Here is a 45,151-nt window from a genome sequence, read left to right as displayed (position 1 = left end):
CCGTACGCACGGTGGTGTGGGAGGACGGGGGGAGAAATCCCCCCTCCTACCCGATGAATATGAGCAAATTCGATAGATTCGTGGTGTGGCAATGATTCGCTTACGCAGTGATCATATCAGCTTGGAAATTGTTCCCGTAAAACGCTCGTGATCTGGCCAGGATGTTCGTGGCCACAAATAGCACTGCTGACTGCCACACGTTGGGCGCCCGCTTGAATCGCCTGTTCGAAATTGTCTGCGTTGATGCCTCCAATGGCAAACCAGGGGAGTGTGATTTCGGCAGCAACCTGTTTCACGAACTCCAGACCCGCATATTCGTGTTCTGCGAAGGTTTTGGTAGTGGTGGGGAATGTGGGGCCAACGCCGAGGTAGTCGGCTCCATCCAGCACGGCCTGACGAGCCTGTTCAATATTATGCGTAGAGACACCAATCATTCGTTGTGGCCCGACTATTTGTCGGACCTCCCGCACTGGTAATTCATCCTGGCCAACATGTACACCGTCAGCGTCGATCGCAACAGCGAGGTCCGGTCGATCATTCATGATCAGAATCGCTCCTGCGGCGCGGGTCCACTCGCGGACGTGTTTGCCATGCTCCAGCAGCTGGCGGTCTGTCATTTCTTTTTCGCGAATCTGGACGATACCGACGCCCGCAGCCAGCGCTTCGCGAATGGCAGGGCCAGAACCATGATGGCATAATGATTCGGAGGCGAGCAGATACAGCCGGCAGTTTTCCAGACGGCGTTGATTATGTACACACGACAGAATACTTTTTTCCAAAGTATAAAGTGAATAACGCATCTGTTTAAATAAAGCGGCTGCTTCCACAGAGATCAGTTTGCCGAACTCTTCCAGGGTGCGCGTCGCTTCCTGCACGCGTTTCAAATTTGCCTGCAGCAGATGTTCCATTGACTGCCGTTCAAATTCAGATGTGGTGCTAATGCTGGTACCCACATCGTGGAGTGTATCGCGGCTGGCGATCAGTGAATCCTGTCCGATAAATTTGAGCGCCTCTACCAATTGGTGACGGGAGTTTTTTAACAGTTCCATCAAATGCGCGTCGTCGAGTGAAAAGCGGAGGTAATCTTCAATCACGCGCAGGCCTTCCCGCAGGCGGTTGGCAGCAGCGTCGATAGTTCTGAACGTATTCGTCTGATCGCTGGCCGTGGTGGGAACCACTCGAAATGCGAAGTCCACGTTGATTGGTTCTGCTGAATGACGTTGCTGGATGTTGAGGGCTTGTTCGATCGCCTCTGTTGTGATTGTTCCCTGCGAGCTGAGCCAATCGGAGTGTTCGCCAGATGTGGTCAGCAAGCCCCATAAAAGATGCTCACTTCCGATTTCGGTGGGAATATCCGCTCGGCGGGATTGTTCCAATGCCTGGTTCAAAATTTCCCGCAGCGCAGGGAAATGATGCATCGCCTGTGAGAGCTCAAGCGGTTGATTGGTGGATTCCGAGTCTGGTGTGACTGGTTCCTCGGGTAGTCGGATTGGGAATTGGTCCAGGATCATCGCCAGTTCAATTTGATGGGCCAGCATTAGCTCAGCGGCCCGTGATTCTTCAAAGGCAAGTGCTGCCAGCAAGTGGATAGCAGCCAGCTCTGATGCATCTGAACTTCGCGCAATTCGCTCGGCTTCTTTTAATGCACGCTGGGCTCCTGCTGTCAGTAAATGTTGCATAACGGTCTGGGTTTTTCTTGAAACGATCGTTGGTAGTGGGACACATTCTTTGTCCGTTGAGGGAAATCATGCAGTCAACAGGTTAACCGATTAAAGGCTAATCTTGCTACAATGAGGTGTGGGGACTAGAATTACAATAACTGCTTTTGTGGATTGTGTCGATTTTGCGGCTTTGGCAGGGTGGTGATTCCCTGTGTGATCCTGTATGAATCAGAATGTCCTACCCGGAACAACGAGTCGCCTCGAATTCAGGAGTGTTAAGATGGGTAGAATATTTTAGTAAGTTGTGGCGTTTCAGTGACTTCCTTTCACGATCTGGTAGTAGTTTTGGGAAATTCCTCGACGTTTTTTGGTGAGTAACGTATTATTCGTAGAAGCCTTTCCTAAAAGAAACAATTTTCGTTTCAAATAGTGATGTTGTTTAAAGATGTACAGGTCTTCAAATGGCATTTTTGGAATAAATTAAGACAAATCAAATACGGTTCCATTTTTAGAATAGTTTGGGAGAATTGATTTCTGCGTTTGAAGCATTCAGTTTCAAAGCAGAGTCACAGTGTTCATCCAAAAGTGCCCGACATAACACAGGGCCATAGGAGAAACAAATTATGTACGAGCGGTTTACAGATCGAGCTCGAAAAGTGATGCAGTTGGCCAACCAAGAGGCTCAACGCTTCAATCACGAATATATCGGGACCGAACATATCCTTTTAGGATTAGTCAAAGAGGGTTCAGGGGTTGCAGCCAATGTGCTGAAAAATCTGGACGTGGATTTACGAAAAATCCGTTTGGAAGTTGAGAAGATTGTCCAATCCGGACCAGACATGGTCACGATGGGTAAGCTGCCTCAAACACCTCGGGCGAAAAAAGTCATCGAGTATGCGATGGAAGAAGCGCGGAATCTGAACCACAATTATGTGGGGACCGAGCATCTGTTGCTGGGCTTACTGCGTGAGCAGGATGGCGTTGCCGCTCAGGTTCTGATGAACCTGGGGCTGAAACTGGAAGAAGTACGCGAAGAAGTTCTCAATCTTCTGGGCCATGGCCTGGAAGGGGGCGAAGCTGGCGAACGGACACCAGGAACAGGCAGTCAGAAAGCCAGCAAAAGCAAGACTCCCGCATTGGATAGTTTTGGTCGCGATCTGACCGAACTGGCCAAGCAGAAAAAGCTGGATCCAGTAATTGGTCGTGCTAAGGAAATTGAACGCGTCATTCAAATTCTCTGTCGCCGACAGAAGAATAACCCGGTTTTGCTGGGTGAAGCAGGCGTTGGTAAAACTGCGATTGTCGAAGGTTTTGCTCAGATGGTCATCAACGGGGAAGTTCCTGACTTGCTCCGTGATCGTAGAATCGTGGTACTGGACCTGGCGATGATGGTTGCCGGCACGAAATATCGTGGTCAGTTCGAAGAGCGCATTAAAGCGGTCATGAACGAAGTCCGTCGTGCAAAGAATACGATTCTGTTCATCGACGAATTGCACACCCTGGTGGGAGCCGGCGGTGCGGAAGGTGCGATTGATGCATCCAACGTATTGAAGCCCGCTTTGAGCCGTGGCGAATTGCAGTGTATCGGTGCAACAACACTCGATGAGTACCGTAAATATATCGAAAAAGATAGCGCTCTGGAACGACGTTTCCAGAATGTGATGGTGGAACCACCAACAGACAAGCAGACAGTAGAAATTCTGCGTGGTCTGCGGGAACGCTATGAAGAACATCACAAAGTTCAGATTACCGATGATGCTTTGGAAAAAGCAGTCGAATTGTCATCACGTTATATCACCGGCCGTTGTCTTCCAGACAAAGCCATTGATGTGATTGATGAAGCGGGTGCTCGTATCCGTCTGAAATCAATGGTCCGTCCTCCCGATTTGAAAGAACTGGAGGAAGAAGCAGAACGGCTGAATCAATCCAAGGAAGAAGCTGTTGCCAACCAGGATTTTGAACTCGCAGCAAACCTGCGAGATCAGGCCGATAAGCTCAAGAAACGCAAAGAGTCTTTGACTCAGGAATGGCGTGAAAAATCCAAAGAAGTCGATGGCGTGGTGGACGCAGAAGTTGTGGCTGAAGTGGTCGCTAAAATTACCGGCGTACCGTTGACCCGTCTGTCCAGTGAAGACACCGTGCGTCTGTTGAATATGGAAGATGAACTGCATCAGCGGGTCATCAGCCAGGACGAAGCCATTAAACAGGTTTCCAAAGCCGTGCGTCGTAGTCGTAGTGGGTTGAAAGATCCCAAGCGACCAATGGGTGCGTTTTTATTCTCTGGTCCGACCGGGGTTGGAAAAACGTTACTCGCGAAAACGCTGGCAGAATTCATGTTCGGTGATGAGTCGGCTTTGATTCAGATCGACATGAGTGAATACATGGAGAAGCACAATGTCAGTCGTTTGATTGGTGCACCTCCGGGATATGTCGGCTTCGAAGAAGGCGGACAGTTGACGGAAAAAATTCGTCGTCGGCCTTACGCGGTTGTGCTGCTCGATGAAATTGAAAAAGCACACCCCGATGTCTTCAACATGCTGTTGCAGATTATGGAAGAAGGCCATTTGACCGATAGCTTTGGTCGTAAAGTCGACTTCAAGAACGTGGTTCTGATCATGACAACGAATGCCGGTGCTCAGGGTATGGCTCATGGGGATGCCTTTGGTTTCCGCAAAGCCGATGATGACACCAGCTACGAAGCCATGAAGCGTAACCTGATGCATGATCTCCAGAAAGAATTCAAGCCGGAGTTTCTGGGACGTCTTGATGAAGTCGTTGTGTTCCGCAAACTGACACGCGAAGAATTGAAGGAGATCGTGGACATCGAACTTGGCAAGGTACTTAGTCGTTTGAAAGAGCAGGGGGTCACCCTGGATCTGACCGACGAATCACGCGAATTTATTATCGACAAAGGTTCCGAAGGCGGCGAACTCGATTACGGTGCTCGTCCGCTGCGTCGTTCAGTGGAACGGTATATCGAAGATCCGCTCGCAGAAGAATTACTGCGTGGTGCCTTCGAAGGTAAGAATAAAGTGCTGGTCAGAGTCACCGAAGTCGGCGATGAAAAACGGCTCGAATTTGATACCTCTTTCGAAGCAGAAACAGAAGAACTGGAAACCGTTGGTTCAGTTGAAGGCGATGGTGGATCTCCGGAAGTAGAAGCCTGAGCTTCAACTTACGAGTTTGAAATTTAAAAAATGAAAAAGAGCCCTCATCATACAAAGTGAGGGCTCTTTTTTTGTTGTAAAGCCGTTTCTGATTTAACCCTGATGGGGAAGGAGACCGAATATGATTCCGCGTCAACTCGAACCAGAAGTCATGGATACGCGCGAGGAAGCGGCCGACTATAACTCAATGGATCACGGTGACATCAATCGATTGTTTGCAGAGGCGGTGTTGGAATTGATCGCCACACATCAAGCGAAATGCAGTGGCTCGGCCGATGCGAATGATCTGACCGTTCTTGATCTGGGAACCGGCACCGCCTTGATTCCGATAGAACTTTGCCGGCGGAATGAACGGCTCAAAATCGTAGCGACCGATCTGGCGACGGAAATGCTGCATGTGGCCGAAGGGAATCTGCAGCGGGTGGGGCTGAGAGATGTCGTGACTTTAGAGCGAGCAGATGCAAAACAGCTGCCTTGTGCCGATCATTGTTTTGACGGCGTGATCTCAAACAGTCTAATTCACCATGTACCCGAACCCGGGAGTGTGTTCCACGAAATGGTTCGCGTTGTCAAACCAGAAGGATTTCTGTTTGTACGCGACCTGCTGCGGCCGGACTCGTCTGCAGAGTTGGATCGCCTGGTCGAATTATATGCCGGAGAGGCAAACCCGCATCAACGGCAGATGTTTCATAATTCATTGCACGCGGCACTGACGTTAGACGAAGTGCAGGCGTTACTAAAAGCATGTGGGTTGCCACCGGGTACAGCGCAAATTACCTCGGATCGCCACTGGACGGTCTCTGTGAAAGTTCGGCCGGTATAAAAACAGGGGGAAGTTTGACTTCGTATCAAACTTCCCCCTGCGACTCATTCAATTAATCTTTAATTGAAACCTGGCCATGTCCCGTGTGTCGAACGACTTCGTTGTCGCAGATCACTCGCTGGCATTTTTAGTCGGCGATTGAGATGAAGGACGACGCGCTTCTGATTCTTTCATCGCGTTTTCGCGTTGAATCGCATCGTATACTTCTTGACGGTGCACTGGAATTTCTGTTGGTGCCTCAATTCCTAGCCGTACCTTATCACCCCGAATATCGACAATAGTAATGACAATATTGTCTCCGATGATAATGCTCTCGTCGCGTTGTCTCGACAATACAAGCATCGTAGTAACTCCTTCCGTAGATCTTATGTTCTGGGCCAATGAGGTGATATCTGAAGAGGCGACAAACCTCTTATCGCTTTGAATTAAAGTTTTGTCACCTGTTGTATATTCGAATGTAAGTAAAACAAATTAGTCCGGAAAAGAGAGGCTTAAATCGGTGGCGACTCTGGTGTTCAGCCTCACCAGAGATCGAGTACGATTTGTTGCAAAAACTCCCTTACCGGCAATGACCCACATCCCTGCATGTTTTAGTGAGTTCCTCGTGGGTACTACCTACATCGACGTTTTGTGTCCGAGTATGATCATTAAAATGGGTTAAATGACGTCATTGAGAGAAGATGGGTTCTGCCATGCGGGATGTGTCGGGTGTGTCGATTGTGTCGGCGGGAGGCGATTATGGGCAATGTAAACGGTTCTAATGTATAGTTTTTCGCGTTGTGAGCAGGCATCTCGGGCAACTTAATTGCCAATTTATGGGTAGATGTATAATCTGTAATAAGCGCTCTGGTTTTCTGCATTGTACTTACGTGTGATCTGTTGGTCGTGTCAAAGTCAGGTCAGCCGCTGCAATTCGAATCGAAGTCGATCCGAAACTAAATTGTAATAGTCAGCCAGTTTAGCTGGTTCAAAGTAAGATGCTGGAGTAGAAAACGAATGGCCACACTGTTGATCGCTGCGGGAGCTTTTATAGGTTACATCATTGCCTACCACACATATGGAAAGTGGCTTTCACAAAAAATCTTTAATGTCGACGGTGACGCAGAAGTTCCCAGTAAACAATTGCGCGATGATGTCGATTTTATTCCTACAAAAAAGGAAGTCATCTTCGGTCATCACTTCACCAGTATCGCAGGGACCGGTCCGATTGTGGGACCGGCGATTGCCGTCTTCTGGGGCTGGCTGCCGGCACTGTTATGGGTATTATTCGGTTCGATTTTCGTTGGCGCCGTACATGACTTTGGCGCACTCATTGTTTCATTGCGCAATCGCGGACAGACCGTAGGTGAAGTCGCCGGTCGCTTGATTGCACCACGGACGCGGATCTTATTTCTGTTGATTTTGCTGATGTCGCTGACTGTCGTGCTGGCAATATTTGGTCTAGTGATCGCGATTATTTTCGCAATGCATCCGGAAACCGTCATCCCCGTCTGGATCACGATGCCCATCGCCATTGTCATTGGTCTGATGGTGTATAAACAAAATTCTGAATTACTCGTTCCTTCACTCATTGCGTTGGTCATTGTTTACGCCTCGGTCTATCTGGGGGCTTACTACTGGCCAGTTGATATTGCCACCATGTTCAACATCCCTGTGATGGGGGAATTCCCGAATACGGTGATTCTCTGGACATTCGTGTTATTAGCGTATTGTGCCGTCGCATCAGTCTTGCCGGTCTGGTTGTTACTGCAGCCACGCGATTTTATCAACAGCCACCAACTCGTCCTGGCGCTGGGCCTGTTACTGATTGGAGCCATTGTTTCCGGAGCGACCGGGCAGGCCGACCTGATGCAAAGTGCACCTGCCATCGCGACGAATATTCCTGCCGACGCACCGCCGATCTGGCCGTTTTTATTCATCACCATCGCCTGCGGTGCCTGTAGTGGATTTCATTGTCTCGTCAGCAGTGGTACCAGCAGTAAACAAGTTGAATCCGAACTGGATGCCCAATACGTCGGCTACGGTGCCATGCTCCTTGAAGGGGGCTTGGCGGTCATTGTAATTCTCGCCTGTTGTGCGGGTGTGGGTATGGGCGAATTTTCGCGAATTGGTGAAGGCGCCGCTTATAATTATCAACCGACCATGGTGGCAGGCACGGAGACCCAGCTGACAGGAGTCGCTGCCTGGGAAACCCGCTATGATTCCAGTAAAGGCTGGGGTGCGTTTGGCCTGAAAGACAAGGTCGGAGCTTTTATTCATGGCGGTGGGAACTTTCTGACATCGCTGGGAATTCCTCTCAAATTGGGTATCAGTATCATCGCCGTGCTGGTGGCGAGTTTTGCTGCGACAACGCTGGATACCGCCACACGATTGCAGCGATACGTCATCCAGGAACTGGCGGCGACCATTCATATCAAACCGCTCACCAATAAGTATGCCGCCACCGGCTTGGCAGTCTTCCTGGGCGGAATGGTGGCGATGATGCCCGCGAATGCAACCGCAGGACCGGGCAGTGGGGGCTTGATTCTCTGGCCGCTGTTCGGTGCCACCAACCAGCTCTTGGCCGGGCTCGCGTTTATGGTCATCGTGTTTTATCTCCGCCGCCGCAATAAACCATTCATATTTGCACTCGTGCCGATGATTGTGATGCTCATCATGCCCGCCTGGGCCATGCTCTGGAATATGTTCAACAGCGGAACCGGCTGGTATTACAATCCTGAAAAGCAGCATCTGTTCCTGTTTGGCATCGCGGTGATCGCACTTCAGATCTGGATGATGTTCGAAGGCTTGCTCGTCTGGACGAAGTCCAAAGGGCATCTGGAAGAGCAACTGCCGGCACTGTCTACAATTCGACCTGCTGTCGCTACCACTTCTGCGGGTGGCTCGAATTAGGTTGAAACGAAAACAGTTCACTCCGCCCGTTGCCGACAGAATGTGCTGACGGTGCGTGCAGTGATACCTGAATAAACTGGACTGGATGACAACCCGCCGCTCGCCATGATATGTGTTATAAGCATCGGGCGCGCGAGTGAGTACGGGAACATCGCGAACTGATTCCAGAGGAGTACTATCAAAGCCTCTGGTTTCAGAGCGATTTTCAAAAAACCTGCTCAAACACGTCCTATTGTTCATAACGCTTCGAGCGACATTCATCAGCCATCGCAAGTACATGAAGGGGCATCGTGAGGGGTTCACAAGGCGATCACGCATCAAAAAAATCGTCATTTCTTTAACTCCCTGCTACTGCAGAAAAGGACCAATGCGATCCAGGCAACCAGCGTGTGAATTCACCATTTCACAGGTAGGGGCGCAGACCCATGTGTCCGCCGGCTGGAGGCAAGATTTTAAAATCCAATAAACCGATTCCATCCTACAGGATAGATTCGAGAGTCCAGAGATAAACATCACGCAGCATCGATTCCCTTTGAGCAGCATCGGAAAAATGAGCGACCAATGATTTCACCCAGATCACTTAGGTAAAATCAGTGGGTAGGCCCGGATGCACATCCGAGCGCAGCGCGCAGGAAATTGTCAGAGAACACGTATAGTTTTATCACACGAAACCCCACCGAGAGTCATGGATGCCGGATGGTGATACAGTAATATCATATCTCACTCACCGTGTGCCACGGCTCGGCTTGTCCGGCCGTGCAAAGCAATTCACGTTTACCCAGCTATTAAAATGTAGGGGTCGACCCATGTGTCGACCCGCCTGGAGAGATACAACCAGATATTGCCCTGCAAAGGGAACCTGAAAAATCATTCGCACATTAAAAAAACCAACCCGAACCCAGCGGGCGGACACATGGATCCGCCCCTACCTCAAAACACGTTCGACAGGTTAGCCTGGTATCGAACCGACACCGTCGGACAAGCCGAGCGGTGACACACGGTGAGTCTGAACTGAAGTTCGAATCGCAATTCAAGCAGCAGCGCTCACTAGTTATTTCTACCACGAAAATCACACATCAAGTGAGCGGAATGGCGCTATCCACTGGTAATGAGAAACAGTGTGTTTTTTGAAAACGGCGGCTTGTGCCGTACCGCTCAGGTCTTTGAACCACGCGATATGAATCAATGAAGTTGACAGGAGGAGCGAACATTAAAATAAGACCGGTCCGAGCGCAGCGAGTAGGAGGTCTCTTTCGAGTCATGATCAGAAATCGTGGAATGGAAATGGATCAGGTCTCTTGAGGTGACCCTTTGCCTGCGGAAGAGTCCTCACTATTTTTCGGTCTAATTTTCGGCGCGGGTTTCCCGATACGCAATGAATACAGGGAGCTTTGGATTTTTTCTTGCGCCGCTTTTGTCAGGTTATCCTGTTGTCGGGCCCAGCTCAGATGTCGTCTCAGGACCTGCTTATATTCAGAATCTCCCTCATTCATTCCCGGACCGTTACCAAAATGAAGACCGTGGCGAAACGCTTTCCCTTTTCCCTCGGCAAGCAGTTGAATCGTATCCAGAAATTCGGCAACAATGCCTTGTTCTTTCAGGGAATCAAGGATCGATGTTCGTACTTCAAAAAGGGGGGCATTCAGCAGGTTTTGCTTCACGATTTGAAGGCACTCCTGATCTCCAATCTCCAATAGTGCCGGGTTCATGCGGCAACGATCGCTCCACGAGGAAACCTGGTTAACATTCTTGATCAGAAACGCCTTATAGCCAGCGAGATACTTTTGTTTGTCCAACTGATATAACAGTGAGTAAGCTTCAAAGCGATAGCCGGCATCGAGCAGTTTGTCTGACGAGATGTTCTCTAGAAACGCAATGTAATCGTCTTGACCTGACTCAGGTGGTGTCAGACAACGCAGCAACAGCGGAACCTGGTTTTGCCGATACAAACTGGCAATTTCCGGACCAGTTAATCCACACTGTTTGAGTAGCCGAAGAACGTCATGATCCAGCCCCATTTTGGCATGATAGATCTGTAGAATGTTCTCAGGGTTTTTGATTTTGATTTTTCGCCAATGAAATTCGTCCAACGTAAATTCAATGATGGCAGCCAGCAGTAGATCGTTCGTCTTCCGGTAAGTCTCTACATCGATGAGTTCGACATACCGCTCATAGCTGAGTGGTGCTTTGGGGATGCCATAGTGTTTGTTTTCTGGTCGACAGCAGACTTCTGTTTTGTTTCTTCCGCAGAAACCGTCTCCAAGTGATAACTGACACAACACAAAACCAGCAATTGATAACAGCAGGCACGATTAGGCATTCGAATTCTCTTTTCACGCTCAAAGTGGCCAAAAAAACACTTGGTAGGTGAGCGGAGTATATCAATCAAAATCCAGGCAGAGAACCCCGGATTGTAACGGTCAGTCATCGACTTAATTGCGTGATTGATTTGGAGATTGCGCGAAGCGATCTTCGAGCAGTCTTGACGTGGGGGATCTGTTAAGACTGCACCCCTGACAACAGTCTGGCCTGCTTTCGCTGAGAGTGATCAAAATAAGAGAACGACCGAGATTACCTTGCCGATGATCATTGTCCGTTTAAGTGACAACAAAAAATTCTCTTAATATTTCTTATGGTGATATCGCAGTGCCTCTAAAAACTAACACGCGTCCCATCGATGAAATATCCTACAGAGCAAAATTCGAAGTTTCCAATTTGATTAGAAACTATGAATCGACTTGATCAGTGTGGAGACTGCTTTGCGGTATTTCTTATAGTGGCAGGGATTCGGGAATGAATCTGCAAAACGGTGCTGGAAAAAATCACAAAGGATTCGTTAAGCACGCTAGCGAATACTAGATTGAGAGAGTCGTTTAAAGCAATTGATTTCAATAAGTGCTTCCATTGTTAAGCGACGACCGCTTCAAGCAATCTTGACTAGCCTGGAAGAATTCGGGTTAAGTATTTCATTCTCTGTCCTGCTCTTCGGCACATCGTATATTGTTAGAAATTTTTCTTGTGATTTGTTAGAGGACAGGATAATGGTTTTAAAAAAGTACATCGTATTGCGTACTGAAACTCCTTTCGTACCATCGTTTGATAACTTGGGGGTCAGTCACTTAGGTGCTAGTATTCTTGGAGCAGCTCCACGAAATCTTGAAGTTGAAGAGGCAGAATTAACCCAGGCGGAACGGGCTGATTTGAGACGAGATCCAACAACGATGGCTGTGGCAGAGTCGATGCCCATGAAGCTGATAGAACCTGTCGCATTTGGAGACAGTGCTGAGCCAATGAGTTCAAATATTACGTGGGGGATCAAAGCTGTTAATGCAGATCAATCACCTTTCTCTGGGGCAGGGATAACCGTCGCCGTTCTTGATACCGGAATTGATCCGACTCATCCAGCGTTTCAAGGTGTCAGCCTGGTACGTAAGAATTTCACATCCGAGACCGACAATGACTTGGTCGGACATGGTACGCATTGTGCCGGCACGATTTTTGGACAAGATGTCAACAATATCAGGATCGGTATTGCGCGGAATGTACGAAAAGCTTTAATTGGTAAAGTGCTCGGTCAAGGTGGTGGATCTTCTGCAATTATTGCCAAAGCGATTCAATGGGCAGTGAATGAGGGTGCGCATGTGATTTCCATGTCATTGGGGATCGATTTTGCAGGGTTTGTAAAATTTCTGATTGAAGAAAGAGGATTGGCCATAGAGCCCGCAACTTCAATTGCCCTGGAGCAGTATCGGGCGAATGTGAATCTATTTACTGAATTGGCTGATTTTGTGCGGGCTCAAGGTAGTTTTCTGCAAGGCTCTGTAATCATTGCAGCGTCCGGTAATGAAAGCGATCGTCCTAACTATGAAATAGGAGTGGCTCCACCTGCTGCTGGAACCGGTGTCATTGCAGTTGGAGCGCTGGAAGAAACGCCGAATGGTTTTGGTATTGCACCGTTTTCGAATAATCAAGTGAATATCTCTGCCCCGGGAGTGAATGTCGTTTCTGCGTTCTTGGGAGGGGGGCTCAGATCTTTGAGCGGAACAAGCATGGCAACTCCCCATGTTGCTGGAGTTGCCGCCCTTTGGGCTCAGAAGCAGTTAGATGAATCCGGACGCGTAAACAATGAGGCTCTGGCCTCAAGGTTAATAGGTAGTGGAAATCGATCTGTTTTGGTACCGGGAGCTGAAGCAGAAGATACAGGCACAGGAATCGTCCAGGCACCTGTCAGTTGAGAATAGAAAAAAACAATCGTCGGATACTTCTCCTGTTTGTTTTCTAGATCAACGCAGATTATGTAAGGCAGCCCCTATTCGGAACAGCGGTCATTTTTCCTGAGTAGTATAAATAAGATTGTTAATCTTGACTTCAAATCGCTGTTCTGAAAAGGGGTTTTCGTTTGTTCTCTCTTTTCTCTCTCAAGGTGGCCCAAACACTTGGTAGGTGAGCGGAGTCTATCAATCAGATTCCAGGCAGAGAACCTCGGGTTGTTTGCCTGGAATTTTAGAAAGGGAGAAAGCTTCATAACGGATAGCAGCGGAATGGCTTATTTGTCTTGTGCTGGTTTGTTTGCTTCAAACGGACCTTGTACTGAGCCGAATGAACGTGGTTCGAATGAATTCGTGAAATTATTCGAAATCACCTGTAACGACGCCAGGATTTTCCGTTTTGTCTGTGGGCTTAAGGTTTGATTCTTCTTGGCCCAGTTGAGATAGGTCTCCAAAGATTCAGCCAGGATATTCTCGTCCGGCTGATGCCTCCGCATATTGGGGTAGGGCTCAAGCCTGCACTTCTCAGCTTTTCCCAACGATAGGAGATGAATAGTGTCTATATATTCGACGAATTGATTTTGTCGCTTAAGTTCACGCAGGAGAAACTGCCTTACTTGTGCAATGGGATCGTTCAATAGTGCATGATTGACTGCCTCAACAGATTCATGATCTCCGATGCCGACAAGCGCTGCATACATTTGGCAACGATCAAATCGATCGGGGAGTTGATCAAGATTCTCGAAGATAAAATTTTTATAGCCCGCCAGATGCGTGGGCTTATCTGCCTGATATAGTTGTGTGAAAACAACAAAGCGCTGCGCGGCATCGATCTTTTGATCAGCCAGAAGGTGCTCCAGAAACGCTTTGTAATTGCCCTGCCCCGCCTCTGGTGGTGTCAGATAATGGAATAGCAGCGGATCCTGGTATTGTTGATACAGGTCGGCAACCATCCGGCTGGTTAACCCTCGGCCTTTAAGTGTCCGCAGGACGAGACTGTCCAGCCCCATTTTGGCGTGATAGACCTTGAGGAAGTCCTCGGGATTTTTGATTTCGAGCTTTTCGTTCCGAAAATCTTCCAGCGTAAACTGAATGATCGCAAACAGCAGCGGATCTTTGGTCCGTTGATAGGTTTCCACATCAAGAAAAGAGACATAGCGTTCATAGCTGAGGAGGGCTTTGGGGGTGCCATAACGTTTATATTTTGATTTGGTCCGGTAACGGTTATTATCGACCCAGGAAGAGGAGAGCCAGCCATGCACGTCTTTGCGTTGCCCCATCGAGTAAACCTGGCCTGGGTGACCGTCGTTATTGTATGGTTTGCTCAGTTTGCTGACCGGATAAGCCCCGAGTTCATAAAGGATTTCCTTATACGACTCGGAAGGGATTTTCTGAGAAGCAGCCGGAGCAGCAGTTTTTTCGGCACGTTCCCGCTCCGTTCCCGTTGGCTGGGATTGAGAACTACATCCCAGTGTGCACAGGAGCAAAATGATCAAAACACGATGCGTTAGCAGCATATGAATTTTCCAAATTGACGATGGAATGAGAGGAACTAACAGTTAGTATAAGAGAGTCGACAAAGTATGTCACTCTTTTTTAAAAATGCTCTTAAGCTCTTATTATCGAACAAGTATGAAATCCGCTTGGCGATCTCTCCTGGCTGATTCTCTAATATGGTACAAGAATTCCAGCGTCAAAATACGATGGCTGATCTCAAAAGTAAACGATTGATTTACCTCAAAGGGTTTCTATTTCTGGTCATCCTGCTGTTTGCGCTGGGGCTGATTGTTTTTGAGACGCGCTCCTGGCAGATCACGGTTCTGCTGTTGTTAGTCGTCTGGTCCTCGGCCCGGCTCTATTATTTTATGTTTTATGTAATCGAAAAATATGTCGATCCCGGCTACCGCTTCGCCAGCATTGGTTCCTTTCTGCAATATCTGTTTTCGAAGAAACAAGATTGAACTGTAAGTATCTTTGGCGAATTCGGTGCTCTGAGAATCAAGGTCGAACGTGTTATATGAAAACACTTCATAAGATGCTGATAATGTTAGCTCTACTCCCTGGTTGCGGTGTGTCGGAAGAAAAACCCCCTGTGAAACCAGAGCCGGAACAAAAACGTCTTTTTAAGCTTCCGGAATTAAAAGAAAAGGGTTCTGCTAAGATGACCAGGAAGCTAGACGCGGAACTGCTCAGAGAAATCGACTGGCATGTCCGCGCGGGGTTTTACGACAAGTCTGATCTGATGCGCATTATTTGTGAAGAGATCTATGCACAGGAAGACATCGATGAAGCATTAGTCTCGGCGACCATCGATTCCCAACTGGCGGCACTGGAAGAAAAAAAGAAAACCTGGCCCGCCGTCACCGACTGTGATCGTCTCGATTCTGTCTTTGCCGCTTTGAACAAACGGGGCATTATTGCGCTGCAAAACGCAGGAAATACACAGAGTGACGGGTATGAAGATTTCCGCTATGACTATGAAGAACACCCTGATTCAGCATCTGTCGTGGGATATTGTTTCTATCACAAACAGGATCTAGAGCTGGTGGTGAGTGATGGTCTGCTCTATCTGGCTTTCGGGCCCGTCGATCCGAAAGAAGAAGAGGCAAAGGGGCTTGAGGTAGGAAATATGGTTCGGGAAGAACTGCAGAAAGCCGGCTTGAAGGTCGAATGGGATGGAACCTTTAACGAGCGGCTGAAGGTGCAGAATTTCGTGTGGCAACGACGCTAACCCGTGGTATTCGGGAGGTTAAGTAAACCAGCGCGGTCAGAGCATCACGGCAGATCGAAGATGAATGAGGCTTGAAGTCGATGCGCGTCTCCCATGGCACCGTTGACGTTCTCGCGTGTGCCATAGAGATATTCGACTCCCACCTTGACGCGTTCCAGCGGGCTCCAGATCAGATTGGCGGACAGGTAGGTTGTCTGGTCGACGTCGTTGGGGTTGCGTTATTTGCCGGAAAAGATGTGCTGCACAAGCAAGGAACGCATCTCAAAAAACTCAGTCCGATCAAAGTCATCCGTGTGTTTTACCAGGCCGTAACGAGAATTGCCTGCCATGCTCAACAATGGGCGCCATTAACCGACCTGCTTTCGCAGTCCGTACTCGCCGTCGAGAAAAGGCCGAATCACAGAAAAGCAAACCGGGGGCATCCGTGTAAAAAAAGAAAACCGCAATGCGGAAAACCGAACCTCATTCAAGCAACAATGGAGCAAAAAAGACTGGCGAAATTCTATCTTGAATAAAAGTCGTTACCCGCGTTGGGTGGCACTGTTGGCTTGCCAACAGTGATCAGGGAAAACCAGTGATACAAGGGGCGGTGCCTGTGTGCCTGCCCGCCTTTTAGCCTTTGATCGTTGATGGCGCTTTGATGGAAGCTGTGGAAGCACTCACCGTGTGCCACGGCCCGGCTCGTCCGGCCGTGCAGATCAATTCACGCTGACCCAGTTATTAAAATGTAGGGGTCGTCCCATGTGTCGACCCGCCTGGCGAGATGCAACCAGTTATAGCCATACAAATGGAACACAAAAAACATTCGCACGTGAAAAAAACAACCCGAAACAGCACCGCCGGGCGAGGCTCAAACCAGATCTGACTTAATCAGGACCACCACGAAAACAATGTGATCCATGCCAATCTCTCAGTCCCCTACCTGCCCAATCCCCTGAGCCCCGACGCATCCCGCCGCTCCTGTTTTTTCGCCTCCAGGGTCGCGCGGGCGTGCTGAATTTTCTGCACTGTCTCTTCAGAGAGATCCCGCTTATTCGACACAAACAGTAGTCCTTTCAGGATGTGATACATTTCGGTCTCTCCCACATCCATGCCCGGACCGTTTCCATAATGCCAGACACGACGGCACTCTTTGGCCTTCTCCTCGGCCAGCACCTGAATCGGATCCAGAAACAGGTGCTGTAGATCTAGTTCTTTCAAATCCCTGAGGATCGATGTGCGCACATCATAAATCGGATCCGTGACCAGGCTGCGCCGTACCACGGCAAAACAGTCTTCGTCCCCCAGCTTCAGCAGGGCCTCGTTCATGAAGCAACGGTCTAACACGTCAGGCGTCTGCTCGGTCTGTTTAATCAGAAACGCTTTGTAGCCACTGCGATACTGTTCCTGGTCCCACGCATAGAGCCGCTTGTAAGCCTCGAAACGGTGGCCGCCGTGCAGCCCTTTGTCTGATGAGATCTGCTCCAGAAACCGGATGTGATTCTCCTGTTCCTTCTCAGCCAGCGACAGACAACGTAGCAGCAGAGGAACCCGATAGCGTTGATAAAGACGAGCCACGTCGGGGCCGGACAATGCTTCGCTTTTAAGTTGCCACAGAAATTTATGATCCCATTCCTTGCTGGGTTGGTAAACACTCAGAATCGCACCCGGAGTGGGGCTCTTCACTTTTCGTTCATGTAACTCGTCAAAAACAAATTGAATGATGCTGTGCAGTAGCGGATCTTTGGTATTCTGGTACGTTCCAATATCAATCAAGGAAAGATAGCGTTGATAAGGGAGCGCCGCTTTCGGAATTCCATAACGCTTTTTTTCCGACGCGGTCAGATGACCTCCCTTGCGAACTCTCTCCGGTGGCAGCCAGCCATGCACGTCTTCCCGAGTTCCTTTGGAGTAAACCTGGCCTGGGTGTCCGTTGTTCCAATAGGGTTTTGTCAGTTTGCTGACCGGAAAGGCCCCCAGTTCGTACAGGATCTCCTCATACGACTCGGAAGGGCTTTTCTGTGAAACAGCCGGAACAGCCGCTGTTTCAGCATGGTCCTGCTCCGTTTCCGTTGGTTGGGAATGAGAACTACACCCCAGTGTGCACAGGAGCGAAATGACCAAAACACGGTGCGTTGGAAGCATATGAATTTTCTAAATTGACGATGGAATGAGAGGAACTAACAGTTAGTATAAGAGAGTCGAGAAAGTATGTCACTCTTATTTTAAAATGCTCTTAAGCGCTTACTATCGAACAAGTATGAAATCCGCTTGGCGATCTCTCCTGGCTGATTCTCTAATATGGTACAAGAATTCCAGCGTCAAAATACGATGGCTGATCTCAAAAGTAAACGATTGATTTACCTCAAAGGGTTTCTATTTCTGGTCATCCTGCTGTTTGCGCTGGGGCTGATTGTTTTTGAGACGCGCTCCTGGCAGATCACGGTTCTGCTGTTGTTAGTCGTCTGGTCCTCGGCCCGGCTCTATTATTTTATGTTTTATGTGATCGAAAAATATGTCGATCCCGGCTACCGCTTCGCCGGCATTGGTTCCTTTCTGCGGTATCTGTTTTCGAAGAAACGAGATTGAACTGTAAGTATCTTAGGCGAATTCGGTGCTCTGAAAATCAAGGTCGAACGTGATATATGAAAACACTTCATAAGATGCTGATAATGTTAGCTCTACTTCCTGGTTGCGGTGTGTCAGAAGAAAAACCTCCTGTGAAACTAGAGCCGGAAAAAAGACGCCTCTTTAAAACTCCGGAATTAAAAGAAAAAAGTTCCGTGGACATGGGCAAACAACTGGACGCGGAACTGCTCAGAGAAATCGACTGGCATGTCCGCGCGGGCTTTTATGATAAGTCCGATTTGATGCGCATTATTTGTGAAGAGATCTTCTATGAACGGGAAGACATTGATGAAGCGTTAGTCTCAAAGGCCATTGATTCTCAATTTGCGACACTGGAAGAGAAAAAGAAAACCTGGCCTGCCGTCACCGACTGTGATCGGCTTGATTCTGTCTTCGCCGCTTTAAATAAACGGGGCATTATCGCGTTGCAGAACGCAGGCAATACACAGAGTGACGGTTTTGAAGATTCTCTCTATGAGCTTGAAGAACACCCTGATCCAGCATCGGTTGTGGGATATTGCTTCTATCACAGCCAGGATCTAGAGCGTGTTGTGGGTGGATATGGATTGTATCTGGCCTTCGGGCCCACTGGTCAATCAAAAGGGAAAGAAATTGGAAATATAGTTCGTGAAGAACTGCAGAAAGCTGGATTGAAAGTCGAATGGGACGGGACCACTAATCAACGGTTGATTGTGCGGGATCTGGTCTGGCAACGACGTTGAGTCGAACTCTTTCCGCCGCGTGTGGAATCAGATTTTGTAAGAACAGAGTAGGAACCTGTTTGAAGCAATATTTCTCAAATCAGCTGGGCTAAAATTTCAAGGATCTGTGACTGGTAAAAAGTGCGAAAACTATTTAGTATACCTGCTTCCCCCGCGGCACCTCTGAGATTTGCCAGCAAATATTCAGGATTCTGTGTCACGTACATTTGGTTTTGGTTGACGTAAGTTGCTGATGTCAAATGGGATGGAGAAAACAGGCCCAAGTGGCGGAATTGGCAGACGCGCTAGATTCAGGTTCTAGTATCTGTAATGGATGTGGAGGTTCGAATCCTCTCTTGGGCATTTTAAAATCAAAGGACTCAGAGCAAATCTGCTCTGAGTCCTTTTTTCATGCGCGGTTCAAAAAATAACCCCTGGTCGAGTGGGACTCGACCAGGGGCATTGCTAGCTGGTTTACCTTTTTATGACGTCTTAGCGATTGTAACGCCAGTTGTTATTGTGGTTGTAACGGTCGTGATCATGTCGATCATAGCGGCCATTGTCGTACCGATTTGAGTTAGACGGGTACGTGTTATGGCTCGTTCGAGCTCGGTAAGTGTAGTCGGTAAACAGTGGTTTCGACCAGGAGTTACTGTAGAGACTGTTGAGTTTATTTGTCAGCGAGTTGTAAGGTCGCGTGGCTTGGTTGTAAGGTCGTGTGGTCCGATGGTTGTTATTCAGGTAGTTTCGGCTGTTGTAAACCGAATTACTATACTTCCGGTTATAGTTGCTGGCAGTGTGGTCATTGTAACGTGAATTAGATCGTGAGTTATAATAGTCACTGGTGCCGCAGAATGGGGTGGCAGCAAATGAAGTGTTGCTGACCAGGGTAACGGCTGCCAAAGCTGCGATTGCGAGTGTGAAGTTTTTCATCATTATCTCCCTTAATGTGTTTGTTGTTTAAAAGTGGCTTACTTGTCGTTGATGAAAGAGTATTAAAGCACGTGCCGTGCCATAAAATTGACGATTGTCTGTAAGTCGATATATATAAAGGAGATATGAGTTTTTGTGTGTCGCTAAGATAATCTGGAGTGTTGTCAAAAGTGCAATAAAACGGAACAATTTACAATCAAATTGACAATGAATGGCCTCGACGAGTGTTGTCAAAAAGATTTATTCGGGGGGCGAGAAAAAATCAATAAGCGGGAGTAAGCCGATAAGCCGGGTTATGTCGAGAGTGGCCATTTATCTGGGACAGCAGTTGCCTGCTGCCTCGCGCGACCGACCCGAGAGTCATACCGGATCGGGCCGATCCGTGCCCTGGCGAACCAGGACTGCTCTCTGCTTGGTCTTGCACCCGGTGGGGTTTACCTAGCCAAGCCGGTCACCCGGCCTGCTGGTGCGCTCTTACCGCACCGTTTCACCCTTACCTGTCTGGCGAACCAGACAGGCGGTTTGCTTTCTGTTGCACTTTCCCTATCCTTGCGGACGGTGGGAGTTACCCACCACCGTGCCCTGTGGAGCCCGGACTTTCCTCCACGAATTCCGGAGAATTCGCAGCGACCACTTAGCCGACTCCCGCTATTGAACAGTCCAGTATAGGGGAAGAGGATTGATTGAACTATCCCCAAAATCTGACTTTTCTTTATATATAGAGGGTTTATAATGTCTGGCCAGCAGTATAGATTAATCATGTGCGGGCAATCGAAGCGATTTCGGTCAAGATCACACAATAGAGATATCAGGAATTTAGAATGTTAGGTGAATTAAACCCTTGTGGAGGTGGCGACCCGATCCCGTTGCTTTCTGAGGTTTTACTGATCGGCCGCCGCAGTCGGTGCGATATTACATTGCAATTTCCCAATGTCTCTTCGCATCATTGCCAGCTGGAGTTCCTGAAGGGATACTGGCGTGTGCGAGATATGAACAGCCGCAACGGAATCAAGGTCAACGGCGATCGGTGTGAAATGAAGTGGTTGCTTCCCGGAGACAGGCTTTCGGTTGCCAAGCACGAATTTGAAATCAATTATACTCCTCAATCCGATGAACCGCCGCCGGAAGAAGAAAATCCATTTGAGATGAGTCTGATGGAGAAAGCGGGTCTCACGCGACCGGAGAAACGTCCGGAACGTCCGATGGCACCTCCCGCTCAGAAGCCGAAAGAGATTGTGCTGCCCAAAGATGAATCGGCAATGACCGATGAAGAATTGGGTTTGAAATTTCTGATTGATCTGGACGACGAGGATAGTTCATCATGAATTTCAATTTGACGGTGATGGAACCGGAACTGTAGTGGCTAAGAAAAAAGGAAAAAAGATCCGGGTTGCGTTTAAGAAAAATCGCCAGCGAAAGGTCCGGAACAATAAGCTCTCCAGTCATCGGGTGGATGAGCAGATCGATTCGCAGTACATGGACGCTTCTGAGCGTTTGACGGGCAAAGGTGATCTGACGCGACACCGCACTGTGATGGGTGTGGAGCAGGAGACCAAAGATGGGACGTCGATTGTCATCGACATCGACGAAAGCGTCTGTATTAAGGGACGCGTGATTCGATCGCAGGGATTGAATTCGGTAGTACAGGTGGAAGATGGGCGTCGACTTGATTGCACAGTGCGGCGGCTGGTTCGCACGATGGCCCGCGATGACCGTAACGCCGTCGTTGCCGGCGATCATGTTTTGGTCAGGCCGGAAGGGGACGAAAATCAGGCCGTCATCGAACGCGTGGAGCCGCGGCACTCTTATCTTTCACGGGGCAGCAATCGTCGCGAACATATTCTGGTAAGTAATATTGACCAGGCCGTGATTGTCGTTTCCGCCGCCGATCCGCCACTCAAGCCTTCACTCATTGATCGGTTCCTGATCAGTTCGGAAAAAGGGAATATTCATTCCATTATCTGTATCAACAAAATCGATCTGGTGGACCCGATCGAGTTTCAACCGTTGATTGGCGTGTATGCTCAGATGGGGTACGACATTGTTTTAACGAGTGTCCTTGATGGTACGGGCATTGGTCGACTGCGATCCTTGCTCAAAGGAAAGCAGTCGGTTTTTTCCGGTCAAAGTGGCGTGGGCAAGTCATCGTTGTTGAATCAGATCGACAGCCGGTTGTTGTTGGAGACGGCCGAGATCAGCCAGGAGACTCGCAAGGGGCGGCATACGACGCGCTCGGCGGTATTACTGGAAATTTCCAGCGGGGGCTGGGTAGTCGATACGCCGGGCATTCGCCAATTAGAGTTATGGGATGTGGCTTCGGAAGAGGTCGAAGGTTACTTCCGTGAATTCCATGCGTGTGTCCCGCAGTGTCGCTTCCCCGATTGTTCGCACACACATGAAGCAGACTGTGGCGTGAAGCGTGCGGTGGACAATGAATTCATTTCTCGGCAGCGCTATCAGAGCTATTTGAAAATCATCGCCGGCGATGAGCCACGCCCCGTGTATCATCAGTAGTCAGCTAAATGGCTGGTTGCGTTGAAGCTCGGCGAGCGGCTCTTGCTAATTTCTCATACGCAGCGGTTGATCCCTCATTGCGAGTTGCTTAGACTCAAGAGACTGTTTTATAAGGTTCGTTAATTATTGAGCCTGCTAATGGTGTCTTTGAGTTCCTGCCTGAAAACCTTCTGTATTGAAAGTGATTTCCATGAAATCCAAAATCCTCTCCACGTTTTGTTTTGTCACACTGGCCATGGTCGGTCTTTATCTGCTTTCTCCTGCTGATTCTCATCGCGTGTTAAGCCAGGAACAGACGCAGGGCGGCGGTCAGTCGGCGGGCTGTAAGACAGTTCTGGATTATGGTGCGCGGGGCGATGGAAAAACAGATGACACGGCTGCGATTCAAAAGATGGTGGATGCGTCTGTTGGTTCATTGCGGTTTCCGCGGGGCCGCTATCGGTTCACGAAACCGATCGTGATTGATCTCACCAAAGTAGGGCCGACATCTATTTCAGGAGATGGAACCGCAACGATCCTCATGGAAGGGGCGGGACCGGCGTTTCATTTTATTGGCACACACAATGGAACTGCCAGCCCGAAAACTGTTCAGCCGGTCGTCTGGGAAAAAGAGCGGACGCCGATGGTGGACGGCATCGAAATCGTCGGCAAGCATCCCGAAGCCATTGGGATCACCGCCACCAAAACGATGCAGCTCACAATCACGCGACTGGTCGTGCGCAACGCCCTGCATGGGATTCATCTCTTTGAACGCAACCGGAATGTGGCGATTGACGACTGTCATCTGTATCAGAATGAAGGGGTCGGCATTTATCTGGATAAGTTGAACCTGCATCAGATCAACATTTCCGATTCCCACATCAGCTACAACAAGCAGGGGGGCATCGTCGTCCGCGAAAGTGAGATCCGCAACATTCAGATCGGCAACTGTGACATTGAAGGTAACATGGGCGAGGACACGCAGCCGACCGCGAATATTCTGTTCGATATCTCGAAAGGCTCACTGCGCGAAGGGGCGATCTTCGGTTGTACGATTCAGCATACCAACAACGCTCCCGATTCCGCCAACGTGCGGTTTATCGGCAATGGTCCCCAGGACCCGCGGAAGGTGGGTAACTTTGCAATCGCCGATAATTCGATGAGTGATGTCGCCGTCAATATTCACCTGAAGCACGCTCGCGGCATCACCATTACCGGCAATACATTGTGGCAGGCGTACGAACATAGTTTGCTGGTTGAAGATTCTTCTTACATCGTTCTGGGGGCAAATCTCCTGGATCGCAACCCGGACTATCGAGCCAAAACAAAAAACGCGAACGTCTTCAAAGACTGTAGTGATTGCACCCTGAATGCGTTGAATATCAAGTCAACACAGGGAGTCGCCGCCGGTTTGGTTATTGAGAATTGCGAGCGGATGAATATCACGAATTGCTCAATTCGCGAGTGCGAGCACGGCGGCATCTTGCTAAAGAATGTCAGACAGTCCCGCATTTCCGACTGTCTGATTACTGAAGCCGTTGGTGACTTTGCCATTCGCGTGACTGGCGGACAACAGAATCAGGTGACCGATAATTTGGTGTCAGGGTCTGTGGAAATTGATCCCGGTACGGCAGCGACGAATAATTTAATCCTGGAGTAACCACGTATTTTCAAAGTTACTTAAGGTCGTGTAGGGGTAGACCCATGTGTCTACCCGCGGAGTTGACATGGCTTGCGTGGTGCCGTTGGGAGCTTTTCTCCGGTTCCATTCGAAGTCTGAATTGAGATTGCACATCACCAGGCGGGCGGACACATGGGCACCGCCCCTACTTTTGGATTTCTCTTGGTTATGCCACTGATGTCGATTCGCCGGGCAGAATTCCTGCCAGCAGGTTGCCGGCGGTTTGTCCTGATTCGAATCGCATGAGCACAATGCGGATCGCGGCGGTGATCGGGACGGCGAGAATCGCGCCAATCGGTCCCCAGAGCAGTGTCCAGAAGGAGAGTGCCAGCAGCACGGTGACGGGGTGCAGTTGCAGACCTTCGCCCATGATTTTGGGTTCGATGGCGTTTCCGATGATCATCTGAATGCCGCCTGGAATCAGGATGACAGCGGCGATGGTCCAGGGACTGTCAGAGAATTGCGCAAAGGCGACGGGAATCGGGAGCAGCGTGGCGATGATGGAGCCGATCGAGGGAATGAAGTTCAACAGGAAAGTAAGAATCGCAAAGACGAGCGCGAGTTCCAGGCCGAACAGGGAGAGCGTAACTCCCACCAGAATACTGGTAATTAGTGAGAGAATCAGTTTGGTGGAAATGTAGCTGCGAATTTTCTGTTCGATTTCCCGATAGATTACATTCTGGACGACCGCTTCAGGATTGCGTCCTGCGAGCAGAAAGATCACAAAGATCGCGACGAAAAAAGAGGTCGTCGTGAAGTTGAGCGCAGTCTGCATGGTGCCGATGGCGATGACTCGCAAGGCGTTTTTCATGTAGTCCGTGATTTGATTCTGCAGGGCATTCAAGTTGATTCCCATTTTTTCAAACCAGCCTGTTTCTGGTTTTTTTGCTTCCACAGGTTGAGAATCAGTGGGGGGAGTTGTCGGGGGAGTGGCAGAGTCAGGTGCGGTCAATTCCAATAGTTCTGTCGCGGATTTCTGTTGCGGGTCATCGGCTTCTTTGACGGCGGCGAAGGTTGACTTGATGAAAATTCCCAGTTTCTCACTATATTGGGTTTCCGCTTTGGCGATGACCTGTTGGGTTGAGTAGATCAAGGTCAGGCAGATGAGAAAGCCGATGGAGAGTACCAGTAGCAGCGTGGCAGAAATGGCGATGATGTGCGGCATTTTCCATTTCAAGACGAGTAAATCGACTAACGGCGTGAAAATGGTGACGATGAAAATAGCAATGACGAACGGGATCAGGACCGCTTTCGTGATGTAAAACACAAACGCAAGTGCAATGATCGCGAGTAACATTAAGCAGCCTGTGATCACCTTGGCTTGTTCATCCGAGGGTTTCAGGGAAGTCGACATGGAGAGTGCCCTTTTATGATGAGTGCGGTGACGCACGAATCGGTTTGAATTTCCCGAAGAAAATGTGCCCAAAAGACGCCGCTTCATTCAAGCCGCGTATGCGCAACGATACTGGGAAACGGGAATGGTGCAAAGAGAAAAACCGCGATTAGCGGCTGATTTGTCGCATGTATTTGAGAAATTGCTGATCGAGGCGGGCGAGATCATTGCCGAACACGGATTGAAAGTCTTTGAGGCGTTCTTCGGGCGTCGACCAGATGAGCGGCTTACGGGCGGCGATCAAATGCAGATATTCTTCGTACTGCTTACGTTTTGTTTTAATCAGGAAGTAGGAAAACGCCCAGGCTTCTGCGTAAGTGTCGAGTACGGTTTCCGCATTTTGAAATCGTTCATCAGAGGTAATGAGCGTCTGCAGGGAATCAGCGGTTCTGCGGGAGCGGGCGTAGTTCTGAAACTGGGTGAGTCGCCAGGGATTCGGTTTGCCGACGGTGCGCCAACCGGTTTTACTTCGCAGGTCGGGCGTTTCAAAATAGGTGGCCATGCCTTCGGTGAGCCAGAGCGGATTGTCGGCGAAGCGGGTATGCAGGCCGATATTAAAGGCAATCTGGTGCGTGCATTCATGAATGATGGTCGCCATGTTGAACGGCGACTTCCGTAGTTTTTTCAGAATGTCAGCGTCGGTGAACGCGGGGCGTTCGTTGGGGGCGGCAGTTAAATCGTAAAGTACCATCCGGTTCGATTGGATGGAAAAAAAGCCGTGCGTGGCGGATGTGCCTGCACCCAATAGCTGGCTGGCGTATTGTTCAAAGTTGGCGCGATCTTTAAAGATGACGGCGATTAAGGGAACTTCAGGATCATGTAGCGGCTGTTCTTTGCTGTCCCAGTAATTGTGGAGCACGTTGTACAATCGCTCGAACAGATAACTACACCACTTCGAATAGCGTTTTCCGGCCTGACTACAGATGGTGAAGTGTTTGGTGTGGGTAATTGTGAAATCAGGACCAAACTCCGCCTTCAATTGCTGTTCAAGTTCGGAGTGCGTGAACGGCGTAAAACGTTGATCGAGTTCTCGTTTTTGTTTGAGTTGTTTCGGTGTCGCCGTCAATAAGCGTCCATCGCGGGTCAATATCACCACGCCCCCATCCTGGGCTTCGAGGACTTGTGCTGCCTGGATGGTCTGCGTCTGCTGTTGTGCATCGACAAAGGTGAATTCGTACAGCCGCTGGTCTGGTTTTGCGGTGGAGTCCGATTTTGCGGGTTGTTGCGCATGCAGCCGTTGATGATTAGCGGAACCGAACCAGATGCAGAGGAGGGAAACAATCAGCGCACGCTGTATGAAGGACAGCACGGGCCTTAATTTCAAATCTCTCCACATCATATCAGACTTTCTGCGCAGAAGTGAACCGGATACTTCCAGAATAGGGGGGAGAGGGGCAGAAGTCGATCCCTATTTTTTAGCCAGTTTGTCTTTTCCTTCAGAATCAGTAATCGTCAGATAAATGACGTTCGATGCATAGTTGGTTGTAATCGAGAATGTGATTCCGACGCGGGCCATCGCGACGAAGGGAAAGCGTTTGATGGGCTTCGCTTTTTCCGATGCTTCGATGACCAGTGTTCCTTCCAGCGTATCGCCGGCCAGACGGGTTTTGCTCTTCTTGGAGAGCGTGACTCCCGGAGGAAGCTGTTCGCCAAATTTCGATTTGAAGTACATAAAGGAAGTCGCGAGTGTAACCGGGTCTTTATAGACTTCGCTGCGTTTGATTTTGACTTTGATCTCAGCCGACTCCCCGGGCTTCAAGACGATTTCACTGGGAGTGGCTATGACTTCCAGCAGGTCGAGTGGTTTGGTGACGCCCACGATAGATGTGTGAATCGGCCAGCGTGCCTGTCCGCCGCCACGTGATTGAACTTCACAGGTGATACGGCCTTCACGGACGATTTCGCGTTCTTTGCCATCGGGGCCGGGGACTTTTGCTTTCCCGGTAATTTTTACGAGTGACGCGTTGATCGGCGCATCTTTGGCGGCTTTTAAAATCAAGCCGCAATCGTTCACGCCGGGTGGGAGTGTGACCGGTTCTAAAGTGACCCCTTTGGGGAGGCCTTCAATGTTCATTTCAATCGGGCCATCGAAGCCATTCAGTCGTTTCACTTTGGCGAACCAAAGCATGTTGGTTCCCGGTGCAATTTGTGAGTAGTAGTATTCGCCGTGGATTTCGAATTCCGGACCGCTGAGCTCTGCGGACAGATGGTAGGTAAACCGTTCGCCCCCACGATCGTGTAAGTCGCGAACGGTAACGAAGTATTCGGCGTCGGCAGGCGCTTTAAAATAGAATTCCGAATCTTTAGTCTGCAGGCCGTCGTCGGCTTCTGAATTGGCGCCACCGTTGACGTAGATCCGTTGTGCTTTGCCTTTGGTATCGTAGACTTGCATGACACAGTCGAGCGGAAGTTCGATGCGGTTGGACATCAATTTAAAGAAGTAGTATTGACCTTTTTTGGCTTTGATCGAGTAGTAGTGAGTCTGTTCGGGCTCGCTCAGCTGGGCGCTGACGCCGCCGGGCAGCGTGAGCGGGAAGGCCGTTTTGGTTGAGATGTTCGTGCCGGGGGCTGTTACCTGAGGATCATCGCTGATCAAAGTCCAGACGGCGTTAGTCTGGCCGGCTGGTGTCTTAAAGGTTCGTTGCGCCCAGCCGGTTTCTTTGGCGTCGGCAGCGGAGAACGTGGTTTTCTGCTGTCCTTTCAACGCGTGTCCCTGCAGTGTGACTTCGGTGGTTTTGCCCTTCTGAACAGCCAAGGGCATCGTGTGATACACAAACGGTGTGTCACTGACTTCGATGCAGTAGGCATATTTTCCGGTTCCGACATAACGGGCATCACGGATTTCAAACACATATTCGCCATCGGCGGGCAGCGTAAACGTGATCAGTGAGTCGGATTTGACGAAGTTGTCGTTCTGCGCGAGGATTTGTTTCTGCGGTCCATACAGAGTCAGAATGGAATCCATCAGATAGACGGTGGAAGTCTGCATGGTATGAATCGCTTCGGTGACGCGTTGTGCGTAAACTTGCAGCGTGATTTCCTGTCCTTTTTTACCGGTGAACTTAAAGCAGTCCACGTCTTCGGTTTTTTCGCAGATTCCGCAGACCGTTGAAGGGAGCGTGACGACCTGCGCGGTATCGAATTTGTTGTTGTCTTTCTTTTCGACTTCTTCGATCACGGGATAGGGAGTGACCAGTAAGTGGGAGACGCTGGAGACCGCCTGATCTGTGGCGACCCGGCATTCATAAATTCGTGTGGGCTGATCTTTGGGAACTTCGATATCAAAGGCAAACGGAGTTCCCACCGAACCACGGCCACGGCGGGGCGCTGCTTTCGGCTTGGGTTCCGTAAAGGTCATCTTGATGCCGGGCTGATCGAAGAAGATAGAATGTGTTCCATCCAGAGTGTAGCTGCTGTGGAGCTGGATTTTTCGCTTATCCCCTTGTTGAACGGCGGCGGGTTTAAACGTGACCAGTTGCCGAAAACCGATTTTTGACGGTGGCGGTGTTTTCTTTTCATCGGCCGCTTTTGACGGAGTTGATGTTGAGAAGAACAGGCTCAGAGTCAGTAATGAATAAGCTATGCAGCGCATCGGTTTGTCCTGAATGAGATCAAATTGAGTGCCTGAAAGCAGGGATACCCCTTTGAACGTAACGTCCAGAGGGGCGATCACTGTTAAATGAGTGAGGAGTTCGTTCGTGGAACTTAACCCATCAATTCCGGGATGGGCTGTCCTTCATTGATAATGAGAGGACGTCCATCTTCGGGAGAGACGAAGTAATGATCCAGGTTGACTCCCAGTTTGGTATAAATGGAAGCCGCAACATCGGCGGGGTAGTATTCTTTTCCAACCGGACGCGAACCGATGTCATCGGTGGCTCCGATGATCTGTCCTGCGGGAGTGCCGGCACCGGTCATCATCATGGTCGATGCGGTGGCCCAGTGGTCACGGCCGGCGGCTGAGTTGATCACGGGAGTCCGTCCGAAGTCGGTCAGCCAGACGACGAGTGTGTTATCCAGCATGCCCCGTTGTTTCAAATCGAGTACCAGCGAAGTCAGAGCCCGGTCGAAGGGGGGCAATGATTTTTTCAGCGATTTGAAGTTATTGGTGTGTGTATCCCAGCCACCACTGCTGACGGTGACAAAGCGTGAGCCCGATTCAATCAGGCGGCGGGCCAGCAGACAGCTTTGTCCCAGGTAGTGACGTCCGTAATTATCGCGGGTTTTGTCCGATTCATCAGTCAGATCGAATGCCTTTTGTGTGTCAGCAGAAGTGATCATACTAAAGGCGTTTTGATAGTGCGCGTCGGATGCCTCAAAAGCATTTTGATTTTGATCGGTCTGACGTTGCAGTGTATCGATGGCTTGGAGTGCCTGCTGGCGTCGTTTCAGACGATCAACGGTAATCCCTGATGGTGGAGAGATATCACGCACGGTGAAATTTTTACCATTCGGGTCGCCGGGAATTTCAAAGGGATTGTACTGCAATCCCAGATAGCCACCCAGTCCGCCATTAAAGCGGCGGTCGACGTTGGTGCCGATTTGAATGTGGGGCGGAATATTGGTTTTGAACCCTTTGGTCTTCGCAATCACTGCACCATAGCAGGGATAGGTAACCGACGGATTGAATTTGTGGCCGGAGAGCATGAAGGCATCTGCGGTGGAGTGTGAACCGTTTTGCGGGTTCAGGTTCCGCATAATGCTGAACTCATCGGCATGTTTGGCAAACAGCGGCAGTTGATCAGAAAACTGATAACCGGGTAATGCTGTGCTGATAGCAGAAAAATCGCCACGCACGTCAGCAGAGGCATTCGGTTTGGGGTCGAAAGTGTCGTGATGGCTCGTTCCACCACGTGTCCAGATCAGAATGCAGTTGGTATCATTTTTGGGGTCGGCTAGCGCACCGGATTCACTGTTGGAAGCATGAGCCTGACCTCGCAGCATGGAATCGAGAGTGACTCCAAATGCGCTGAGCGCACCAACTTCTAAAAGAAATTGACGTCGGCTACCGGTCTCACAGTTGGAAACCTTTTGTGGGAAAAGCTTCAGCATCAGAAACTCCTTAATGTGGCAGGGCCCTGTGACTTGGCGGGAATATATTGGGAGGGACAATTATTTTGATGTTAACATTTTGGAAAGATAACTAACATAATTGTAACCGTTTATGTAAGGTAGGCAAATATAAAATCGGCTTCAAAGCGGGAATTTATCAAGAAGGAAATGAGTATTCAAAAAATCATTCCTTGATCAGTTCAAAATATAGCGGTAAAATAAGAGGAGTCGACGTTTTCTGTATCCGATTAGTGTATAAGAGATAAGTTCTCTTCCCACCCTGCCCGTTAAAAAATATTACTAAAAAACAGAGGTTTTTTTTGCTTTTGTTTCGTTTTTTAGTATATTTAAGTATAAATGGTCCTTTATGTTAGGCCATTGAATTCCCACCTGATACTGCACCCAACCTGCCAACCTCGCCTGTGCAAGGCGCTGACTTTGCGATGTCATACATTTTCCGTTAGAAGCATTCCCATGCAGGGTCGCTTTCTAATGGCAAACTGCAAACATAAAGAGAGTTGATCTCATGAAGAACTGGAAGTCTCACTTGAAGAGAAATCACTTGTTGAACCGCATGCTGGTTATAGTTTCGTTTGCAGTCTGTTCGTTTCTGCTCAACGTGGGCGAGGCGGCTGAGTCCGCGTTTTCGGTTTCGCCAGAAAAAACAACGCTGACCGGTTTACTGGATTATTTCCAGATTCAGGTGCCCGTGATGCAGGATGGAAAGATTGTCGGCGACCAGACACATCAAGCACGCTACACCAGTCTGACTCCCAAAATTCTGGAAGTGAACTCAGAAGGCCTGGTGCGTCCGATTGGTTTTGGCGCAGGGAAAATTCAGGTTGAACACGCGGGCAAGAAGCGTGAGATTTCTGTGACGGTTAAAGCGACTCCCAATGGCAAGAATGCCAGCTTTGTCAAAGATGTGGTGCCCGTTCTGAATAAAGGGGGCTGTAGTCTGGGAGGCTGTCATGCGTCTCAGTTTGGTAAGGGGGGCTTTAAGCTGTCTTTATTTGGTTATGCTCCCGAGCAAGATTATCCCGAGATGGCCCGAGATGATCGGCAGCGCCGGATTTCCATTTTGCAGCCTGAGAAAAGTCTGCTTCTTCAAAAAGCATCGATGGCGATTGCCCACGGTGGCGGAAGACGGTTTGCGAAAGACTCTTATGAGTATCGCATTATGCAGACCTGGATTTCCGAAGCGGTAACAGAGATCGACGACAAGGAGCCCAAAGTAGTCGGCATGGAACTGTCTCCCATGTCGCGGCGATACAAAAAAGGAGACATCCAGCAACTTCGTGTGATTGCCGAGTACAGCGATGGTTCCAAGCAGGATGTGACCGCGCGGGCTCAATATGATAGCCTGGTAGAAATCATTGCGACGGTCTCGCCGCGGGGGAAAGTCGAAATTCAAGGGCCCGGCCAGACCGCCATCATGGTGCGTTACATGGGGCAGGCAAAAATTTCGACGGTGGTTTCTCCCTACAAATCAAAGGTCAATCTGGCTGATTTCAAGCCGAATAACTTTATTGATGAACAAATCAAAAAACAATTTGATGCACTCGGGATAGAGCCCTCTCCGCTTTGTACAGACGAAGTATTTATCCGCCGCGCTTTTCTGGATTCGATTGGCACCTTACCGACGCCGGAAAAAGTAAAAACGTTTCTGGCATCCAAAGCACCCGACAAACGGAGTCAGCTGGTTGACGAACTATTGGGCCTGACCGGCGATCCGGCGCGCGATGTGTATGTGGAATCTTGGAGTGCGTATTGGGGGATGAAGTGGGGCGACCTGCTGCGAATTAACCGGAATAAAGTCGGTGATGGCGGGATGTGGGCGTTTTCGAACTGGATTCGTCAGTCGTTGCGTGAGAACAAGCCGGTGGATGATTTCGTGAGCGAGATCATTACAGCTCAAGGTTCGATTTATGAGAATGGTCCTGCCAACTATTTCAAGATTGCGACCAAGCCGGAAGATCTGGCTGAAGCGACATCGCAGATCTTTTTAGGCGTGCGTTTGCAATGTGCGAAGTGTCACCATCATCCATTTGAGGTTTACAGCCAGAAAGACTATTACAGTCTGGCTGCGTTCTTCACGCGTGTCGGCAATAAAGCGAGTGTCGATTTCGGTGCTTTGGGAGCGGATACGATTGTCAAAGTGAAAAGCAGCGGTTCGATTCGTCATCCGCGGACTCGCAAAACGATGGAGCCGACCCCCTTATTGGGTGAGCCGATTGATGTGACGTCCTATCGCGATTTCCGGCGTCCCTTGGCACGCTGGATTACGGCGCCTGACAATCGTCTGTTTTCAAAAAACATGGTCAACCGCTTTTGGTCTTATTATATGGGTTCCGGATTTATTGAGCCCATTGATGACATGCGGGAAACCAACCCGGCTTCAAATCCGGAGTTGTTGGAAGCGCTGGCCGATCATTTTGTGGAATCAGGGTATAATTTGAAATCGCTGATGCGGGCGATTATGAATTCACGGGCCTATCAGTTGTCATCCGAGCCACTGCCGGAAAATGTGGCGAAGACTCGTTTTTATACGCACTTTAATGTAAAACGCCTGCCAGCAGAGGTGATGTTGGATGCAATCGACGATGTGACCGGTTCTCAGGAACGCTTTCGTGGTGTACCTGAAGGAACGCGGGCGATTGAACTGCCTGACCCGAATTATACTTCCTACTTCCTGGATACACTGGGGCGGCCGAAGCGGGTGATTACCTGTGAGTGTGAGCGCACCAGTCAGCCGAATCTGGCGCAAGTGCTGCAGGTTGCCAATGGGAAGTTGATCAATACGAAGTTAGCGACCAAGAATGGTCGGATTGAACAGTTGTTGAAAGCGAAAACACCCGACCATGACGTCTTTACCGAAATGTATCTGGCGGCCTTCAGCAGGTATCCCACGAAACAGGAACTGGCGCATTGCGACCAGATTGTCAAAGGTTCCAAGGATAAGCGAGAAGGCTATCAGGATGTGATGTGGGCCATCAGCAACAGTCGGGAGTTCCTGTTCAACCACTAAGCCGCACTGATTGGATCATAGTTTCGGGTGGCACCGTTGGCTTGTCCAACGGTGAAAGTGCTCCAGCGTGAAATAGGTAGCATGTCGGTGATTGTATTGAATCTCATATATCAAACCGGCACTGTCGGGCAAGCCGAGCAGTGGCACACAACAGTCTGAAGTGAAGTGCACACATCGATTCCCACAGTAGAACTCACGATCTTCAATCACGAAAAACACGACTGTACTCGATAACATTCCTGTCATGAGCGGAATGGCGCGAGCCACCGTTTTTGAAACAGCAGTCCAACTACAACCAGGTCGTTCTCATTCATTCGGACTGGTCATTGAAAATGGGTATGAACCACAGCTATCGCCCTGCGGCGAATCGGCATTGAAACATGGTGTGATATCAACTCAGGGTTGTTTCTGGTTTTGCTTTTTCTTTTCCGCCTGCTTGCGGTAATACTCAGAGATGATTTTGCCTTCGTATCCAGATCTTTCCCAGGCGGGCCAGCGGGGTGCTTCCGCTTGCACTTCTTCGTAAATATCCCGCATCTGCTGTTTCATTTTCTCGAAGATCTCTCGTTCACTCTCAGAGCGATCTGTGGTTTCGGCGATATCATTCTGAATATGATACAGTTCAAAACCGGTGAGTCTGGCTCGTTTCAGATCGATGATTTCCTGTTCTGTAATGCTGCCCGAAGGTTTGGGAGTGGGAACATCGAGTCGTGCCAGCAGTTTCCATTCTCCATCGCGAATAGCGACTTTCGGTTCGTTGCGTGCCCGATTGAACTGCCAATACAGGGGTTTGGTGCGATTGAGTGGCTCGCCTTTCAAGAGCGGCAGTATGTTTGTGCCATCCAGAACGCGGTCTGTGGGGGCAGGAATCTTCGCGACCGCACATAAGGTTGGCAGAATATCAACACCTGAGACAGGGATACCGCTGGTGGTACCCGGTTTGACATGAGCGGGCCATTGCACAATGCCGGGCACGCGAATGCCGCCTTCGTAGGTCGCTCCTTTCTTGTGGCGGAGCGGTCCGGAAGAACCGTGCGGATGGCGTTTGGTGATCGCCGGGCCGTTATCGCTGGTGAAGATGATCAGTGTGTTGTCGCGGAGTTTTTGATCTTCAAGTGTTTTCAAAATACGGCCAAAGGCGTCGTCCATTTGGGTGACATTGCCGTGGTGTGCGGGCAGGGTGGAGCCTTCAGGCGCGGTGTAGAGCTTGCGGAACCGTTCTGCACTGGCGATCGGTTCGTGTGGTTCATGAAAGCAGACAAACATGAAGAACGGTTTTTCTTTATCACGCAGATTGACAAGCCAGTCCTCGGCTTCATCGGCGACGAGTTGTGCCGCGTAGCCTTCCTGCGGGCCGACGGGCTTCCCGTTTCGCACAAAATTGAAAGGATTTTCGTGAGTCGGCAGAGCATTGTTCTGTGTCGCAAACCAGTGATCAAACCCATGGTCGGAAGGTTGAGGCTGCCCCACCATATTGAACATGCCATTGAGATGCCATTTACCGGCGTGGCAGGTGGCATAGCCGGCTTGTCGCAACAATGTCGCGATGGTGATTTCCTGTTTGCGGACGTGCATCGGGGAATACATGGGGATCCAGTTAAAGACGCCGACGCGGAAGGGAGTGCGGCCCGTCATCAGGCCGGTCCGCGAAGGGGAACAGTTTGGATGGGCTGCATAACAGCTTGTCAGCTTCAGACCTTCTTGCGCAAAACGATCGATGTTGGGGCTCTTAATAACCGGATGGCCATAACAGGCAAGGTCGCCATAGCCCAGGTCATCGCAGAGGACCACCATGATGTTGGGGCGTTGGGGAGATGGTTTCTGATCCGTATTTTCTGCAGAGTGCAATGTTGTCGTGAACAACAGCGTCAGAATGCATACGGCGGAAATCTTGAAGAGTTGCATTTCAAATTGCCTTTCTGGATCTGCAGGCAGTCCCGCTGACGGAGCGCGACGCTGCGAGATCAGTTAACCAGGTGCTTCAATAATACTTAAAAGCAATTGGCGTGGAAAAGCAACTCAATTCGGTAGTTCAAAAAAAAGAACCCCTTACACGATTCCTCGTATAAGGGGTCTTTTCAGTTCACTCTTAATTATCGAGAGCCGTCCGCTACTGCTTCAGAGCTGGCGGAATCCGTTCTCTAGAAGGTGTCTAGTTTGCTGCCATCAGCGGCATCACCTTCATTATTTCCTTTGATTTGGCCGGTAGCAGGATCATAAATCCAACCGACAATTTCATCACCATCTTTGGCAGTTTCGTCGGTTTCCGTACCAGGCACATCAGAGACGATCATGATTCCACGACCACCCGTGTAAGGATTGGGAGGAATGTTGCCAATCAGGTAAGGGCCAAATGCTTTGGAGCCTACAGCACCAGTTGAGCCATCTTTGTCGCTGGAAAGCAGCAACGCATCACGGAAATCGTCAGTGTCTGACGAACCGTCGGCTGGGTATTTTCCGTTATGCTGGAACTTAAAGAGTTGGATCTGACCACGCAGAGTCTGCAAATCCTGTACGAGTACAGATTCTTTAGCGTCGTCATTCGTTGATGTAAATTGTGGTAATACTGTTGCAGCCAGGATCCCCAGGATCACGACCACAATCAGGACTTCGACGAGTGTGAAACCCGCACGTCTGATGTTTCGTTGTGTTGTTTTAGTCATTGCCCTTCTCCGAGATTTAAGAATGTGCTTGTCACATTGTTGTTGTTTGAAAGTGTTATCAAGAATTCTCCATTCATCTTTCCTCTCAGGAAAGGTGGGAGAACTCCAAAGCGCTTCCGGATCGAAAACATGTGATGTCTATTGTTTCAATTCACGTTTCAGATCCCAGATTGCAATAACCAGTATCAGAAGGGATACCGACTGACTGGCCATCGAAAATCTATGTTTTTTAAATGGGGAGTCAATTTAATTTCAGGAGAATTCACGGTTCATGAGCCGTTCTGTAGCAATTGGGATGATTGGAGCGACTGTCGTTGAGGACATCCCAAGAAATAAGTGAAATCTCTCCTGATTAGTGGATCGGGCTGCATTTATTGTTCAGAAGGTCTGGGTCGGCGAAAGTCTGCGGGGTTTGTCGGTAGGGTGGATTGTTCGGAACAGGTTGTTTTTGTCCGAGCCACAAAAGTCAACAGGCATGATTGAAGAGGCACGAAGAAAATAAGCCACCAGAGAAAACTCTGATGGCTTAATGTGTCATCTGATTTCAAATGCGTAGTTTAGTGAACGCGTTGTCCGGGGACGGCGCCTTCATCGGGTGTGAGCAGAAAGACGTCTTTTCCACCCGGTCCTGATGCGAGAACCATGCCTTCGCTGGTACCAAATCGCATTTTGCGTGGCTTGAGGTTCGCACAGCAAATGACCAATCGACCGACCAGCTCTTCCGGGTTATACGCACTCTTAATACCAGCAAATACGTTGCGACGTTCATCGCCACCCAGACTCAGCGTCAGTTGCAGCAGTTTGTTCGCTTCGGGAACCGCATTGGCTTCCACGATGCGTGCTACACGCAGGTCGACTTTCACGAAGTCATCAATCGTGCATTCTTCCGACATCGGTTCCTGTTCGAGAGCCTCGCCGCCATCGTTCCATTGGGAGGCGGCGACTTCGCTACTGGCGGCTTCGGCTTCTTCTTTTGCTTCATCGGTCATGGCTTGTACCTGTTTCTCTTCGATACGTTTAAATAAGTGTTTGAATTTATTGACGGCGGTTCCCGACAGCGGGGTCTGTGCCTGGTCCCAGTCTGTAATGGGATCATTCAACAACTCGCCCGTTTGTTCGGACAGTTGGGGAAGTACGGGAGACAGGTAGATCACAATCTGACGGAACAGATTCAAGGCAATCGTACAGATATCCTGCAGTTCCTGCTGGCGGCTTTCGTCTTTCCGTAGTTCCCACGGTTTCTGATCTTCGACATATTTATTGGCGCGGTCGGCCAAAGCCAGAATTTCTCTCATTGCGCCGTTGTAGTCACAGTTTTCATAAGCGGCCGCGATGGTTTCGCTCTGTTTGGCCGCGTGTGCGAACAGTCCGCCGTCGTCCGGATACGTTTCGGAAAGTCCAGTGTTCGCGACAAACTTGGCCGAACGACTGGCCAGATTGACCACCTTGCCTACCAGGTCTGAATTGACTTTCTGAGTGAACTCTTCCAGATTCAGATCCAGATCATCCAGTCTCGATCCCAACTTGGACGCGTAATAGTAACGCAGGCAGGCAGGATCAAGATGATTCAGATAGGTGGCCGCTTTAATAAATGTGCCCTTGGATTTGGCCATTTTTTCGCCGTCCACGGTCAGGAAACCGTGAATGTGGACTTTTTCGGGCAGATTGAAGCCGGCGGTTTTGAGCATCGCGGGCCAGAACAGTGTGTGGAAGTAGGTGATGTCTTTGCCGATGAAGTGATGGACTTCGGTTCCCGAATTCTTCCACCACTGGTCGAAGTCTTCGCCGCTCTTTTCGCACCATTCAAGGGTGGATGCGATATATCCGGTGGGCGCGTCGAACCAGACATACCAGTAGTTTCCAGGACTGTCGGGGATTTCAAAGCCGAAGTAAGGGGCGGGGCGGGAGATATCCCAGTCGCGGAGCGGGTCTCCCAGGAAGTGTCCTTTAAGATAGTTGGCGACTTCCGTTTGCAGATGTTTGCCGGACTGGGTCCATTCTTCGAGAAACGGGTGCAGGTCTTCGATGCGGACAAACAGATGATCGGCGGTGCGGACTTCCGGTGTAGTATTGGAAAGCGTGCTGATCGGATCGGTCAGGTCGGCGGGTGTGTAAGTGCTGCCGCATTTATCACAGTTATCGCCGTATTGATCAGGGGCTTTACATTTTGGGCAGGTTCCTTTGACGAAACGATCTGCCAGGAATGTATTTTCCTGTACGTCGAACAATTGTGTGACTTCTTTTTCATGAACCAGACCGGCTTCGCGGAGCGCAGACCAGATTTCATGACAGAGTTTACGGTTCTGTTCGCTGTTCGTGCTGCCGTAATTATCGAACTCAATGTTGAAGCCGGTGAAGTCGGCGATGTGTTTTTCGCGGACATCGGCGATCAATGCTTCTTCAGAGCGACCTTCCTGTCGGGCGCGGATCATAATCGCGGTGCCATGCGTATCGTCGGCGCAGAAGAAACGGCAATTGTGTCCGCGCAGTTTCTGGAACCGGACCCAAATGTCGGTCTGGATGTATTCCACGAGATGGCCAATATGAATATCACCGTTGGCATAAGGCAAAGCAGCGGTGACTAAAATGCGACGTTGGGTCATGATGATTCCGGCTCAACTAAAATAGATTTAGACGACTATACTAATGTTATGAAATCAGACACAGGAATTGCAGAGGGGTTCAGGAGAATGGCCTTCATTTGGCGCTTGGATCATACGATTCCGGTGTCTTGGAGAATCTCGATATTCTATAGGGCGTTGATTGTACGCCCGTTGGTCCGATCCCGCAATCCAGCCGAAAAACCGGCAGAAATGCACTTATAAGGCACGGGGATCTAATATCAAGGGGCCTTGTGAGGAGCAGAGGGCATTTACGAGATCCAGTTGGCTGACGATGCCAACCTGTGTGTCATTCTGATAAACGGCACCGTACGCGGCAGAGGAGTTTCTCAAGAGATAGAGTGATTCGAGCATACTGAAATCGGTTTGTATTTGCGGCATGTTATACACGGCGGGGATGATGGGAGAGGGAGATGTAATCAGGTCGACCAGTTTGATGTAAGCCGTCCATTCACTCTGATTTCCCCGGGCGCGAATCGGGATAAACGAAAGCCGGTTCTGTTTTGCAATCTGGATGATTTCCGTGGCGTCTGTGGTGCGTGTGACTCCCGTGATTTCGTTTTGGGGAATCATGACTTTAATGACGGATTGGGCTGCCGTGTTGAACATCCCGCGGACCAGTTGTTTTTGCGCGTTACCAAGCAGACCTTCGAGGTGCCCCTCTTCGAGAACTTTAGCCAGCCTCTGGCGTCCCAGCACCAGCTGTGCAGGTTTGGTGCGATCGGGAGAGAATCGTTCCAAAAGGCGTGTGATGGAGACCAGGGGAGTGCTAATCAACCAGAATGCCCGATAAAACAGATCAAACCAGAAACAGTAACGTTTCAGCAGCAGGGATGGTGCCCGATAATACAGGTTTTTGGGAACGAGCTCGCCAAAAATAAAAATGATCGGCGTGAATAAGATCGTCATGATAATTTCAGCAGAGCCACCCGACTGATGAAACACTTCGGCGACGCCAATCGAAATGGCGATGGTGGTCAGGTCATTTGCCAGATTATTTCCGATGAGTGTGGTGGCGACAAAATAACTGGGGTTCTGTGCAAACCAGCAGAGCCGTTTGGCAACCAGATCACCATGGTTGGCATCGATATTCAATCGTAAGAAACTGACACGGTAAAAACCTGTTTCGGAACCACTGAAGAGGGCCGAGAGGCGCAGGCCAATAGCAAACAGTGCTACTGCACCAAGTAGAGGGAGCCAGTTCAACGTTGAATTCAACCTTCCGTACGAACACAAACAGGACGCTTTCCCAGTGGTTACGTCATCAATGAGTGATGGATTCTCTTGAAACAGAAGCAAACTTGCAAGAGGTGTCTCGATTTCTGGGATGAAAATCAGCGACTATTTTCAGGCACTCCCAATCTAAGGGCTACCATTTTCACGATCTATGACCTATGTTTTAAGGGTAGTCTGGTTACCTAGTTTTCTCATTTTGACAAGCACTGATCCGAGCATACTGGCAGTCAAATAGTGGGACTGTCACCTGATGTGGTCAACCAGTCTAAGTCGCTTCATTATAAGAGTTTAACCGAGTTCTTTTCATATAAGTAAGATGTTATGAAAGTACAACAGTTTTTAGATCATCACGGGATTACTGAAAATCCGTTTGGGCAGGAAGATGCCCAGAGCGATCATGTATTCAAGGAATTCTGCCTGGATGGGACGCATCATCCGGTGTGGGACAAAATTTTCTCCAATCCCGCCAATCCGTCGACGTCTGTCGTCTTTGGTGAGAAGGGAGCCGGCAAAACGGCGATCCGGATGCAGATGATCGAACAGTTACAAAAACATAATGCGGATCATCCCGACAGCCGTGTGTTCGTGATTGAATATGATGATTTTAATCCGTTTCTGGACTGTTTTCGCGAGCGGTATTCAGGTCGTAAACGACGCCCCGAGCGATTGCTTTCGTACTGGCGACTGTGGGATCACATGGATGCCATTCTCTCGCTGGGTGTAACTCAGCTGATCGGCCAGACCATCGAACCAGACGATTCTGAAGAGAACAATATTCGATCGGTTTCGAAATCACAGGTTTCTCATTTGTCTCATCTGGAAAAGCGGGACCTGTTATTGCTGGCGGCGTTTTATGATCACAGTCTGGATATGCCGGCCGTTTTGCGCTGGAACCGATTGCGCAGGAAACTGAAATTCGGATGCTGGAAAACCGAGTTTGAACGTGGTGCGGGTTTTTTGGTGACGATGGTGACCGTCGGCCTGGTATTTTATCTGGGGGACTGGAAAGATTTTCGCCAGTGGTGGATCTGGCTGATCATGTTTGCTGGCTGGGCTCCCTGGTTGTGGAGACAAACAACGCTGATGTGGAAAGCGTGGCGGGTCACACGGGAAGTGCGCGTGTTTGATCATCTGCCGAATGCGTTAAGAAAAATTCTGATGCGGATTGAACGTCGGGAACTCGCCGGTCAACCGATTCCCTGTCGGGATCGGAGCGATGACCGTTATGAGCTGCTGACCAAATTTCAGTCGATTCTCAAGAAGCTGGGTTTCACGAACATCGTGATTCTGGTGGACCGCGTGGATGAACCGCATCTGGTCAACGGTTCCGCCGAGCGCATGCGTGATCTGCTTTGGCCGATGTTCGACAATAAATTGTTAAAGCATCCAGGCGTGGCGTTTAAACTGCTGCTGCCTTCTGACGTGGTGTATTATCTGCAGCGGGAAGAGAAGGAATTTTACGAACGTTCGCGGCTGGATAAGCAGAACTTGGTTACATCGCTAGACTGGACGGGTGAGTCTCTCTATGACGTCGCCTGTGATCGCGTGCGGGCCTGTTCCAAAGATCATGGCTCAGGACACTCGATTAAGGATTTGTTCGACGATTCGATTACCGAACAGGAATTGATTTCACAATTTGCGCAATTACGTGTGCCGCGGCATTTGTTTAAGTTTCTTTACCGTTTGATCGTTGATCACTGCAATCGCTATACGGTTGACAATCCGAGCTGGAAAATTAACCGGGAAACACTGCATAAAGTGCTGAGCCTGTTTCAGCGAGATCTGGAAGCCTTCGATCGTGGGATGGGAACAGGTTGAAAATGGTCTATGGTTGCGGTAGCTTAGAAGGATAACAAACTCATACTTCTTCCCACCGGAATCATCTTCATGCAATCGAACCTCAACCGACGCGAAATGCTGGCTGCAACAGGCGGTGTGTTGGCGGCCGGATTTACCGCGTCTCCCACTGCCTCTGCTGCTCCCTCCTCCACGCGCAGTGCCGCTGAGCCTTTTGGCTATTGTTTCAATACCAGTACCATTCGCGGTCAGAAACTGGGAATCGTCGAACAGATCGATTTAACGTCCAAAGCCGGCTACGATTCGATTGAACCCTGGGTGCGTGACATTGATGATTACGTCAAAGGCGGTGGTTCACTGGCCGATCTGAAAAAACAGATTCAGGACGCAGGTTTAACTGTGGAGAGTGCCATTGGCTTCGCGCAATGGATTGTCGATGATGAAGCGAAACGCAAGGAAGGCCTGGAACAGGCAAAGCGGGATATGGACACGCTGCGTCAGATCGGCGGGATTCGGATCGCAGCACCTCCAACGGGAGCGACCAATCAGACCGATTTGAATCTGTTCGAAGCAGCCAAACGTTATCGTGCATTACTGGAACTGGGCGATCAGATGGGAGTGATTCCGCAAGTCGAAGTCTGGGGCTTTTCCAAATCGCTTTCCCGGTTGGGAGAATCGATGTTTGTCGCCATTGAAAGCGGGCACAAACAAGCATGTCTGCTGCCAGACGTGTATCACATTTATAAAGGGGGCTCTGATTTTGAAGGACTTGGTTTGCTGAGTGGTTCTGCGATTCAGGTCTTCCATGTCAATGACTATCCCGCCGATCCGCCGCGTGAGACGATTAACGATTCGCATCGTGTTTACCCCGGTGATGGTGTGGCGCCGCTGTCTGAAATTTTCCGCATGATTCATCAGGCCGGTTTCCGAGGCGTGTTGTCGCTGGAATTATTCAATAAGGATTACTGGCAGCAGGACCCATTGGTTGTGGCGCAAACGGGTTTGCGAAAAACCAAAGAAGCGGTTCTGAAAGCGAAACTCGATCAACCTCCAAAAGCTGACTGAACGTGAAGCGGATTGCCCTCTTATTTGAGTTTGGTTCGTTGAATGGGGGCGAGCATTCGATGCTGTCCGTGCTGTCACGGCTGCATAGGCACTCGTTTGAGTTCGTCGCGTTTTGTCCTGCCGAGAGCTTGTTGGCAGGACAGCTGGCGGCGTTGAATGTGGAATGTCACGCGATGTCGTTTCATGACTCAGCGAGGCAGCGTTTATCGCGTGAAGACGTGGCGGCTCAGATGTTACCAACACTGCAGGCAGGCGGCTTTGATTTGCTGCATGCGAACAGTCTTTCGATGTCGCGTTTGACTGGTGCGCTGGCGTCACAGTGGCCGATTCCCTGTTCGGGGCACTTGCGGGATATCATCAAACTCAGCAAAGCGGCGATCCGGGATTTGAACCAGAACCGGCGATTGATTGCGGTTTCCGAGGCAACCCGTGCGTTTCACATTGCGCAGGGATTAGAGCCGGATCGAGTGACCGTCTGCTATAATGGTATCGATGGGGAACGCTTTCAGCCACGACCGGCGACGGGGGCTCTGAAGCAGGAGCTGGGGCTGCCGAACGATGCAAGGCTCTGCTTAACCATTGGTCAACTCGGGCTGCGCAAGGGGCAGGATGTCCTCGCGGAAGCAGCGGCGATTCTGGCGGCGCAAGGAGATCAGAACACGCATTTTGTTCTCGTCGGAGAGCGGCACTCACAGAAGCAGGAGAGCATCGACTATGACCGGGCCATTACGGCTGCGTTTGCGCAACCAGGCTTAGCGGGTCGCCTGCATCGGCTGGGATACCGGGAAGATATCGCATGGTTGATGAATGAAGCCGACCTGCTGGTGCACCCGGCCAAGCAGGAACCTCTGGGCAGGGTTTTATTAGAAGCGATTGCCAGTGGACTGCCGATTGTGGCGACCGACGTGGGGGGGACCAGTGAAATTGTGCAGCACAGCGCTTCTGCTTTACTGGTTCCCGCCAGTAACTCGATTGAGTTAGCCGACGCCATCAAACGGGTGTTAAGTGATCGAAGTCTCGGCCAGTCCCTCGCAGATGCGGCGCGGCTGCGGGCGCTGGACTGTTTTACCAGTGAGCAGGCCAGCCAGCGGATCGTAGCGTTCTGGGACGAATTGTGCCAATGATCTGCCGCTGGTGGCGCAACGCATTCGGTCGGGTTCAGACTGTTCCACCACTGGGATGAAATTCTTCCCAGCGTTTCCAGGCATAATCCCATTCCATCCAGAGCCTTAATACGGACCAGAGGGTGCGCATTTTACTTAATTGTTCCGGCGGAAGTTTCGCCTGTGATTCAACGGCATCCTGAGTCGCTGATGTCAGGCCCCAGTGTTTTGCCAGTTCGCGACAGAGGTTGTCGGCGGTGAGATCAATCTCTGCGTCTGCCGAAACAAAACCGGCGCCATCTGCCATAACGAACAACTCGAACAGTTGACCGCGGTAAGGGTCCAGTTCCAGAGGTTTGGTTTCCGCTTCTGCTTCGCTAACCAGTTTGGCAACGCGTTTGATAATATCGTTGGCTAACTCACGCGAGGCAGAAGATACGTTTTGACTGGGGTCGATCGACATGGCTGGGTTGTTTACTCTCTTAAACGCTTGATTTCCGCTTGAATTCAAATACAAAAACAGACTTTGCACTAGTAGAGCAAAGTCTGTTTAGAGAATATCGAATTTCGATCATTTCAGCAACCACGGCCGTTTTGAATCAGGAGTTCCTGCTTGAAAACGGCCAGCGATTCGGCTTGACTTAAGGCAGCAGGAAGATCAGGCCGGTTGCTGTAAGTCCTTCGGTAACGGCCGCTTTTGTATTCCAGGGAATCCCGTTGATTCGTTTAGGCGTGTATTCGCCTGGACGGTAGTAGCCCAGAGGGTAAATCTTTTTTCGTACAGGGTCGATGCTCATCTGATAGGGGAGTGCAAGTAACTGACCGGTGAAGCGTCCTATAGAGACAAAGGGCTGCACCAGATCTTTGCGTGAGTTCCCGTAACGTTCCAGGTTGGTGTCCTCAAAATAGAGCGGATTGTAATTGATGTCGGAAGCTTCCCAGGTATAAATACTTTCTGAGAAATTCCGTCCGACATACGGTTCACGGCTCAACTGAAATTCTTTCGGACATTCCATCACCATCCCACCCTCTGCTTCAGTGAGTTTGCAGGGTTTGCCATCCGGACGAGGACAAAGGTTTCGGCATGGTTCATTTTTCGCGATGTTTGGATCGGGCTCATAATCGAAGAAAGGTTGAATGCCGCCAATTTTCTTCAGCAGGTGCGGCGTTTCATCTTCGAGATCTTCCCCGGCAAATTTCATGTCGTCATACCCGGGAGAGGCTGCATCCTTATCA

The 45,151-nt window shown here is 49.9% G+C and carries 32 protein-coding genes, 1 tRNA gene and 1 other RNA gene (1 of these 34 running past the window's edge); 17 read left to right on the top strand and 17 right to left on the bottom strand.

Translation table 11 applies throughout. The features are described 5' to 3' along the window. Positions 1 to 116 precede the first annotated feature (116 nt). On the bottom strand, positions 117 to 1,679 hold the full coding sequence (locus tag AAC022_RS22230; RefSeq protein ID WP_339734583.1) for a thiamine phosphate synthase: 1,563 nt from the start codon (positions 1,677 to 1,679) through the stop codon (positions 117 to 119). 605 nt (positions 1,680 to 2,284) lie between these two features. Between AAC022_RS22230 and AAC022_RS22225 the strand changes: the two genes are divergently transcribed. Together AAC022_RS22225 and AAC022_RS22220 are read left to right on the top strand one after the other, a co-directional pair. Next, complete coding sequence (locus tag AAC022_RS22225; protein ID WP_339734581.1) at positions 2,285 to 4,828, top strand: ATP-dependent Clp protease ATP-binding subunit; 2,544 nt, start codon at positions 2,285 to 2,287, stop codon at positions 4,826 to 4,828. Positions 4,829 to 4,949: 121 nt separating this feature from the next. Then, positions 4,950 to 5,651 (top strand): class I SAM-dependent methyltransferase, encoded by a 702-nt coding sequence (locus tag AAC022_RS22220; protein ID WP_339734579.1) that lies wholly within the window; start codon positions 4,950 to 4,952, stop codon positions 5,649 to 5,651. Positions 5,652 to 5,762: 111 nt separating this feature from the next. On the opposite strand, the gene csrA is transcribed toward AAC022_RS22220, so the two are convergent. After that, positions 5,763 to 5,993: a carbon storage regulator CsrA gene (gene csrA, locus AAC022_RS22215; protein ID WP_339734577.1), complete on the bottom strand. Its 231-nt coding sequence runs from the start codon at positions 5,991 to 5,993 to the stop codon at positions 5,763 to 5,765. Positions 5,994 to 6,647: 654 nt separating this feature from the next. Between csrA and AAC022_RS22210 the strand changes: the two genes are divergently transcribed. Then, entirely contained in the window at positions 6,648 to 8,543 is a 1,896-nt protein-coding gene (locus AAC022_RS22210) for a carbon starvation protein A (RefSeq protein WP_339734575.1), read from the top strand. Between the two features lie 1,289 nt (positions 8,544 to 9,832). Here the strand turns inward: AAC022_RS22210 and AAC022_RS22205 are convergent. Next, complete coding sequence (locus tag AAC022_RS22205) at positions 9,833 to 10,822, bottom strand: hypothetical protein (protein WP_339734573.1); 990 nt, start codon at positions 10,820 to 10,822, stop codon at positions 9,833 to 9,835. A gap of 654 nt (positions 10,823 to 11,476) precedes the next feature. Here AAC022_RS22205 and AAC022_RS22200 point away from each other — a divergent pair. Continuing rightward, the gene (locus AAC022_RS22200) at positions 11,477 to 12,778 is read left to right on the top strand and encodes a S8 family serine peptidase (protein ID WP_339734571.1); all 1,302 of its coding nucleotides are present in this window, start codon (positions 11,477 to 11,479) and stop codon (positions 12,776 to 12,778) included. Positions 12,779 to 13,089: 311 nt separating this feature from the next. Here AAC022_RS22200 and AAC022_RS22195 read toward each other — a convergent pair whose 3' ends face one another. Further along, a complete protein-coding gene (locus tag AAC022_RS22195) occupies positions 13,090 to 14,328 on the bottom strand; it encodes a hypothetical protein (RefSeq protein ID WP_339734569.1) in 1,239 nt (412 codons plus the stop codon). A 156-nt stretch (positions 14,329 to 14,484) separates the two neighbouring features. On the opposite strand from AAC022_RS22195, the gene AAC022_RS22190 reads away from it, so the two are divergent. The 3 genes from AAC022_RS22190 (at position 14,485) to AAC022_RS22180 (ending at position 16,057) form a co-directional block, all read left to right on the top strand. Then, complete coding sequence (locus tag AAC022_RS22190; RefSeq protein ID WP_339734567.1) at positions 14,485 to 14,772, top strand: hypothetical protein; 288 nt, start codon at positions 14,485 to 14,487, stop codon at positions 14,770 to 14,772. A gap of 83 nt (positions 14,773 to 14,855) precedes the next feature. Then, entirely contained in the window at positions 14,856 to 15,542 is a 687-nt protein-coding gene (locus tag AAC022_RS22185; RefSeq protein ID WP_339734565.1) for a hypothetical protein, read from the top strand. 80 nt (positions 15,543 to 15,622) lie between these two features. After that, on the top strand, positions 15,623 to 16,057 hold the full coding sequence (locus tag AAC022_RS22180) for a hypothetical protein (protein WP_339734563.1): 435 nt from the start codon (positions 15,623 to 15,625) through the stop codon (positions 16,055 to 16,057). A 403-nt stretch (positions 16,058 to 16,460) separates the two neighbouring features. Here the strand turns inward: AAC022_RS22180 and AAC022_RS22175 are convergent, their stop codons facing one another. After that, positions 16,461 to 17,666: a hypothetical protein gene (locus AAC022_RS22175; RefSeq protein WP_339734562.1), complete on the bottom strand. Its 1,206-nt coding sequence runs from the start codon at positions 17,664 to 17,666 to the stop codon at positions 16,461 to 16,463. A 156-nt stretch (positions 17,667 to 17,822) separates the two neighbouring features. On the opposite strand from AAC022_RS22175, the gene AAC022_RS22170 reads away from it, so the two are divergent. The 3 genes from AAC022_RS22170 to AAC022_RS22160 all read left to right on the top strand — a co-directional run bounded on the left by AAC022_RS22170 (position 17,823) and on the right by AAC022_RS22160 (position 19,213). Continuing rightward, positions 17,823 to 18,110 (top strand): hypothetical protein, encoded by a 288-nt coding sequence (locus AAC022_RS22170; protein ID WP_339734560.1) that lies wholly within the window; start codon positions 17,823 to 17,825, stop codon positions 18,108 to 18,110. A gap of 83 nt (positions 18,111 to 18,193) precedes the next feature. After that, positions 18,194 to 18,871 carry a hypothetical protein gene (locus AAC022_RS22165; protein WP_339734558.1) on the top strand — a complete coding sequence of 226 codons (678 nt, stop codon included), beginning with the start codon at positions 18,194 to 18,196 and terminating at the stop codon, positions 18,869 to 18,871. A 257-nt stretch (positions 18,872 to 19,128) separates the two neighbouring features. After that, a tRNA-Leu gene (locus AAC022_RS22160) sits at positions 19,129 to 19,213 on the top strand. A 129-nt stretch (positions 19,214 to 19,342) separates the two neighbouring features. Here the strand turns inward: AAC022_RS22160 and AAC022_RS22155 are convergent. After that, complete coding sequence (locus AAC022_RS22155) at positions 19,343 to 19,786, bottom strand: hypothetical protein (RefSeq protein WP_339734556.1); 444 nt, start codon at positions 19,784 to 19,786, stop codon at positions 19,343 to 19,345. 265 nt (positions 19,787 to 20,051) lie between these two features. Then, an RNA gene (gene rnpB, locus AAC022_RS22150) (RNase P RNA component class A) lies at positions 20,052 to 20,429 on the bottom strand. Positions 20,430 to 20,604: 175 nt separating this feature from the next. Between rnpB and AAC022_RS22145 the strand changes: the two genes are divergently transcribed. From AAC022_RS22145 to AAC022_RS22135, 3 genes are all read left to right on the top strand, one after another. Continuing rightward, a complete protein-coding gene (locus tag AAC022_RS22145) occupies positions 20,605 to 21,108 on the top strand; it encodes an FHA domain-containing protein (RefSeq protein WP_339734554.1) in 504 nt (167 codons plus the stop codon). A 34-nt stretch (positions 21,109 to 21,142) separates the two neighbouring features. Continuing rightward, entirely contained in the window at positions 21,143 to 22,297 is a 1,155-nt protein-coding gene (gene rsgA / locus AAC022_RS22140; protein ID WP_339734552.1) for a ribosome small subunit-dependent GTPase A, read from the top strand. 190 nt (positions 22,298 to 22,487) lie between these two features. Continuing rightward, entirely contained in the window at positions 22,488 to 23,936 is a 1,449-nt protein-coding gene (locus tag AAC022_RS22135; protein ID WP_339734550.1) for a right-handed parallel beta-helix repeat-containing protein, read from the top strand. A 187-nt stretch (positions 23,937 to 24,123) separates the two neighbouring features. Here the strand turns inward: AAC022_RS22135 and AAC022_RS22130 are convergent, their stop codons facing one another. From AAC022_RS22130 to AAC022_RS22115, 4 genes are all read right to left on the bottom strand, one after another. Continuing rightward, positions 24,124 to 25,311, bottom strand: a complete 1,188-nt coding sequence (locus tag AAC022_RS22130; RefSeq protein WP_339734548.1) for an AI-2E family transporter — start codon at positions 25,309 to 25,311, stop codon at positions 24,124 to 24,126. A gap of 148 nt (positions 25,312 to 25,459) precedes the next feature. After that, entirely contained in the window at positions 25,460 to 26,689 is a 1,230-nt protein-coding gene (locus AAC022_RS22125) for a DUF1570 domain-containing protein (protein ID WP_339734546.1), read from the bottom strand. A 69-nt stretch (positions 26,690 to 26,758) separates the two neighbouring features. Continuing rightward, positions 26,759 to 28,942 (bottom strand): PPC domain-containing protein, encoded by a 2,184-nt coding sequence (locus tag AAC022_RS22120; RefSeq protein WP_339734544.1) that lies wholly within the window; start codon positions 28,940 to 28,942, stop codon positions 26,759 to 26,761. Between the two features lie 113 nt (positions 28,943 to 29,055). After that, positions 29,056 to 30,402 (bottom strand): DUF1501 domain-containing protein, encoded by a 1,347-nt coding sequence (locus tag AAC022_RS22115; RefSeq protein ID WP_339734542.1) that lies wholly within the window; start codon positions 30,400 to 30,402, stop codon positions 29,056 to 29,058. A gap of 526 nt (positions 30,403 to 30,928) precedes the next feature. On the opposite strand from AAC022_RS22115, the gene AAC022_RS22110 reads away from it, so the two are divergent. Then, entirely contained in the window at positions 30,929 to 33,430 is a 2,502-nt protein-coding gene (locus AAC022_RS22110; protein WP_339734540.1) for a DUF1549 domain-containing protein, read from the top strand. Between the two features lie 396 nt (positions 33,431 to 33,826). Here the strand turns inward: AAC022_RS22110 and AAC022_RS22105 are convergent, their stop codons facing one another. The 4 genes from AAC022_RS22105 to AAC022_RS22090 form a co-directional block, all read right to left on the bottom strand. Beyond that, a complete protein-coding gene (locus tag AAC022_RS22105; protein WP_339734538.1) occupies positions 33,827 to 35,335 on the bottom strand; it encodes a sulfatase-like hydrolase/transferase in 1,509 nt (502 codons plus the stop codon). Between the two features lie 236 nt (positions 35,336 to 35,571). Further along, positions 35,572 to 36,093: a prepilin-type N-terminal cleavage/methylation domain-containing protein gene (locus AAC022_RS22100; RefSeq protein WP_339734536.1), complete on the bottom strand. Its 522-nt coding sequence runs from the start codon at positions 36,091 to 36,093 to the stop codon at positions 35,572 to 35,574. 557 nt (positions 36,094 to 36,650) lie between these two features. After that, positions 36,651 to 38,696, bottom strand: a complete 2,046-nt coding sequence (gene metG / locus AAC022_RS22095; RefSeq protein ID WP_339734533.1) for a methionine--tRNA ligase — start codon at positions 38,694 to 38,696, stop codon at positions 36,651 to 36,653. A 216-nt stretch (positions 38,697 to 38,912) separates the two neighbouring features. After that, on the bottom strand, positions 38,913 to 39,920 hold the full coding sequence (locus tag AAC022_RS22090; RefSeq protein WP_339734531.1) for a CNNM domain-containing protein: 1,008 nt from the start codon (positions 39,918 to 39,920) through the stop codon (positions 38,913 to 38,915). 351 nt (positions 39,921 to 40,271) lie between these two features. On the opposite strand from AAC022_RS22090, the gene AAC022_RS22085 reads away from it, so the two are divergent. From AAC022_RS22085 to AAC022_RS22075, 3 genes are all read left to right on the top strand, one after another. Then, positions 40,272 to 41,768 carry a hypothetical protein gene (locus tag AAC022_RS22085; protein WP_339734529.1) on the top strand — a complete coding sequence of 499 codons (1,497 nt, stop codon included), beginning with the start codon at positions 40,272 to 40,274 and terminating at the stop codon, positions 41,766 to 41,768. A gap of 69 nt (positions 41,769 to 41,837) precedes the next feature. After that, positions 41,838 to 42,812 carry a sugar phosphate isomerase/epimerase family protein gene (locus AAC022_RS22080; RefSeq protein WP_339734527.1) on the top strand — a complete coding sequence of 325 codons (975 nt, stop codon included), beginning with the start codon at positions 41,838 to 41,840 and terminating at the stop codon, positions 42,810 to 42,812. Between the two features lie 2 nt (positions 42,813 to 42,814). Further along, positions 42,815 to 43,936 carry a glycosyltransferase family 4 protein gene (locus AAC022_RS22075; protein ID WP_339734525.1) on the top strand — a complete coding sequence of 374 codons (1,122 nt, stop codon included), beginning with the start codon at positions 42,815 to 42,817 and terminating at the stop codon, positions 43,934 to 43,936. A gap of 34 nt (positions 43,937 to 43,970) precedes the next feature. Here AAC022_RS22075 and AAC022_RS22070 read toward each other — a convergent pair whose 3' ends face one another. Together AAC022_RS22070 and AAC022_RS22065 are read right to left on the bottom strand one after the other, a co-directional pair. Continuing rightward, positions 43,971 to 44,378 (bottom strand): hypothetical protein, encoded by a 408-nt coding sequence (locus AAC022_RS22070; protein ID WP_339734523.1) that lies wholly within the window; start codon positions 44,376 to 44,378, stop codon positions 43,971 to 43,973. 178 nt (positions 44,379 to 44,556) lie between these two features. Next, a protein-coding gene (locus AAC022_RS22065; RefSeq protein ID WP_339734521.1) for a hypothetical protein crosses the window boundary here: on the bottom strand, positions 44,557 to 45,151 show its 3' portion. 563 nt of this gene lie beyond the right edge of the window; 595 of the gene's 1,158 nt are visible here — the last part of the coding sequence; its start codon lies beyond the right edge, outside the window; its stop codon occupies positions 44,557 to 44,559.

This window comes from uncultured Gimesia sp., assembly GCF_963976445.1.
Lineage (GTDB): Bacteria > Planctomycetota > Planctomycetia > Planctomycetales > Planctomycetaceae > Gimesia.
This window is presented reverse-complemented; position numbering and strand designations above follow the sequence as displayed.

Coding starts and splice junctions, on each gene's coding strand:
- AAC022_RS22155 (WP_339734556.1), bottom strand. CDS start 19,786: ATGATGAAAAACTTCACACTCGCAATCGCAGCTTTGGCAGCCGTTACC.
- AAC022_RS22100 (WP_339734536.1), bottom strand. CDS start 36,093: ATGACTAAAACAACACAACGAAACATCAGACGTGCGGGTTTCACACTC.
- metG (WP_339734533.1), bottom strand. CDS start 38,696: ATGACCCAACGTCGCATTTTAGTCACCGCTGCTTTGCCTTATGCCAAC.
- AAC022_RS22145 (WP_339734554.1), top strand. CDS start 20,605: ATGTTAGGTGAATTAAACCCTTGTGGAGGTGGCGACCCGATCCCGTTG.
- AAC022_RS22120 (WP_339734544.1), bottom strand. CDS start 28,942: ATGCGCTGCATAGCTTATTCATTACTGACTCTGAGCCTGTTCTTCTCA.
- AAC022_RS22165 (WP_339734558.1), top strand. CDS start 18,194: ATGTTAGCTCTACTTCCTGGTTGCGGTGTGTCAGAAGAAAAACCTCCT.
- AAC022_RS22105 (WP_339734538.1), bottom strand. CDS start 35,335: ATGCAACTCTTCAAGATTTCCGCCGTATGCATTCTGACGCTGTTGTTC.
- AAC022_RS22125 (WP_339734546.1), bottom strand. CDS start 26,689: ATGATGTGGAGAGATTTGAAATTAAGGCCCGTGCTGTCCTTCATACAG.
- AAC022_RS22080 (WP_339734527.1), top strand. CDS start 41,838: ATGCAATCGAACCTCAACCGACGCGAAATGCTGGCTGCAACAGGCGGT.
- AAC022_RS22130 (WP_339734548.1), bottom strand. CDS start 25,311: ATGTCGACTTCCCTGAAACCCTCGGATGAACAAGCCAAGGTGATCACA.
- AAC022_RS22175 (WP_339734562.1), bottom strand. CDS start 17,666: ATGCTTCCAACGCACCGTGTTTTGGTCATTTCGCTCCTGTGCACACTG.
- AAC022_RS22180 (WP_339734563.1), top strand. CDS start 15,623: ATGCGCGTCTCCCATGGCACCGTTGACGTTCTCGCGTGTGCCATAGAG.
- csrA (WP_339734577.1), bottom strand. CDS start 5,993: ATGCTTGTATTGTCGAGACAACGCGACGAGAGCATTATCATCGGAGAC.
- AAC022_RS22190 (WP_339734567.1), top strand. CDS start 14,485: ATGGTACAAGAATTCCAGCGTCAAAATACGATGGCTGATCTCAAAAGT.
- AAC022_RS22195 (WP_339734569.1), bottom strand. CDS start 14,328: ATGCTGCTAACGCATCGTGTTTTGATCATTTTGCTCCTGTGCACACTG.
- AAC022_RS22210 (WP_339734575.1), top strand. CDS start 6,648: ATGGCCACACTGTTGATCGCTGCGGGAGCTTTTATAGGTTACATCATT.
- AAC022_RS22085 (WP_339734529.1), top strand. CDS start 40,272: ATGAAAGTACAACAGTTTTTAGATCATCACGGGATTACTGAAAATCCG.
- AAC022_RS22110 (WP_339734540.1), top strand. CDS start 30,929: ATGAAGAACTGGAAGTCTCACTTGAAGAGAAATCACTTGTTGAACCGC.
- AAC022_RS22225 (WP_339734581.1), top strand. CDS start 2,285: ATGTACGAGCGGTTTACAGATCGAGCTCGAAAAGTGATGCAGTTGGCC.
- AAC022_RS22185 (WP_339734565.1), top strand. CDS start 14,856: ATGTTAGCTCTACTCCCTGGTTGCGGTGTGTCGGAAGAAAAACCCCCT.
- AAC022_RS22135 (WP_339734550.1), top strand. CDS start 22,488: ATGAAATCCAAAATCCTCTCCACGTTTTGTTTTGTCACACTGGCCATG.
- AAC022_RS22220 (WP_339734579.1), top strand. CDS start 4,950: ATGATTCCGCGTCAACTCGAACCAGAAGTCATGGATACGCGCGAGGAA.
- AAC022_RS22115 (WP_339734542.1), bottom strand. CDS start 30,402: ATGCTGAAGCTTTTCCCACAAAAGGTTTCCAACTGTGAGACCGGTAGC.
- AAC022_RS22070 (WP_339734523.1), bottom strand. CDS start 44,378: ATGTCGATCGACCCCAGTCAAAACGTATCTTCTGCCTCGCGTGAGTTA.
- AAC022_RS22230 (WP_339734583.1), bottom strand. CDS start 1,679: ATGCAACATTTACTGACAGCAGGAGCCCAGCGTGCATTAAAAGAAGCC.
- AAC022_RS22170 (WP_339734560.1), top strand. CDS start 17,823: ATGGTACAAGAATTCCAGCGTCAAAATACGATGGCTGATCTCAAAAGT.